This window comes from Paenibacillus sp. IHBB 3054, assembly GCF_051594305.1.
Classification (GTDB): Bacteria; Bacillota; Bacilli; order Paenibacillales; family Paenibacillaceae; genus Paenibacillus_AQ.
Map to the genome: position 1 here is coordinate 1 of NZ_JBOFBG010000052.1, position 48,601 is coordinate 48,601.

The following is a 48,601-nucleotide window of genomic DNA, read 5'->3' on the forward strand; positions in this document are numbered from 1 at the left end:
GGTTAAAGTGCAAATGGTGGTAGTTAAAGCAATATATAGGCTAATCCCGCACCCTGAAACTACGAATGTACATATACAATAAATTGGATTCTTATAGTGATAATGTCCACTGCATACGGACTTTCGTCCAAGAATTCGCTTACCCGGTGACCGTTTTCCGATTCCCTCCTCCGATGATGTAATATTCTTGACAGGCCAAAAACCCTTTGCTAAGATGGCAATAATATATTTTTGGACAAGCATCTCAAACGTTAATTGAAGATACGGATATGTATAACTTCGCTGTTTAATTCGGTGTCTATCGGATATGGACTTCAAACCGGAGTTTCTTCATTTATAAAGTTTGTGGGCGGTTAGAATAAAGATAATCGAGGAGGAATGACCCAGGTGTGGGAAGATAAGTTTGGTAAAGAAGGTTTGACGTTTGACGATGTGCTGTTGGTGCCGCGCAAATCCGAGGTACTGCCGAAGGAAGTGGATCTGGCCACGGTACTGAGCAAAAATGTGAAGCTGAATATCCCTCTGATGAGTGCAGGCATGGATACAGTCACAGAAGCAGCTATGGCGATTGCAATTGCCCGCGAGGGAGGCATTGGCATTATTCATAAGAATATGTCAGTGGAGCAGCAGGCTGAAGAAGTAGACCGCGTAAAGCGCTCCGAGAGCGGTGTTATTACTAATCCCTTTTCTCTAACGCCAGAACACTGGGTTTCCGACGCTGAAGTCCTGATGGGTAAATACCGTATTTCCGGAGTACCTATCGTTGATGAAAGCAATAAGCTGGTTGGGATTCTGACCAATAGAGATCTGCGTTTCATTCATGATTTTAATATTCAAATTAAAGAAGTGATGACCCATGAGAATCTGGTCACTGCTGCGGTTGGCACTACTCTCCAGGAAGCAGAAGGTATCCTTCAACGCCATAAGATCGAGAAACTGCCGCTTGTAGATGAGAACAACATTCTTAAAGGTCTGATCACGATTAAAGATATAGAAAAAGCTATTCAATTCCCGAACGGAGCAAAAGATGCTCACGGCCGTCTGCTGGTGGGTGCGGCAATTGGTATTTCCAAAGATACTTTTGAACGTACAGAGGCGTTGGTGAAAGCCGGCGTTGATCTGATTACGGTAGATTCCGCACACGGGCATCATATTAATATTATTGATGCTGTCCGCAAGTTGCGTGAACTGTACCCGGATCTTACGATTGTTGCCGGTAACGTGGCAACCGGAGACGCAACCCGTGAATTGATTGAAGCTGGCGCTTCTGTAGTCAAAGTGGGTATTGGACCGGGATCAATTTGTACCACACGCGTAATTGCCGGTATCGGTGTTCCGCAAATTACGGCCATTTACGATTGTGCAACGGTTGCCCGTGAGTACGGCATTCCGATTATTGCTGACGGGGGTATCAAATATTCCGGTGAGGTTACCAAAGCGATTGCTGCGGGAGCATCTGCGGTTATGATGGGAAGCCTGTTCGCCGGAACGGAAGAAAGCCCGGGCGAATCTGAGATTTATCAGGGACGTAAATTCAAGGTATACCGCGGCATGGGCAGTATGAGCGCCATGAAGCAGGGCAGTAAAGACCGTTACTTCCAGGATGATGACAAGAAGCTAGTTCCAGAAGGTATTGAAGGAAGAGTGGCTTTCAAAGGTTCGCTCTCTGATACGGTTCATCAGCTGATCGGCGGGCTTCGTTCTGGTATGGGGTATTGTGGAACGAAGACGCTGGAGGAACTGCGCAATGATACATCTTTCATCCGGATTACAGGAGCCGGGTTGCGTGAAAGTCACCCTCATGATGTACAAATCACCAAGGAAGCTCCCAACTATTCCCTATAATTAGGCGGTTTCGATAAATTACGGACAGACAGGACTAAATTCGTCCTGTCTGTCTTTTTTTGCAGGTACCCCTGTGTTAGAATAGAACAAGCAATGGATATGAGGATCAAAAGGAGAGTAGTAATCATTGAAGCACAAGCGAAAATTTAGCAGTAAACAATTTGTGATTAAGACAGCGACAGTAGGTCTGCTTTTAAATATGTTAGCTTCTCCAGTACATTCGGTGTTCGCTGATGAAGTGAAGACACCGGCAACAACAGAAAAGGGTACTGCTGCTGGCAATACTACGGCGAAAGCTGCAGTCAAGATTCCTGGTATAGAATCGCTGCAACTCGAAGTAGATTCAGCAGTGTTAATTGAGCCTACTACAGGCGAGGTGCTTCTGTCTCTGAATGCCGACAAGCCTCTGCCTCCGGCAAGCATGACGAAGATGATGACCGAATACCTGGTTGCAGATGCCGTGAAGAATGGCCAGATTTCCTGGGATCAGAAAGTAGTTGTTCAGGAAAATGCCTCCAAGCAGATCGGCTCGCGTATTTATTTGGCTGAAGGCGATGAACATACGGTAAGAGAGCTATACATAGCAATGGCCGTTGGTTCTGCTAATGATGCCACCGTAGCGTTGGCTGAGCTTGTTTCGTCATCGGAGCAGGAATTTGTAGCTCTAATGAATGAAACTGCAAAGAAGATGGGAATGAAGACGGCTTACTTTATCAATTCTACCGGTCTTGACCGTGCCGATATGCCGGCTAAGTTCCAGCCCAAAGTCGATCGTGAAACCGTAATGTCAGCCATGGACGCAGCGATCCTTGCCAAATATATCGTAACGGACCACCCTGATTTTACAGAATTCACAACCATTCAGTCTTATAAGTTCCGTCAACGGGATGACAAACCGATGGTTAACTACAACTGGATGCTGGAAGCGAACAAGGATATCGCCAACTTTAAGGCATACGCTTATCCCGGCCTTGACGGGCTGAAGACAGGACATACCAACAATGCCGGCAACTGTTTCACCGGTACGGCTGTTCGCGACGGTATGCGGCTGATCAGTGTCGTTATGGGAGCCAACTCGGAAGCACACCGTTTCACAGAAACCAAGAAAGTACTTGATTTTGGCTTCAATAATTTCGAAATCAAACAGGTAGTGGGCCCTAAAGCCGTAATTGCCGGCAATGAAACAGTGCCTGTGCAAAAAGGCAAAAACAAAGATGTGTCCATAGTTACCGATGCCGGAGTTACTTTTATCGTGCCTAAAGGAACGGTTGCGCCACAGATTAACACAGCGGTTACCGTTAATGATGCAGCAACACTGGTAGCCCCGATTACCAATGCTTCCAAAGTGGGCAAGGTTACTTACTCCTACAAGGTTGAAGGAATGTCTCAGGTTCAGGAGAAGACGGTCAATCTGATTACCGCAGAGGAAGCGGAGAAGGCTGGCTGGTTCAAGCTGCTGATGAGAGCAATAGGCGAATTTTTCAGCGATTTGTTTACAGGAATTAAGAACCTGTTCTAGGGCGGTAATGTCTGGTGCAGTGGATAATCCGAGTAAATAGGTTGTATATATAGCCGCCTTGCGGTAAAGTGGCAAGTTAGATAAGATCAATCGGGAGGCTTGAATCATGGAAACTGGAACATCGCGAGTTAAAAGAGGCATGGCAGAAATGCAAAAAGGCGGCGTCATTATGGACGTCATGAATGCAGAGCAAGCGAAAATTGCCGAGGCTGCGGGTGCAGTAGCTGTAATGGCTCTGGAACGCGTACCTTCTGATATCCGCGCAGCAGGCGGTGTAGCCCGGATGGCTGATCCTACAATCGTAGAAGAGGTTATCAAAGTGGTAAGCATTCCCGTTATGGCCAAAGCCCGTATCGGTCATTATGTAGAAGCGAAGGTTCTTGAATCTCTGGGCGTGGATTATTTGGATGAAAGCGAAGTGCTCACGCCTGCCGATGAAGTATTCCATATCAACAAACGTGAGTTTACAGTTCCTTTTGTCTGCGGAGCGAAAGATCTGGGTGAAGCGCTGCGCCGTATTAATGAAGGAGCTTCGATGATCCGCACCAAGGGTGAACCGGGAACGGGTAACATTGTTGAAGCCGTGCGTCATATGCGTTTTATCAACAGCCAGATCCGCAAGGTAACCAACTTGTCCAAAGACGAGCTTTTTCACGAAGCTAAGACTTTAGGTGTTCCTTACGAGCTGCTGCTTGAAGTTCACGAGCTCGGCAAGCTGCCGGTTGTTAACTTTGCCGCAGGCGGTGTAGCTACTCCGGCTGATGCAGCCTTGATGATGCATCTTGGTGCGGATGGTGTATTCGTCGGTTCCGGTATATTCAAATCGGACAACCCCGAGAAATTTGCCCGGGCGATTGTGGAGGCAACTACTCACTTCACTGACTATAAACTGATCGCTGAAGTATCCAAGAACCTCGGCGCGCCAATGAAGGGGATTGATATCGCAACTCTGACTCCGGCTGAACGTATGTCGGAGCGCGGCCGTTAATAGAGAGAAGGTTGTCCGGATGAAAATAGGAGTGTTGGCGCTTCAAGGCGCCGTAACAGAACATATTGTCAGTATAGAGAAAGCCGGGGCTGAGGGTCTGCCCATCAAGCGTGTAGAGCAGCTGGCTGAGGTCCAGGGGCTCATTATACCTGGTGGAGAGAGCACAACGATAGGCAAGCTGATGCGCAAGTATGGTTTCATTGAAGCGATACGCGATTTTGCAGGCTTGGGCAAGCCTATTTTTGGAACATGTGCCGGCATGATTGTACTGGCGAAGAGAATCGCCGGCGGTGAGCCCGGACATCTCGAACTGATGGACATTACCGTTGCCCGGAATGCTTTTGGCCGCCAGCGGGAAAGTTTTGAATGTAATCTGGAGGTTAAAGGGATAAATGAGCCGGTGCGTGCCGTCTTTATCCGCGCTCCTCTTATTAATGAGACGGGTCCGAATGTGGATGTGCTCACGGTTTACAATGATGAGATTGTAACTGCCCGTGAAGGCAATCTGCTGGTCTCCTCCTTTCATCCGGAACTGACAGAAGATTACCGGCTGCACCAGTATTTTGCCGATATGGTAGAGGCAAGTCTGGCAGCCAAACAATAGAACTGCATATAAGAACATTCTGACTCTTTCAGTGCTGCAAAACAGCAATTTGAAAGAGTTTAGGCTGTTTTCAGGAGGGAAACTTTGTGCTAGATGTAAAAGTATTGCGCAGTGATTACGCAAAGGTAGAAGAGGCGCTTAACAAACGCGGTAAATCGCTCGATTTGATCGCCGGATTTCCGCAGCTGGATCTGCGCCGCCGTGAGCTGCTGCAAGAGACAGAGGGTTTGAAGAACCGCCGGAACATTGTTTCCGGTGATGTTGCCAAGAAGAAGAAAAACGGCGAACCGGCTGATGATTTAATTGCAGAGATGCGGACCGTTTCCGACCGCATTAAAGAACTCGATGATGAAGTGCGTGTTCTGGAGACTCAGATTGACGAACTGACGATGAGTATTCCGAACATTCCGCATGAATCTGTACCGGTAGGCAAATCCGAGGAAGAGAATGTTGAATTGCGCCGCTGGTCGCAGCCAAGAGAATTCGGATTCACTCCAAAATCACATTGGGAGCTGGCACAGCAGCTGGATATCATTGATTTTGAAGCTGCTGCTAAGGTAACCGGCTCCAGATTTGTTTTCTATAAGGGACTTGGAGCTCGTCTTGAACGTGCCCTGATTAACTTTATGATGGACCTTCACAGTGGAGAGCATAATTATGAAGAGATGCTGCCGCCGTATATCGTCAACAAGGATAGCTTATATGGTACAGGCCAGCTTCCGAAGTTTGAAGAGGATCTGTTCAAGCTGCGGGATACCGAGTACTACTTAATTCCTACGGCTGAAGTCCCAGTGACGAATTACTATCGTGAGGAGATTTTGACAGCGGCAGACCTACCCAAATATCATGTCGCTTACAGCTCCTGTTTCCGTTCTGAAGCAGGGTCGGCAGGACGTGATACCCGCGGACTTATCCGCCAGCACCAGTTCAACAAGGTGGAGCTGGTGAAGCTCACCACCCCTGAGACCTCGTATGAGGAGCTTGAGAAGATGACTGCGGATGCGGAGCGTGTACTGCAGCTTCTGGGGCTGCCATACCGTGTCCTGGGCCTATGCACCGGAGATATGGGCTTTACTTCGGCTAAGACTTACGATTTGGAGGTTTGGCTGCCGGAGAGCGGCATGTACCGTGAAATCTCCTCTTGCTCCAATACGGAGGACTTCCAGGCGCGCCGGGCAAATATCCGTTTCCGCAAGGAACCCAAATCCAAGCCGGAGTTTGTTCATACGCTGAATGGCTCTGCGCTTGCTGTCGGCCGGACGGTCGCCGCTATTCTGGAGAACTACCAGCAAGAAGATGGCAGCGTCCAGATTCCAGAGGCCCTTCAGCCGTATATGCGTAATGTAAAATGTATTAATCCTAAAGTTTCTCAATAATACAGTTGCTTATTGTTTGTATTGTGTGGTACAATTCCTAATGCATGTGAAATTTAGATGCATTGGAGAGGTACCGAAGCGGTCATAACGGGGCGGTCTTGAAAACCGTTAGGGTGCAAGCCCACATGGGTTCGAATCCCATCCTCTCCGCCATTCCTTTTAATTGAATGAATTTACAGATAGAAGTCGCCTTCCTTGGAAGGCGGCTTTTTTTGTACGGCAGGTTGAGGAAAATAAGGTTGTGGAATTAATCTTTAAATATTCCTTTACAGGAATATTCACATAGTGGTACATTTGTATCGAGCAAGGGAATACAAAAGCCAGACACTTAATGAAGGGTACGTACCTTCACAGCTAAGAATGGATGATGACTATGAATTCGAATGTCATGAGTGCCTTGGCAGAGCCTAACCGCCTGCAGATTGTTGAGCTTTTGCGCGAACGCCCGCTAACTGTAGGGGAAATCGCTGAAAGGCTGCAACTGCGCCAGCCTCAAGCATCCAAACATTTGCGTGTTCTAAGTGAGGCTGGCATCGTGGAGGCCCAGGTGGACGCTAACCGCCGGATCTATAGCCTGCTGCCGGAACCTTTTCAGGAGCTGGAGGATTGGCTGAGGAGCTATCGTCACATCTGGGAGGAACGGTTCGACCGGCTGGATGACTACTTACAGAAAGTACAAGGTAAGCAAGCAGTAGAAGAGCAGCAAGATTGAATAAGAGATGATGGATGAGCTTTGCGAACGCTGTGGTAGAACTGTCTTAACCCACTAGGAAAATCGAGGAGGAATTTAAAAATGGCAAATGAAATGGTATCCAAGGTAGAGGATAAGGTACTTATTCTGGAACGTGAGTTCAATGCCCCTCGGGAGCTGGTATTTCAGGCGTTTTCGCAAGCAGAGCATCTGAAGCATTGGTGGGGGCCGAGAGGCTGGACGCTGCCGGTATACCATATGGATTTCCGCGTGGGCGGAGTCTGGCATTATTGTATGAAGTGCGAGGACAAGAACCAGGGTGATTTCTATGGTATGGAATCATGGGGCAAGGGTGTGTACCGTGAGATCGTTGCACCAGAGAAGATCGTGTATGTAGATTATTTCTCCGATGCGGAGGGCAACGTTGCAGATAATATGCCTGAGACACTCGTTACCCTAATCTTCGTCGAAACAGAAGATGGGACTAAAGTCATTAATCGCGCGGAATATGCGACAGCAGAAGCACTGCAGCAGGTGCTGGATATGGGTATGCTGCAGGGCATCACGGATACCTGGAACAGACTGGTTGAGCATTTGGACTCGATCCGGAAGATCGGTTAAAGGATAAAAGTCCTGCATATACGAAGGTCATTCCTCTTAGAAGGAGTGATCTTTTTTTATTCTTATTTATGGAACCTGTTCCAGAGGGAATAAAAATCCTCTTTTCTCCGCAACGTATTAGAGAAGGAGGCTGATAAGAACAATGAACCGACAATTGGAACTGGACCAGCAAAGTCTGGTTACCGCATGGCAGGAGCGTCTGCCTGCACTGATGGAGGATGGAGACAGCTTTAGCGTGCAGGGAGATGCAGCTGACCAGAACAGTCTGCTGATTCATTTCAATGCGGCAGGGCGGCAGGATTATTCTCTTGATTTTCGCTGCACTTATGTCGATAGCCGTGAAGTGGCTGTGAATCTGATTGATGCCGAGCAGAGCGGAAGGCATACCGATGAGCGTACCGATGCCGTACAATTGCTGGCCCAGCAGTATACAAGACAGATTCATGAATGTGCACAAGCGCTACAAGATTTGACTAATCCATAGGGAGGAATTAAAAATGAGCAAGCCTAAAAGTATGCCGGTTCCCGGGGTAGACACCAATCATGAGCCTAGAGGAGAACACCATTCTTCAGCGCCCAAGCCGCTTTCCGGCTCCAAAAAGGTCAAACAGGCTAACCATGTAGCTCATCATAATCCGCAGGGATAACACCTTCGGAAAAGAAAGGAGAAATGAACTGTTTCCCCTTTTTGCCAAATGGTTTATCATTAGGAAGGGGAAACAATTTTTTTACATGGGAGAGGAGAACAACAATGAACAAAAAATGGGGGTTATCCGCTTCCGCATTGCTGCTTGCAGCTGCAATTATTTTGCCGGGATGCGCGAACAAACAAGAGGCACCAAAAGAGGCCCTGAAATCGGCCGCCGCTAAAGCGACTGCATTGACTTCATATGAAATGAAGAGCAAGCTAGTCATTAACAACCTGACTGTGGAAGCCGGTGAAGGTACAACGGATGCTACGACAGGTATGGTGCTCAGTATGCTGAAGAATGCTGATATTTCCGTGAATGGGGTATATCAAGCGGATCCGATGCAGACAGAAATGACTATGGTACTGAACCTGAAGGGTGATATGGCGATGTCCTTTAACATCCCTATGGTAATGACCGCAGAGAAGATGTACGTCAAAGTACCGTCGATTCCGTTCTTGCCGCTTCCGGAGACAATTGTAGGGAAATACGTAGAGCTTGACCTGAAGGAACTGGCAGAGCAGGGCGGCACCGAATGGAGCCCGGCTTCAGTAGACACGCAAAAAATGCAAAAGCTCTCCAATGAAGTAGTAAGCACACTGTTGGCCGAGTATGATGAAGAGAAATATTTTACCGACATCAAACCTAAAGATGCGGCATTGCCGGAGGATGTCAAGGCTAAACAAGTGGTTCAGTTCCAGGTGACCAATGACAATGTCAAAGAAGCACTTACAATCCTCGTGAATAATGCACTGCCGAAGATTATTGATATTGTGGGTAAGGAAGAATACAAGACTATGCTGCAAATTGACGAGGCTGATTTAGCCAAAGCTAAAGAAGAGTTGCAGTCCAGCGAGACCCGTGCTGAGGTCGACAAAGGATTGGCTGATTTGAACAAGTATCTTACGATCAACCAATTTAAACTTGATACTGCGATCGACAAAGATAGCTTCCCTGTATACCAGAACTTGCTGATGGATATCATCGTCAAAGATCCTGAGCAAGGAACGAACGTCAGCCTGTCATTAACCGGAAGCAACCAATACAGCAAAGTTAATGAGAAGCAGACCTTCACGATTGGCATCCCTCAGGGGGATGATGTAGTTACAATGGAAGAGCTGCAACAGCAGTTCGGTGGAATGGGCACTTATTAATCTAAGCAACATAGAAATCCCGCATGCGTGCGTATTGTTCGCGATCATGCGGGATTTTTTTGTCCAAATATAAGAATTTATATGCTTCACGCTATAAATTATCCTTCTATTTCTCGCTGAAACGGATAGTAATCATCAGCCAGAATAGCGTAGGTGCGGTGGTCCTGCCACTGACCGTTGATTTTAATGAAACGCCGGGCAATTCCTTCTGCCTGAAACCCGTTCTTCTCCAATACACGGCGGGAGCCTTCGTTATGCAGCAGGATGCAAGCCTGTACCCGATGCAGCCCAAGAGCATGGAAGGCATACTCCAGGATTAAGCCTACAGCGGCGCTGGTATACCCTTTTCCTTGTACCTCATGGTCAATAAAATACCCGATATCGGCATATTGTCCGACGCCACGTACCACATTGGAAATGGTAACCTGCCCAATTAATTGTCCGTCCAGCAGGAAGATGCCAAACATATAGGCTCTATCCTGACGGGCATCCTCCAAACGCTGGCCAACGAGCTGCTTCTGGCTTTCAAGGGTAAAATAATCGTCCTCGCGCAGTGGTTCAAACGGCTGATGCTGTACCTTGTTGCGCAGGCGCAGCTGAAGCAGCTCATCTGCATCCTGGAGCTGCAGCAGGGAGAGATAGATAACATGAGACGTATTGTACAGTTTAAGAGACATATGATCCTCCTTGGTCATTTCTGCAAATAACTATAGCTTGGACGGCTTCTGGCGCAAGCGGCGGAAAAAGGAAGTCAGCAGATCCGCACACTCCTCCTGCAAGATACCTTGAATGACTTCGGTCCGGTGATTGAACCGCGGTTCCTCCAGGAGATTCATGAGGGTGCCTGCACAGCCGGCTTTAGGGTCTGTTGTGCCATATACCGTGAGAGGGACTCTAGATTGAACCATGGCCCCCGCACACATCGGGCAGGGCTCAAGGGTAACGTAGAGCCGGCAATCAAGCAGCCTCCAGGAGTTCAAAGCTATACTGGCCTCACGAATGGCCACCATTTCAGCATGAGCCGTAGAGTCCATTGTGGTCTCACGCAGATTGTAGCCGCGCCCGATGATTTCGCCATGGCGGACAATTACTGCTCCGATGGGTACCTCGCCGAGTGCCTCTGCTTTGCGGGCTTCCGCAATCGCCTCCCGCATCCAATATTCATGAGCCTCCCGCTCTTCGGGCGGCAGTTCATTAAGTAATATATTCAAGTGCATCTTCCCTTCGTATTCTGTACCTTGTGCAACGAACAAATATTCGTTCTGAACAAATTGTGTATAACTCTGTGGATAACCGCCGACTTATACACAATATTGTACACATCAGAATTTAATAAATTGTTTATATGTGTATAGCCTGTGGATTAACCTTATGTTTTTCTTATCCATTGTAGAGAAACTCCCTATAAAATTCAATGCTTCGCAAAATATGCCCCGTCTCTGAAATGTCTTTTCAAATGGATAGGCAAAAGGTATGATATTCATGAACACTCCGCTAGGATTTACCAGCGGATAAGAGGTGAAAAAGCAGCTTGTCCATAAAAACAAAATTATCGGCTATTATTTTTGGTTCGGTACTGCTGATCCTGGCGCTCAATCTTACACTGAATCTTTACGCGGCCCGGGATAATCTGCGTAATGAAAGTGAAAACAATATGAAGATGACCGCCATGCAGATTGCCGTTTCAGTCGAACAGAGCAGCTATAGCTCGAACTATGTGCAGTATCAGCTGGCCCAGAACCTGCGGATGGCTGCCATTTTAGCCTCTGAAGAGCTTGACCCGGATATCAAGAATGTGAAGAATGAACAGCTGGTGTACCTGGCGGATAAGCTCGGTGTGTCTAATATTTCACTTCTGGTCAAGACTAATGATGATATAGTGGTTGCCAAATCGTCTGATCCTGGTGAGATTGGACTGCCTACCAAAGGAATGGGGTATTGGTACGTCGCATTTCTCGAGCTGTTTGCCGGTCAGAAAGTATCCGTTCAGCAGGGGCAGAGCCTTGAGAATTTCTGGTCCGGACCTTTTGAATATTCGACTTCCAATCCTAAGTTCATTGAAAAGTGGGGATATTATCACGATGCCTCGACTAACTACATCATAGATCCTTACATCCGCAGTACAGCAGTGAGTGATTACGTCAAAATTATGAATCCCGACGAGATCGTTCAGCAGTCCAAAGAGGTCAATCCGGGACTTCTGGAGGTCACAGGAATCAATCCCAAAACCTTTGCCTCTGCAAGCATGATGCCTAATGGTGAAGACCGCGTGAATGAGAAGCTGCGCAGCCGTCCTATTAAATTCGGCACCTATATCTATGGCAATGTGGAAGAGGATAAGTCGGCGATGATGGCAGCCCTCGGCAAAGGGCAGCCGGTCACGCTGGATACGGAGGCTCTTGGCAAAAGAGTGCTCAAAAGCTTCATCCCGATCAACCAACCGGGTGCTGATGATTATGTCGTCTCTGTAGTCATGGACTATTCGGTCATTTCTTCGGTCATCAAAGACCAATTGTTCAATAATATCACTACTTCATTGTTGCTGCTTATCATTTTTTTCGTGTGCAGCTATGTGCTTGCCGGTGTGGTAACCCGTCCGATCCAGGATATTCTGGCCAAGGTCAATGATGTGGCAAAAGGCAAATTTGAGCCGCCGTTAAAGGTGGACAGCCGCGATGAGCTGGGACAGCTGGCCCACAGGATTAATGCGATGACCTCCCATCTTTCCCAGCATACGAACCGGCTAGGGCAGACGCTGGAAGAGAACCGGGCGGTTAAAGAACATTTGGAATCGGTGATCAACGGTACCTCCGATGCGATTCATACTGTAGATATGGATGGACGGATCATCAGTACGAACAGAGCATTTGAGGATCTATACGGCTGGAGTGCCGCAGATGCCCTGGTTAAGCCGCCTTATCTGGTGCCGGCTACGGTGCAGAAACAGGAAGAAGAAAGGCTGAGGGAGCTGAAGAATGGCGCTGTTCTGCTTCCGGTAGAGACTGTACGGCTGAAGCGAGACGGCTCGATGGTCGAAGTCAGTGTCAGCACCTCGATCATTCGCGACGAAGAGGGACGGCCACAGGCCTTTGTCCACGTATCCCGTGACATGACAGAGCGCAACCGGATCGAAGAGCTGCTGAGGCGCTCAGAGAAGCTGACTACGGTGGGACAGCTTGCCGCCGGGGTTGCCCATGAAATCCGCAATCCGCTGACAACACTAAGGGGATTCCTGCAGCTTCAACAAGAAAAGCAGGTGCTGGTCCCGCTGCACATTGACTTAATGCTCTCCGAACTGGAGCGAATTAATCTTATTGTGAGTGAATTTCTGATTTTGGCCAAGCCGCAGGCAGTTCACTTTCAGCAAAAGGATGTCCGGCACATTCTAAATGATGTAATTTCCCTTCTGAGCAGCCAGGCCCATCTCTTTGGCATAGAGTTTGAGTCACGGTTCGCAGAGCTGCCGGCAACGGTGCATTGCGAGGAGAACCAGCTTAAGCAGGTGTTTATTAATATCGTCAAGAATGCCATTGAAGCGATGCCGGACGGTGGAACCATCACGCTGGAGCAGTATATGGATGAAGACTCCGTTGTTATTGTGATCTCTGACGAGGGAGGCGGCATTCCCGATTATATGCTGCCCAAGCTGGGTGAGCCGTTCTATACCAATAAAGAGTCGGGTACAGGACTTGGGCTGATGGTCAGCCAGCGGATTATCCAGGCTCACAAAGGCAGTTTGGAGATCCGTAGTGAATACGGTTGCGGGACGGAAGTTATTATTAAACTGCCCGCACCAGGTGAACCTGCTGCAGAGCAGGGCATGAATAGAGAACGGAGTGAAGACAATCATGAGAATTAATAAATTCATCAGTGAGACAGGCTATTGTTCACGCCGTGAAGCAGACAAGCTGGTGGAAAGCGGTAGGGTTACCATTAACGGTGAGCCGGCCGTACTCGGCAGCCAGGCCGTTCCGGGCGATGAAGTACGGATTGATGGCAAGTCGCTGGAAACGGGAAGCCAGATCGTCTATATTGCGCTTAATAAGCCGGTAGGCATCACATCGACCACGGAAAGCCACATTCAGGGGAATATTGTTGACTTTGTCGGGCATCAGGAGCGCATCTTTCCGATCGGCCGATTGGACAAGGACTCAGAGGGGTTAATTCTGCTTACCAATGATGGAGACATCGTGAACAAGATATTGCGGGCCGAAGGCAAGCATGAGAAGGAATACGTAGTCACTGTAGACCGGCCTGTCACGCCTTCCTTCATTACCGGGATGTCGAGTGGAGTGAAGATCCTGGGCGGCAGAACGCTGCCCTGTGAAGTGACAAGAATGACAGAGCGGGTATTCCGCATTATCCTGACTGAAGGCAAGAACCGGCAAATACGCCGCATGTGCAGCGCCTTTGGTTATGAGGTCAGAAAGCTGCAGCGCATCCGGGTCATGAATATCCGCCTTGGGACGCTGCAAACCGGAGAGTGGCGCGAGCTGTCGCCTCAGGAGAAGCAAGAGCTCGGGGAAATGCTAAACTATGAGCTGCAGTAGCCATTAAAAAAGTGCTGCCAAAGAAAGCAAAGAGCTGTTCCAGAAGATCTCCCGCGGGATCTTTGGAACAGCTCTTTTATCTGAGTGCCTATTATTGGTTAGGGAGGGTGACGCCCTTTGGTTCAGTGACTTCTTGATATTTGCGCAGAATAGAAACTTCCACGCGGCGGTTCTTGGCCCGTCCGGCAGATGTGTCATTGGGGGCGATTGGATGGTATTCCCCGTATCCGATAGGACTGAATTTAACGGGATTCAGATTCGGATTCAGCAGCAGGATTTTCATGAAATGCAGTGCACGGTCTACGCTGAGGTCCCAGTTGGATGAATAGCTGTTATTGGAAATCGGAATATTATCCGTATGCCCTTGTACAAGGACGTCATAATCAGGAAATTGCTGCAGCATGTTCGAGATTGATTTGGCAAGCTGGCGGGAATCATCCTTTACGTCAGCCTGTCCTGAAGCAAACAGGGCGTTGTCGCTGATGGTAATCATCAATTGCGATTGATTCAGCTTGGTACTGAGCAAATCGGTCAGCCCGTTCTTTTCAATATATTGATCAAACTGCTTCTTTAGTTTCTCCAGATCCTCTTGCTCTTTCGCCCGCAGCTTGGCCATGTCGGATTCGCCGGTATTCTTATCAATAACACTGTTCATTTTATCTTGCTTACCCTGATCAAGCTGGGTATTTGTCGGGGCATCGGAACGATATTCCAGAACACCGCCACCACCGCTGAGCGCAGAGCTGAAGGCATCAGCCATGTCTTCAAATTTCTTGGCGTCTGTAGCACTCATGGCATACATAACGAGGAACAGCGCCACCAGAAGCGTCATCAGGTCGGAATAGGGTAATAGCCAGGACTCATCGGCATGCTCTTCGTGTTCTTCATGTCTAGTCTTTTTGCTCACTTGAGCCGCCTCCCTTTTCGATTAGCTTGACGCGTTCAGAAGGTGTTAGGAAGACGGAAAGCTTCTGATTGATAGCGATTGTCGATACTCCGGATTGAATAGAGAGCAGACCTTCTACCATCATCAGCCGAATTTCAATTTCACGCTTGGAAATTCTTTTGAGCTTGTTGGCCATGGGATGCCACATTACATAACCGGTGAAAATACCGAGCAATGTAGCAATAAAGGCTCCGGCAATTGCGTGGGCCAGAACGTCCATATCGCTCATATCCGCCAGAGCGGCAATCAGCCCGATAACGGCACCCAATACCCCTAGGGTAGGAGCGTACATCCCCGCTTGTGAGAAGATCAGGGCTCCGGCTTTATGTCGATCTTCTGTAGCATGAATATCTTCCATTAAGACATCGCGGACAAATTCCTGGTCGTTGCCGTCGATAATCATCCGCATACCGTTACGGAGGAAGTTGTCTTCGATCTCATCGACCTTGGACTCCAGCGCCAACAGACCTTCGCGCCGGGTAATGGAAGCCCATTCCATGAACATTGTAATCAGTTCAGCTTTGCTGACCAACTTTTTCTTAATAAAGAGGATCTTGAACAGCCTGGGTACATTCTTGACCTCCGACATGGGAAAGGCCACAAAGATTGAGGCAGCCGTACCAAGAAAGATAATGACATAAGCTGCCGGATTTTCCAAGCTGGTAAGCGGGGCATGTTTGAGCATCATTCCCCAGACAACTGCGATGAGACCAAATACTAAGCCTAGTAATGTTGAAATTTCCATTTATGCACCTCGTCCATGAGAATTAAGAAGTGATCCGTTCAGACCGCATATTTCATCCTTGAACAGCGGCGGGACACCCTGCACGTAACCAAATCACGTATATTCTTATTTATCGTCAGCATTCCGTTTTTTGTGAAGTCATTTTTTCGGCTATAATGATAAGGTAAGTTATTATTCATCTGTGAAGAAAACGGAGTGATACACGTGGGTGTGAAACATGGCAGAGATTACAGCGAGATTCTTAGTGATTTGACGGAAGCAGTCGGACGTATTTCTGATGGGTATGTGTTTTTTGAGATGGAGCCGGATGAATGGCAGGAACTGCCGCAGGAATCCAAGCTGGAGGTATGGGAAGCGCTCGCAGAGGATCTATTCTACGCGCTGGGCAACGAGCCTGTTATTCAGGTAGGCAGTGGTGTGGTTATCTATGACAAGGAGACGCACCGTATCAATATTTTGCTGGGCGAAGAGGATTTGGCCTCGGTTGTACTCGTTTAGAGCAGCAGAACAGCAGAGTAACGGGAGGCCGGTTTGCCCCCTGTCTGCGGCCCGTGGTAAAATTGAAGATGCCGAGTACTATTTGCCGGGATCTTAGAATACATTAAACCGAAAAAAAGCCTTCATCCTGGCGCATCCCTTGGACTTTACCGAAGCTGAGGGATGTTTTGTTTAAAGGATATGGGGAGCTGGGCTGTACGGACTTTACGGCTAACTTAGTAAGGGAGGAAACAAATTGCATTTTACGGAGGAAGAGCTGCGTGAGCAGGTAAGTAAGCTGGAGGGCTGGAAGCTGGAGCCGAATATGATGGTGCGCAAATATATGTTTAATGAATATATGAAGGGTATCGCCTTTGTGGATGAGGTGGCTGCGATCTCGGAAGCCTTCGATCATCATCCGCATATCACAATTGATTACAAAACGGTGATTCTGCGCTTGTCCGCAAAAGAAGAGAGCGGGCTTGCCGCGCTAGAGTTCCGCCAGGCGCATGAATTTAACGAAGCTTTCGATAAAACGCGTTAGGCGCAGGAGAAACCGACCTATCATAGGAATGGATATAAAAAATGCCCGTGCAAGGATGCTCTGAATATCCTTTGTACGGGCATTCTGTATTTTTGAGGTCAGGTTTATTTCTTCTCTGCAAGCCACATGGCGACATTCGCAATCTCTTCGGGAGCGAGCTTATCCTTGAAAGACGGCATTTGGCCGCGTCCCTTCGTAACAATGGTGTAGATTTCTTCTGCGTTATGCTGGCCGCCTTCCTGCTGCAGACTAGGGCCTAGACCGCCCTGTAGCTGATCACCGTGGCAGGTAATGCAGCTTGCCTGTACAATCGCTTCGGCGCTTGCGGCATCCAGTGTGACTTGCGGCATCGTCGGGTTATTTTCTTCGGCGACCTCTGCTTTGCCGGGTAATGTGAACAAGAGCACTACCGCAAAGGCACAGGCTGCGAAAAACAAACCGCCCATGATCCATTTCTGCATCTTCATCCGTCCCCTCCATGTAAGCTGCTTCCTACATTATATAGGATGGTGAAGCGTTATCATAGCATTTGTGTCAAAAAAGTGGACGATTTCAACACTAAAATTTTCAATTTAATGGAACGTTATGTTGTTTATCATAGACCATGCAATAAAATGGCTTATTTCCGGTTGGAGTAAGGCGTTCATAAGTATCCGTGATCGTGAAGCCGCATTTTTGGTATGTTCGGATCGCCCGCTGGTTCCAGGTCAATACTTCCAAATCAATCTCCCGCTCGGGATAACGCTTCAGTGCGGCCTGAACGATGGCTTCCATGAAAATGTGGCCAAGACCGTGTCCGCAAAGTTCGGGGCGCATTCCAATACCCAGCCTGACCACACCCTCCATCGGAAACAACTGCGCAAAGCCGCAAAGGATGCCTTGCTCGTTGACCACGGAAACATACTGGTCTCTGCGTAGCTCTGGATCGCCAAATTCAATGCCAAGCGCCTCCATTTGGGACCAAGGCATCCATTCGTAAATATTATAAGGCGTTTTGTAATTCCATGCGGCGATGTCTTCGGCATGACTGATCTCCATGGGAACCACATGGAATGTAACGGGGGAGCTAATCATAAGGCCAACGACCTCCTTTCATGGGGAGCAACAGCACTAGCTATACCTAATTATATCCATAACTGGCCTGATTCGACTCAGAAATTTTCTGAAATATTTTATGAAATGGAGGAAATTTGGGGAGATTTATGTTTTGCGGATATTGAGAGGGGTAAGTAATTTTATAGACAAAAAAAACAGGCCCCCTCCAGATTTCGGCAAAAATCATGGAAGAGAGCCCATTTTACGACAACTTATTGTACATCATCATTGTCTTGGGAATCAGAAGTAACGGATTGGTAAGCATCTGTACTCATGATCCGTTTGGCGCCAACGTAGCGGTTGACGTAGTAGCTGTCACTCATCGTGCTGATGGTTACACCACGGGAGGATGAAGCATGTGCGAATTTGCCCTCACCGACATAAACGCCGACATGGGATACACCTTTACCGCTTGTATTATAAAATACAAGATCTCCCGCTCTCAGATCGTCCCGGGAAATGGCAGTACCCATTTGGTATTGGGAACCGGATTGGTGTGGCAGATTGATACCGATCTTATCAAAAACGTACATTGTAAATCCGGAGCAATCAAAGCCGTTGGTCGATACACCGCCGGATACGTATTTACTTCCGATGGCCTTGTCGATGACTTTATCCATTTTGGAATCCGCGAAAGCGCTTCCTGCTCCGATGGTAAGCATAATGGAAAAGCTTAGTACTGCTGCTGCTAGCTTCTTCTTCAAAAGTGAATACCCCTTCCAAATGCCTACGAGGTTAGCTTAAGGGTTCGGTTGAAGGTCCCCTATGACCCCTCTGTGAATAGGAGGTCAATTCACCCAAAATCGGTTCCCCCGTTTCCCTAATGGTTAGGGAACTCGGCACGACTGTTGATTAGGATTAGCTTGTTAACCAATACATGACAAAACCTTTGTAAAACCCGATCGAATAATTACAAAAATGTTACTAAAAACTCACTGCGATAATTGTAACAAAGACTTCGCCACTTGGCAATCACTTAAAACATATTAATGCATAATATTTGCACTTTTTAAGAGTTATTTTTGCTTTTAAGGTCTTATCTTTACGCGCTGAGTAAGCTTTATCTTAGATTTGTTGGGATTTTTAGTAAAAAGGTGTTTCACAGACCTCAAATACGTGTTAAAGGTAGAATAAGGAAGATAAAAAGGAAAAACCCGGAAATGATTACGGCAATAATCAGTTTCCGGATTTCTATAAGTTACAATTATTTATTGGAGGATGAAATGCCTGAGGGATGTCAATCGTAAGCGATAGCTTTGTAAGCTGTTGTGCTCATTACTCGTTTGGCTCCAACGTAGCGGTTGGCCCAGTAGGATTGACTCATTGAACTGATAGTTACACCACGGGATGAAGAGGATTGGGCGAATTTTCCGTTGCCGACATAAATGCCGACATGGGAGACTCCATTGCCAAGGGTATTGAAGAATACCAGGTCGCCGGAACGGAGGTTATTCCGTGATACGGCGGTTCCAACGCTGAATTGTGCTTTGGAAGTGCGGGGCAAGGTAAGGCCAACATTCTTAAATACATATTTGGTGAATCCAGAACAATCAAAGCCGGCAGTGCTTATGCCTCCGGTTTTATACGTCGTTCCCAGTGTTTTTGTAATAACAGTATCCATTCTGGAGTCGGCGAAAGCGCTCCCTGCTCCAAGTGTGAGCACCATCACCAGCCCTAATGCTGCTGCGGTGCATTTCTTCTTAAAATTATGACTTCTCAAAAGATGTACTCCTTCCAAGGCCTGCGAGGTTAGCTTAAGGATTCGGTAGAAGGTTCCCCTATGACCCCTCTAAAGCGAGATCAATTCACCCAAAATATGGTTCCCCCACTTCCCGGTGCCGGGAATTTGGCGTTTTATGCACCGAAACAGTGACGTATCGACAAGGTTAAATGCTTAAAGGCACATTCATTTGCTTCAAATTAGTTTCAAAAGATTACAAAGTTGTTACTACTGGTACAGGCATCATTGTACCAGAGGATTTACAGTTTTGCAAATACCCTAAATCACGTTGTAACCAAAAGAAGAGTCCCGCCCTTTATCTGGGGCAGTGACTCTTCTATTATGCCAAGGGACTGGCGTAATTATTGTGGAAATGTTTTGCTGCACCAAAGGTGGTACTGCCCCGCTATGCTCCACATTTTGAACAGCGTTGAGGGAAGCGGTGAAAATTGCCGGAACAGCAGTGCGGGCAGACCTGGACAGAAGAGTGCGGTCACTCCGGAGAGCAGCAGCAGGAGCAGTCCGCCGGCGCCGAACAGTGCAGATATACAGGTGGAAGGGAGGATTACCCTCAGGCCAACCAGCAAGGAAGAGAACATGCCTGTTCCTCCGGTGTAGCCAAACTGCATGTACAGCAGCAGAATGCGGATCAGGTAGAAGTACAGGAGCCAGGCCAGAACATAAGGAACCAGTCGCAGCAGCAGGGTATAATCGAGAATACCGCTGAGGAGAAGCCCGTACATTTTGGGGAGAAGCCAATACAGCGGCGCTGCGGCCAGAAGCCATTCGGCTAGACTGAACAGCAGTACGGGGAGTCCGTGAAGCTTCATTCCGGGAAAAAAGAACATTCCCCGCTCCCCTTTGCGCTCCTGGTGCAGCTCATGCAGCAGCCCTGCACGGATAAAGGGGGAGCATAGCAGCCGTAGCGCTGACAGGGCCAGCAGCAGCCAGAGCCAGCGCAGCACCCCGGGATCTGTGCCCAGTGCAGTCTGTCCTTCGATATAATACAGCAATCTGCCTATTCCGCTGCCGCCGGCGTGTGTATCGGGATAACGGAGCAGCACCGGGATGAGGGCTGACCTGACGAATCTGTACAGGAAATAGCCCCAAAGCAGCCGATAGATAAAAAGCAGGATCAGAATATAAAATTGCTCTTTCATGCTGTACCAGCCGCGGGTTATCGATCTTTTCACAATCCTTCACCTCACCAGACAAGAGTTCCGAGCAGGGTTTCAAGCAGCTTCGTTGCACTAAGTGTCCAGCGGGAGAGCGTCTTTCGCTCCAGCTCCGCCAGTCTAAAATTGTTGAGATGCTTACTCTCCAGCAGAATGGAGTGCTCCGGATCAATCTCTGCGGACAAAAGAGGCGCTTTGTAGGCTAGCTGAAAGGTGGTTTCCTTCTCTTTCCCATTCCAAAATTGCTGGACGGTATAGCCATCCAGGAAGGTGAACTTTATGAGGACGTCACCATACTGATTTCCTTTATTGCTGACCGCTACTGAACTTTCGTAACGGGCATTGTCATCGCCGCCCTCTTTTTTAGGGTCAGAGGTTTTAATATGATCAATGGAAAAATCCGGAGAACCGCCGCTGTATACATATTGGTCGAAGTAGGCTTGCCAGGATTTTTTGGTCACCTTCTCCACGATTTTCTGGAAGTCGGCGGTAGAAGGATGCCGGAAGCGGAACTTACGGGTATAGGCTGCCATTATGGCATCCATCGTCTTGGTTCCAACCTGCTGTTCGATATCCTTCAGCACCAGCTTGCCGCGGATGTACACATTCCGGGCATAGGAATCGGCAGGAGTGTATTTCCAGGTTTCCAGGTCAAGCGGCTGGGAGGATGTCACCAGGCTGGCCTGCAGGACATGATTGGATGATACCCCATACTCCTGCTCCATCAGCCTGTCTTCGGCGTAGGAAGTGAAGCTTTCGTCCAGCCAGGCCTCCTCGAATTCATTGCTGGCCAGCATCCCGTAGAAATATTGATGGCCGATCTCATGAATGACGGTGCGCTCCAAAGAGGTGCCTGGAGAAGCCTCGGCCGCGCCAAAAGCAGTAACCAGCGTGGGATATTCCATCCCGCCGGCGCCGTTGCCCTCTTTGGGAGGTACGACGATGGATAATGTAGAGTAAGGATAAGGTCCGTACCATTTGCTGAAGTTGGTCAGGGCGGCCTTCGCTGCCTGGAAATAACGCTCCTGCAGATGTTTATGCAGCGGGTCCAGATAAAGCTTGATTCTCACACCCGGTACACGGTCTGTAGAGAAGGCCTCCTCGGCCACCACAAAGTCCGGGGAAGCAGCCCAGGCGAAGTCATGCACATCATCCGCATAAAATTGGTACACCTTCTGATCCTGCTTCAGCTTGGCGCTCTTGACCGGGAACCCGCTTGCGCCAACGATATAATTGGGGGGGACGGAGATGGTTACATTGTAGATACCGAAATCGCTGTAAAATTCGGATGTCCCGTGATATTGGTGCAGATTCCAGCCTTCCTCTTGTACACCCCGGGTACCGGCAGGTTCATAGACGCTCAGTTTGGGAAACCATTGCCCGGCCATCACGAAATTGCCGGCGGAACCCATGCGGGCGAATATTTTGGGCAGCTTAACTTCAAACTGGACTTTAAGCGTAACACTCTCCCCTCCGTTAACCGGTTGCGGGAGATGCACCTTTACGAGTGTCTTGTCATTGACATTGCCATCATCAGGCTGCACGTATTGCAGCCGCTGCATGAGCGAGACTCCCTCCGTAGTCCGGAGGTCGGTCAGGGTCATACTGCCAAATCCGTTCGCTGGCATGGCATCACCCCGGAGTTCGCCTCCAGATTCTTTCATAAACGTTGTGTCTTCAGAAGCAAATGCGTTTGGATAGAGATGAAAGTAGAGTTCTTGTACCGGTTTTAGGCCCGGGTGAGTCCAGGTCACCGTCTCTGAGGCTCTTAGAGAGGTGGTGTCCGGCAGCAGCTGCACGTCGATATGATACTCCACTACCCGCTGGCTTAACGCCTCCGAGACCGGAAGGGGAGTGCTCTCGGGAAGAACGGGCTGCACGGCTTTGGGCTTAGGCAGGGCAGCGGGGGACTTGGCCTCTTTTTGAACAGCAGCAGTTAGAACGGCAGGGCTGTGCTCTGCACCATACCCTGAAAGGCCCCCTATTCCCACTCCCAGCAGGGTGAGGGCGGACAGGGCCGCAAAGACGATAACGTACCTTAATGACAGTGGCTTCATACTGTGATTCCTCCCGTGACAAGCATCTACGGGATGTATATGTTTGCATTCGCCGCATTATTAGCTAAAATTAAATTATTAGTGAAAGGGAAGGATGTGCACTTGTGGATAACATACAACCGGAGGGCAAGAAACAGATTGCCTTAAATATTGTGAATGCCAAGAGCAAACATAAAGGCTTCGGCGCAGGCTCCATTGATTTGAACAATGTATCGCCCGTTATTATTGACGGCGGTGAAGCAGTTATCGATATCGGTGCCATGCATGCCAAGAGTAAGGTAGAGAAGGGGATTAAGTTCTCCATGAACCGCGAGGATGTGCCGGCAGGCAGACAGGTCTGGGTTGTATGGGTAGCCGTAGACCGTACGGCGGAGGGCCAGTTCTTCGGGGGCATTACCGCTTGCGAGATGTGGATTGATACAGAGGCACGGCGCGGCTGGAAAATTCTTGCCGATCATGTGAACAAGCTGGATGCTGCCCTGAAGCGGAAGATCATTCTGGAGGGGCTCGGTACAGTGGAGAGAGCGGCGCTTAAATCGCTGCTGATTTCTCATAATGAAGCTTGGTGGAATGCCTCTCCGGAAGAGCTGAAAGCGGCGCTGTCGGAATAGGAGATGTCCCCCGCAACATACTTTGTTTCAAGCTAAAAGGCTTGGCCCTCCCGAAACGGGAAAGGCCAAGCCTTTTGAATGCTCATGAGGGATGAATCAAGATGTTTGTGTTCTTTTATCTGCCTGCTGCATTGATCTTGCGCTTTAGCTGGCTGACTCTGGCCTGGCTGATGCCAAGAACCTCGGCAAGCTCCTTCTGGTTGGCATACGGATGGTCCGCGATGGCCTTCTCGAGACGCTGGCTCATTTCCTCTGTCTTTGTTCTCCGGCCGCCACGCAGTAATGCAGTGTTGTCTTCAACGGGACTTGCTGGCTGTTCTGCCACATCGGAAACCAGCCCGGGATCTCCCAGCTCTTTGAGGCAGCTGTTGCAAATAAACTGATCTTTAAAGTAAGTCACATGGTCGAGGCTTCTGCAAAAGGTGCATTCCGTAGAGGTGTACTTTCTGAGCACAATAATCTCTTCATTCAGAATGAAAAACTCGATAGGATCTCCAATGTCAATATTACGTGTCATGCGGATTTCTACGGGAACCACAATTCTACCAAGACTGTCTAAACTCCGGATCATGCCTGTATCTTTCATCTCATGTCCCTCATTTGCATCTTTATATTTTTGTGTGGATATCTATGATTATAACAGTAATTGTAAGTTAAGAGAACGGGGAAAGCGCATTCATTTATAGAGATTTGGCGATTAAAGAGATGAAAAGCCTCTGCCTGCGGAGGTCCGCTAGCAGAGGCTGATTAGGGTTCATTATTTTTTACCCAATTCCGGGATACCGAAACAGGGCGGGAAATCTTTAAACTCTGAAAGAGCTGGCCTGCTTATCATTTACCGAAACGTAAGGATTGTTCCTGAGATAGAAACGCCAGGGCAGCTCCGCATATTCTTCAGCATAGGGAATATTGATGCGGGGAGCCTGTACAATATCAAGAGTTTCGGGGCTTGCGCCCTGCTCCAGCCAGAGCGGCCTGCCCGGTACGTCCAGGCGGATTTCATTCAGGCTTTTGTCGATCCGCAGCGCCCGGCAGAGCTTGCCCGGACCGCCCGACAGGTCGGCCGGCTTCTTGACGGCTATGCCCCGGTAAGATACCATCCGCTCCGCATCGGCGGGAGTGAGCGGCTCCACCGCGCGGATCAATACCGCATGCGGATTGTCTTGCGCGGCCGTTACCACATTGAGGCAGTGGTACATACCATATATGAGATATACATAGGCGGTGCCGCCGGAGCTGAACATTACTTCGGTTCTGGCGGTGCGGCGGCCCCCATAAGCATGGCTGCCTTTGTCTTCAGCGCCTCCGTAGCTTTCCGTTTCCACGATGCGGCAGCGTATATCCCCGTCTTCCGTGCGCCGGACCAGATGCTGGCCAAGAAGAAGCGGCGCGGCCCTAAGCGCTGTATGCGCATAGATCTCCGGGGACAGAAGTGGAGAAGAAGGGAACGGTTCCCTGCCGCTGGCAGCGTTATTCGCATTCATAGATTGATGGCACCTCTCCCTGGCGAAGCAGGGTTTAAAGCCTGTGCTTCTGCCGTTTATTGGTCCCATCGTAGCGCAGACGGGGCAATGGCTGCAACAAGGATCAGTTCATCCACCAGCGTTTAATGTCGCTCCACAAGGAATGTTCATCCTTGGCAGGGACTGCGTTGTCCTTTGATCCGCCGGATGGAGCGGTGTCTTCGCCTGCACCATGCTGGTCACAATATTCCGTAGGTTCTGTACCGCTGATGAAGGTTTCCAGCTCCTTCTCGGGGCAGGCGGCTGTGGCCAGCTTGCCGGATTGCGGGTTAATGTACACGCTGACTACGCCGTCGGGAATCGGAAAAGTTTTTGGCGGGACGTTTGCCAGCGCTTTTTCCGTGAACTCGGCAAAAATTGGCGCAGCCCGCCTTCCGTCAGATGTGGCGATTTCACGTCCTTTATCATAGCCTACCCAGACTGCGGTAGACAGCTCGGGGGTGAAGCCGACCATCCAGCCGTCGGTGTCAGTGGTGCCGGTCTTGCCGGCCACGGGACGTTTGATAACGGAGGCAACACGATTTCCCGTTCCGCCGCTCTCGAATACACCTTCCATCAGACGGGTCAGCACATAGGCCGCTGCCGGCTCGACAACCTTTTGCCCCTGGCCCTGCGGAGCCTCATAGAGCAGATTGCCTTTGGAGTCAGTAATCTTGAGGATAGCCGTCACAGGCAGCTTAACCCCTCCGCCGCCAATCACCGCGAAGGCCGAGGCCATCTCCAGCGGACTGACCGGCGAGGTGCCGAGCGCTAGTGAGGGTACGCTTTGCAGCGGACTGCCAATACCCATATTAGCGGCCATTTCGGCGACCTTATCCGCCCCTACCTTCATAATGGTATTCACGGCATAAATGTTGTCAGAGGCGGCAATCGCCTGACGCATATTGATCTCTCCAAGATATTTGTCGCCAAAGTTGCGGGGCTGATAGGTTTTGCGGTTATTGTCGTAATGGAACAGCGTCGGCTGGCTGTTAAAGACAGACAGTCCGGTCATCGTCTTGGACGAGAGTGCGGTCAAATACATGATTGGCTTAAAGGAAGATCCCGGCTGGCGCGTTGTGGCCAAGGCATGGTTAAACGGGTTGGTGCGGTAATTTGTGCCTCCGACCATCGCTTTGATATAACCGGTGCGGGGGTCGATGGAGACAAGGGCGGTCTCCAGCTCACTGCTGCCGTCCATTCCTTTATCGACAGCATCCTCTGCCGCCTGCTGCATATCGGAATCAAGAGTGGTATAGACTTTCAGCCCGCCCTGGTCCAGCTCATCGCTGCTGATGTGGAGGGTGTCGATGACAAGACTGCGCACATAGTCGCGAAAATAAGGTGCGGCTACAGTGGTGTCCTTCTGACCCTGAGGCTTGAATTTCAAGCCTTCCCGGGCTGCCGTCTTGGCCTCCGCATCGGTAATATCGCCTACATTGGCCATCGCGGATAAAATGATGCCCTGCCGCTTCTTGGCATTCTCCATATGCGTATACGGCGAATAGTAGGTCGGGCCCTTGGGAATCCCGGCAAGCATGGCGCTTTCGGCCAGATCCAAATCCGCCGCAGCTTTGCCGAAATACATTCGTGCAGCCGCTTCAATGCCGTAGGCTCCATGTCCGTAATAGATTTCATTTAAATACATGTTCAGGATTTCGTCTTTGCTAAACTTCATCTCAAGCTGCATCGTATATAAAGCTTCCTTCGCCTTACGGGTCCAGGTCTTCTCATGGGTCAGGTAGAGATTGCGCGCAAGCTGCTGAGTCAGGGTGCTGGCCCCCTGCGTGCGTTCGCCCGCCTCCAGATTGACGAGTACAGCCCGGGCCATACCTTTTAGATCAAAGCCGGAGTGGTCGTAGAACTTACGGTCCTCCACGGCCAGTGTTGCCTGTATGAGCAGGGGAGAAATCTCTTCCAGCTTTACAGGGTCCCGGCTGCGCCCATCGTTGGTGAAGGTGGCCAGCACATTGCCCCGGGAATCGAGCAGCTTGGAGCGGATATCATCTCCGATCGGAGGAAGGTCTTTCTGATATAGATAGCCGATCAATGCCCCGGAAGCGAGCAGCAACAGTACGGTCATGACGGCCAGCAGCCGGAACAGCCCGCGGAAGCGGTGTTTTTTTGCCTTGGGTTTATCAGAATCGCGCGGCATGGCATCAGGCTCCTTCTTTATAAATATCTAAATTATAGGAAACGACAGCTGTATTCTTTTTTCCTCATTAATTTTCATTATGGGGAAGGATGGGATCAGATATTCAGGAGACCTGTACTTTGCATCAAAAGAGACAAGAGGGAGCCGTTTGAAGACGGTGACCAAATTGTCTTCTTTTTGTGATTTTCTCTGGTGGATCGAGCAGCGGCGGGGGAGTATAACAGAGTAGTGTCTACTGAAAAGGGTATATATCTTACAGGAGGTGTTCTCATGAATTGGACCCATAAAATACACCATACGGCCTTAACGCTCCTCTCGGCGGGCCTTTTGGCGCTTTCCGGCTGGGGAGCATCCGCTTCACCGGCGCAGGCAGCGTCAGCACCGGCACCTGCCTGCGGCAGCGGCGATCACGGATTGTTGCAGGAACTGCAGGCGAAACTGAGCAGCACCCAAAGCGCACCGCCCAGCTTTAACGATCTCCAGTTTCTGAGCGAAGATACAGGCCGGGCAGCAGGAAACGGCTTTATGATCGGCACGTCGGATGGCGGCTGTCACTTTCAGGAGATCTACAAGGGACAATGGAACTTCCGCCAAATGGATTTCCCGGACAACGTCAAAGGTTGGGCGCTGGCTTCAGTTCAAGATGGATCACCGGTCTATCTGATTACAACCTCTGACGGAGGCTCTACCTGGAAGAGACTTTTGGACAAGGCGGTAACTTTTGAGCGAATCGATTTTACAGACAGAATGCACGGGTTTGGGTACAACCGGACTTCTACCTACTACACTGCAGACGGCGGCCTTAGCTGGAGCAAGATCTCAACACCAGCCAACACGAGCGGCGCAGAGTTCAGCAGCCGCAGTAACGGTTGGGCAGTTGTAACTGCACCGGGTTCCGGCTACCGGATCATGAAGACTACGGATGGCGGCTCCACTTGGAAGCTTAGCCTGAAGTCCGCCTTTGCCTATCCTGAATCAGGACGAATCTATGCGAAGGGTGATCAAGTATACGCCTTGCTATACGGGGGGAGCGGCATGTCGCAGACCTCTTATTCACTGTATGCCAGCGGTAATAGGGGCAATAGCTGGCGCAGAGTAATTGCCGAGGATTCGGCTGGTGGCGGACCTGCGCCGGGCAGCGGCGCCGAGCTGCTCAAGACAGGACCTGCTTCCGGCAAACCGGGCAACATGCAGCTGGTCGGCAACAGCACCGCTTTTCTGTTCGGCTTCTCTCCGGCGGGAGAGAAGGCAGCCGTTGGCAGGACCTATAACAGCGGCAAGCAGTGGTCGAATCAGCCGGCCATTCCTGGGGTTGACGGTATGATTTCTTTTACCGGCAGCAAAGCGGGCTGGATGGCCATGAAAGGCGTCAATAGTTCCTCTCTGTACGCTACGGAAGACGGCGGTACCACCTGGAAGCTGAAATTGACTTTTAAAGGAACAGAATAATTATCCGGCAGCGGGACCGCTTGGTCCTGCATTGATGGCGGCTCCTCTGGGGGCCGCTTTTTGCATTGCGAACATCTAGTTACTACCCCGGGAAAGTGTGTTTTTTTCGCCGGTATGGTAAAATTTTATGTACTTTCTAAGGAAGGCGGCCGGCGTGTGAAAGGGTTGCTTATCCAAACAATCTTGAATAACCATTAGGAGGACTTCCAATATGGCTTTTCGCGTATCTGCTGTGCAATATCATCTGCATACGATCTCTTCATTTGAGGAGTTTTCCGCTCAATGCGAGCACTACATAAAGACAGCGGAGGAGTATAGCGCCGACTTCATCCTGTTTCCCGAATTTTTGACGACGCAGCTAATGTCCATAGGTGATGAACAAGGTAACGCCCTGGGAATTAACGACCTGCCGCAGTTTACCGACCGCTACCGGGAAATGTTCTCTGGTTATGCCCGGAAGTACGATGTACATATTATTGGCGGAACCCACGTACTGCGCAGAAATGGCAAGCTGTACAATGTGGCGCATCTCTTTTATCCGGATGGAAGAATTGCCGAGCAGGCCAAGCTGCACATTACACCTGCAGAAGTCGAAGGCTGGAATATGGGGGCGGGAGAAGGGCTGGAGGTATTCCAGACCGATAAAGGCACCATCGCTATGCTGACCTGCTATGACATTGAATTTCCGGAAATTGTGCGCATGGCCAGAGCCAAAGGTGCAGACGTGATTTTCTGTCCATCCTGTACGGATGACCGCCATGGATTCCACCGGGTAAGATATACGAGCCACGCCCGCGCGATTGAGAATCAGATCTATGTGGTGCTGACGGGGACCGTAGGCTCCTTGCCGACTGTCGACCTGATGCGAGCCAATTTCGGCCAGGCAGCAGTCATTACGCCGAATGATATTCCTTTTCCGCCGCAAGGTCTGCTCGCCGAAGGTGAAATTAATGACGATATGATCATTACCGCCGATCTGGATCTGGAGCTGCTGTACAGTGTGCGCGAGAAAGGTTCTGTAACGACGTGGCGGGACCGCAGGACAGACCTCTACACAGACTGGAAGTAAGGAGTGGAGCACGGTATGTACTACAAAACCTTTTATGCTTTTGACGAAAAAATCCCGGTGCCTGCGGTTATCCGCCAGTATACCGAAGACGATTTTGCCGAGCTGATCACCATTCAGTCCGAAGCATTTCCGCCGCCTTATCCTGCTGAATTATGGTGGAACCGGGAGCAGCTGCTGAATCATGTGACGCTTTTTCCGGAAGGCGCGCTCGCTGTGGAAGTGAACGGGGAACTGGCTGGCTCGGTGACAGGGCTGAAAATTAATTTTGAGCCGGAGGGTGAAGGGCTTCATCATACGTGGTCGGAGGTTACAGCAGACGGTTATATTACCACGCATCAGCCGGATGGAAATACGCTGTATATCGCCGATTTATGCGTACGTCCCAAATACCGCAAGCTGGGACTGGGCAAGGAACTGGTGCAGTCACTGTATCACGTTGTGGTGGAGCAGAAGCTGGAGCGGCTACTGGGAGCGGGAAGAATGCCCGGCTATCATCTGCAAGCTTCCCGGATCCCGGCGGAGAAGTATCTGGCCGAAGTGGTCGCCGGCACTCTAGCTGATCCTGTGATCACCTTCCTGCTGCGCTGCGGGCGGACGCCGGTCGGGGTCGTAGCCGATTATCTGGACGATGAAGAATCGGGCAATTTCGCTGCATTGATGGAATGGCGCAACCCCTTTGTTTCACGTGTATGAAGTCGCAGTGAATTCATAACCGGATGGAGGAGGAAATGGAATATGGAATATATAAGAATCACCGATATTGGGGACCCGTTGTTCAGACAAGTGCATCAATTGCTGGCAGAGGTGTTTCCGCCGGAGGAAGTGCTGGAATACAGCTTGTGGAAAGCGCCGCTTGAAGATTCCGGGATTCGCGTATTTGCCGCCGTCCATGACGGAGCTGTGGTGGGCACAACGGAATACCGTTATTATCCGGACTGGAATGTGGCAATGACCGACTTCACCATCATTGGCCGGGAGGGTCTGGGGATCGGGCGTTTTCTGGCCCGGAACCGGCTGGAAGACCTGAATAAGCTTGCTGCGGATAGCGGCAAAATGCTGTATGGTATGTTCGCAGAAATCTACGATCCTTACCGGGCTGAGCATCATGAGTTTGGAGGCGTTAAGCCAATGGATCCGTTTGTACGCCGTGAGGTGCTGTCGCACTTAGGCTATAAACGTCTTGATTTTCCTTATGTACATCCCTCATGGATGGGCGACGGGGAAGCGGTAACCGGACTGGATCTTTGTTTCATGCCCGCAGCTGAGGAGCAGGACCGGCTGGATGCATCTTTGGTTGCCGATTTCCTGACCCGCTATTATGCTGTGCTGGAGGATAAGCCTGAGGCCTGGCTGTCCATGGTGGAAGGTCTGCGTGCCCAGGATAAGCTTGAACTGCTGCCGCTTTAATTATTCCTCATGGCGAATTAGCCATTGAATTGCTCTCTTGAACTGGATATAGTGTACAATGGGAAAGCGAATATGACTTTGATTAAATATAAGAAAGAATAAGCGAGGAACACGTGATGGCTGAAGTACAGTCCGACAAATACGGTGTTTCCGTGACACTGGAAAGCCTGCAGGACGGGCAGCGAAATGTTGTAAAAGCAGCCGGAGAAGTTACTGCCAGAGGGCCGCAGCTATATATCCGTTATGAAGAGTCCAGTCAGGGCCCGCAGGGCGAGGCTGTTTCCGTCCGCACCACCATAAAGATTTCAGACAGCGAGCTGAAGCTGATCCGTCACGGCGGAATCCAGTCCGAGCAGTCTTTTGCGCCGGGGCGCCGCCTGCCGGGATTCTACCGTTCCCCTTACACACAGTTCAATCTCTCTACAGAAACGCGGAAGCTGGACATGGTCCGGAACGGGCGGTCGCTGACGGTTTCATGGGAATATGACCTGTACGTTTACGAGGAGTTATCAGGACAGTTCGCGATCAGTTTGCATATACAGGAGGAACCACAATCATGACACAAAGTTCAAATCCGCTTCAGCTTGCCAATGAACGGGTGAAAGAAGCCATCGCCGATGCAGTTGTTGCCGCAGGCCTGGTGACCAGAGAAGAGCTTCCTGCTATCGTGCTGGAAGTGCCGAAGGACAAAGCGCATGGCGATTTGGCGACCAACGCCGCGATGCAGCTTACCAAGATTGCGAAGCGCAATCCGCGCCAGATCGCCGAGGCGATTATTGAGCACCTGGACACAGGTCGTGCTTCTATTGAAAAAGCAGAAATTGCCGGACCGGGATTCATCAACTTTACTTTGTCCAAAAGCTACCTTTATCCGGTAATCGCTCTTGCCCACGAGCAGGGTGACAACTACGGCCGCATAGATGTTGGCCAAGGGCAGAAGGTTGAAGTGGAATTCGTCAGCGCGAATCCTACCGGCAGCCTGCATCTGGGGCATGCCCGCGGCGCTGCTGTCGGCGACGCACTCTGCAACGTGCTGGATTATGCCGGCTACAAAGTAACCCGTGAGTACTATATCAACGACGCCGGCAACCAGGTGGCCAATCTGTGCAAGTCGATTGAGACCCGCTACCTGCAGGAGCTGGGCCAGCCGGCCGAAATGCCGGAGGACGGCTACCATGGCGAAGACATCAAGGGATTCGCCAAAGAGCTTGTGGCTGAGAAGGGGGATTCCCTGCTTGCGATGACTCCGGGGGACCGTGCCGCTTTCTTCCGCACTTACGGCCTGGCCAAAGAGCTGGACAAAATCAAACGCGACCTCGGCCGCTTCCGCGTCAACTTCGACATCTGGTTCAGCGAAACCTCGCTGTATGAGAATGGACAGGTGCTGCGTTCACTCGATGAGCTGCGCGACCGCGGAGAGGTATATGAGCTGGACGGGGCAACCTGGCTGCAGACGACCAAATACGGCGACGACAAGGACCGCGTACTGATCAAGAACGACGGAACCTATACCTATCTCACGCCAGATATTGCTTACCACAGCGATAAATATAGCCGCGGCTACGATAAAATGATCAATATCTGGGGCGCTGACCATCACGGCTACATTCCGCGGATGAAGGCGGCGATGTCGGCCCTTGGCAACGATTCGGAGAAGCTTGTGGTGCTGATTGCCCAAATGGTCAGTCTGTTCCAGAACGGCGAAAAGGTCAAAATGTCGAAACGTACCGGCAAAGCGGTTACGATGGAAGACTTGATGGAAGAAGTCGGCCTCGACGCGATCCGTTATTTCTTCACGATGCGCAGCATGGATTCGCATCTGGACTTCGATATGGACCTGGCAATTTCCACGTCCAATGAAAATCCGGTATTCTACGTTCAATACGCGCATGCGCGGATCTGCAGCATTTTCCGCCAGGCGGAAGAGCAGGGCATCACATTGCCGGATTACGCCGATATCGATTATACGAAGCTGACGGCAGCTCATGAATATGACCTGCTCCGCAAAATCGGCGAATTACCGGCGGAGATTGCCATTGCTGCCGAAGGTTATGCACCGCACCGCCTGATCCGCTATGTCTACGATCTGGCTGCGCTGTTCCACAGCTATTACAAAGCCGAGCGCGTGATCACCGAGGATGCCGCACAGACCGTAGCCCGTCTCGCCCTGCTGGGCGCTGCGCGCACGACGATTGCCAACGTGCTGCGCCTTGTCGGTGTTACTGCGCCTGACCGCATGTAGCTGCAGCTTGCGCCAGCAAACTTAAAAGCTCCGCCTTCCGGTGAAAGGAAGGCGGAGCTTTTGGCGTGAGGCAGCACCGGCGCCGCCGGGTCCTGCCTTGAATAACGCCGGACCGGGAACCGCCCGCAATCTGGGCGGCCCCCGGTCCGGGCTGGTTGCAGGCCCCCGTGCCGGAGGGGCCTGCTGCTGGGCGCCGCCGCAGAGCGCAGCGGCGGCATTTGCCGCCCGTTGCCTACGCCTTCGCGGCGGCGGCAACGGGCTTAGCCCGTGCGCCCGCCCGCAGCAGGCGCAGGGCATCGGCCGCGCCGCCGCCCAGGGAAGCGCGGCGCTGGCCCTTGCGCAGCCGCACCGGCGAAGCCGTGCGGCGCAGCAGCAGCTTCAGCTCGCGCGGCGTAAGCGACGGCCGCAGCGCGAGCAGCAGTGCAGCGGCACCGGTGACATGCGAGGTCGCCATAGAGGTGCCGCTCATCTCTTTGTAGCCCTCCCTCAGCCAGCAGGAGGGCACGCTTTCGCCTGGTCCGTACACATCGATGTACGGACCGCGGTTGCTGAAGGCCGCTACGCGGTGCCTTCTGTCCAGGGCGCCGACGGCGATCGTCTCGGGGTAGCGGGCGGGATAATCCCCGCCCCGTTTGCCGTCATTGCCGGAGGAAGCGATGATAGCGATCCCGGCCCGGTAGGCCTTGATCACCACATCATGAAGTGCTTTGCTTCTTGTTTTCATCCCGAAGCTCATATTGATAATGTCGATCTTGTTCTGTACACACCAGTCGATCCCAAGGACAATATCCGACACATAGGCCGAGCCGCTGTGGTCAAAGGCTTTGACCGGATACACCAGTGCCCGTGGGGCTACGCCCATCATTCCGCGCGTGCCGCCCGCTGCGGCCAGTGTACCGGCAATATGAGTGCCATGCCCGTTATCATCGAGCGGCAGCATGCCGCGGTGCAGCAGATTCACACCGGAGGCCAGGGAATGCTTCAAATCGGGATGGCGGTAATCGGCCCCCGTGTCAATGACGCCTATTTTCACATGCACTCCGGTTGATTTGGACCAGGCCTGTGGAGCATGTATCGCCTTCACCCCCCATGGCATGACGGCGGTTCCGCTCTTGTCCGGGGACACGGAGTGGACCTGTATCCGCAGGTCATTTTCAATACGCAGCAAATCGGAGAATTTATCCATCAGTCTTTCTGCACCCGCAGCAGGCAGAAAGAAGGCCCGAATCAGCGGGGAAACCTGAACCTGCCGCAGCCCAGGCCGCTTTTTCTTCAGCGCCTTCCACTGTGACAGCGCTCCGGCATACTGGCGGGCATCGTTAAAGGTAACAATACGCCGCTCAGTAGTATTTTTGGGGGCAGCCGATATCTCATCAAGCAGCATCTGCCAAAATCCGTAATAGTCCATAAGTTATACGCCGTCCCCTCCTCGGTGCCGTGCTGCCATATTGTATGAAAGAAGGCGGACGTCCGAATGGGAACTTGCCCTTTTTTAGCGAAATGGGCTGCCCATCGTGTCAAAAGGCGGCGCTTCACATAAAATAAACGGAAGAGATCTAAACCTCTCTTTGCAACATCCCGTAAGGAGCCGATCCTTGGCGTGGATACAGTCATGCGCGGAGGAATTTCCTCCGCCTTTTTAGCAAATTAGGAGTATAAGCTTGGCGCTATACTTTCTTCATATCTGTTGTACAGAAGCGGCTGTGCGTGCTTTTCAACAAAGACGGCTTAGCACAGGTTTCCTGGCGTTGGGACAGCCGAGTACATATGATCAGATCGAACTGCTTTGTTCGTGCTCGTGCAAGCAGTGGCTGAAACATCCGAAAGCGCTTCAAACCTTCCGGAACGCCAGAAACAAATCTCCATACCAGGACCGCAAAGCGAATCTTCCGGCCTCTCACCGCAATTGACTTGCAATTTGCTGGCAAATAGGTTTTACTTAGGTTTGTTAATGGATATGATAAATTAAGCATGATTTGTAAAGTGAACAATGCGTGAGAGGAAGTGTCCTTTAGTGAGTACGCCACTCAATTTAAAGCTGGACCCTGAGAAAGTTAAAGAAATACCGATGGTGGACCTGGCTTTCCTGGTGCTTAAAGCAGCCAACACACCTTTTTATTACCGTGACCTGATGGTTGAAGTAGCCAAGCTGCGCGGTATGACCGAGCAAGAAAGCCAAGATACTATTGCCCAGTTATATACCGAGATTAACATTGACGGGCGTTTTGCCTGTGTCGGAACCAACCTGTGGGGGCTGAAACGCTGGTACCCTCTGGAACGCTCCGATGATCCTGTCGGCAATACCAAACGCGTTCGTATCATCAACGATGAAGACGACGATTTGGAAGATGATGATTTTGCCGAAGAAGAAGAGAACTATGCTGCTGAGGAAGAGGACTTCGACGTTATCGACGAAGATCGCGACGACCTCTATTCAGACGACGACAGCGAAGAAGAAGTTGACGAGGATGTTGTCATTGATGAAGATGACATTGACGAAGACGAAGTGGATGAAGATGACTCCGAAGACGGCGAAGGCGAAGATGCCGACGAGGACGAGAACGACGAATTTTAGAATAGTGCACTAGGGCAGAATTCCTCCCTTGACATGGGTAGGACCGTCAGAGTAAACTATTGCATGGGCTTATAATGAACGTTAATATTATTTTCTAAAATAAAAAGTGCCCCGGCTCTACGGGTGTCACTTTTTTGTTTTTTTAGATGGTTTTTCCGTGATTGGATGAACGCATCCCTGGTTTTTTGGGATGACGGAAGTAACTTTTAAGTTCCCCGTTTTGATGATGGAAAAAAGGGTTACGATAAACAAATGCGTCGCCTGAATTTCTGGACTTTATTTAGGAGGGTTTTACAGTGACAAAGTATATTTTTGTAACGGGTGGCGTTGTGTCTTCCCTGGGCAAGGGCATCACCGCTGCTTCGCTGGGCAGGCTGCTCAAGAACAGAGGTCTGAAGGTGACGATCCAGAAATTTGATCCTTATATCAATGTAGACCCTGGAACTATGAGTCCTTATCAGCACGGGGAAGTATTTGTCACCGATGATGGTGCGGAGACTGACCTCGATCTTGGACACTATGAACGGTTTATTGATATCAATCTGTCAAAGAACAGCAATGTGACGACAGGTAAAATTTATTCCTCCGTAATCAGCAAAGAACGGCGCGGGGAATATTTGGGCGGCACGGTTCAGGTTATTCCTCACATCACGAATGAAATCAAGGAACGGGTATACCGCGCCGGCCGCGAGACTGGTTCTGATGTAGTTATTACCGAAATCGGCGGTACTGTGGGCGACATTGAGAGCCTGCCGTTCCTGGAAGCTATTCGTCAGATTAAGGGTGATATTGGCCGGGAAAATGTAATGTATATCCACGTAACCTTGATTCCTTATATTAAGGCTGCGGGTGAAGTAAAGACAAAGCCGACACAACATAGTGTCAAGGAGCTGCGCAGCATTGGGATTCAGCCGAATGTGATCGTATGCCGTACGGAATATCCGCTTTCTGAAGACATGAAGGCCAAAATTGCCTTGTTCTGTGACATCGACGCCAATGCAGTAGTTGAGTGCCGTGATGCTTCCACGCTGTATGAGGTTCCGCTTAACCTGCGTGATGAAGGTCTGGATGAGATTGTGGTTAATCATTTGAAGCTGACTACACCTGCGCCGGATATGCGTGAATGGGAAAGCATGCTGGAGCGGATCCAGAAGCTGGAACACACCGTGGAGATCGCTATTGTCGGCAAGTACGTTGCTTTGCATGATGCATATCTGAGTGTGGTGGAGTCGCTTTCGCATGCAGGTTTCGCAGCCAATGCGGAAGTGAAGCTCCGTTGGGTGGACGCTGAGATGGTGACCGACGAGAATGTGGACGAACTGCTTGGCGGAGTAGGCGGCATTCTGGTGCCAGGCGGCTTCGGCGACCGGGGGATTGAAGGTAAAATCTCCGCAATCCGTTATGCCCGTAAGCAATTGATCCCGTTCTTCGGGATTTGCCTGGGAATGCAGGTTTCCGTTATCGAATACGGCCGTTCCGTGTTGGGACTGGCAGGGGCGAACAGTTCGGAGATTGATCCGACTACATCGCATCCGCTGATTGATCTGCTCCCTGAGCAGAAGGATATCGAAGATATGGGCGGCACCATGCGTCTTGGACTGTATCCTTGTAAGCTTTTGCCGGATTCACTGGCTATGTCCTGCTATGATGATGAACTGGTCTATGAACGCCACCGTCATCGGTATGAGTTCAATAACGCCTACCGCGACGAAATTGAAAAAGCAGGTCTTGTGATCTCCGGGACTTCACCTGATGGACGTCTGGTGGAAATTGTGGAGCTTCCGGGTCATCCTTGGTTCCTGTCGGTACAATTCCATCCGGAATTCACTTCCCGTCCGAACCGTCCGCAGCCGCTCTTCCGTGAATTTGTCAAAGCTTCACTGACTCATTCCGAACAGCTGTAATTCATATGTCAAACCAGCCCTCACGGGTCTTTGAAAGCCTCCATCTGGAGGCTTTCTTCAAAATATAAGAATTTATATGTTCACGCTATAAATTATCCTTCTATTTCTCGCTGAAACGGATACCGTCCTTTTGAGGACGGCAAAGCCGTTTCCACTTGAAATATAGGACAGTATAGGTTGTGCGCTATACCTTTTCCTTCATTTCTACAAAAACGGATGTCGTCCTTCGTTAAGGACGGCAAAGCCGTTTTTTTTGGTTATAAGGGTTTGTATACCTTTAATGCTGTTGAGAATTTAATTTTTATAGTTTTGAATTTACCATTCCCGGGCAGTCAGTGTTTAACCATTATATGGATTGTATTTACCCATTTTATCCAATTAGCAGGATTTTGGCTGTAAAGCACGAATTATAGGTTTCGTATAGACTAAGTTGTAGTGGGCCGTTAGCTGTGCGGAGCGCGGTATAGTCAATCTGCCTTAAATCTGGGAGGGTATGATATGGAAAAGAAGAAAGTATTAATTGTCGACGATCAGAACGGAATCCGGATTCTTCTCATGGAAGTCTTTAATAGCGAAGGGTATACCACTTTTCAAGCAGCTAACGGAAAATTGGCACTGGACATTGTTCGTAGTGAATCCCCAGACTTGGTTCTGCTTGATATGAAGATTCCGGGAATGGACGGACTCGAAATCCTGAAGCATTTGAAGGAAATCAATCCGGCCATAAAGGTGATTATGATGACTGCCTACGGAGAGCTGGATATGATTAAGGAAGCGACGAAACTCGGAGCACTGATGCACTTTACCAAACCTTTTGACATTGATGAGATGCGGGTAGCCGTGAACATGCATCTTAACAGCAAGTCGATAGACCAGTGCAGCTAGTGTTGGAATAGGCGGTTTGGGATGCTCCTGAAATGGACAATCTAAAAAGGATGAGTTCCGCTGGGATATGGGCTGGATGAATATCGTCCCACCGGGACATTTTTTTGTGTACCCTATTTAGTATTTAACACAGGATGTGCTATAATAAGCCTGTATGTGATGTCGGCTTATATATAAGCAACCAACATTCTTAGGAGGATTGAAACCATGCCATTAGTATCTATGACAGACATGTTAAACAAAGCACTTGAAGGAAAATATGCAGTAGGCCAGTTCAACATCAACAACCTGGAGTGGACTCAAGCGATTCTTGGTGCCGCAGAAGAAGAGAAATCACCGGTTATCCTTGGTGTATCCGAAGGCGCAGCTCGTCACATGGGCGGATTCTACACTGTTGTAAAGATGGTTGAAGGTCTTGTTCATGACATGAAAATCACCGTTCCTGTAGCGATTCACCTGGATCACGGTTCTAGCTTTGACAAATGTAAGGAAGCCATTGATGCCGGATTTACTTCCGTAATGATCGACGGTTCCCACCACCCAATCAGCGAAAACATTGAAATGACTAAAAAAGTCGTTGACTATGCACACGCTAAAGGTGTTTCGGTAGAAGCCGAAGTAGGTACAGTTGGCGGACAAGAAGATGACGTTATCGGCGGCATTCAATATGCTGACCTTAACGAATGCGTAAGCATCGTTAAAGAAACCGGCATCGACACTTTGGCTCCAGCACTTGGTTCCGTACACGGTCCTTACCATGGCGAGCCTAACCTCGGATTCAAAGAAATGGAAGAAATCCGCAACGCGGTTAAACTTCCACTGGTTCTGCACGGTGGTACAGGTATCCCTGAGCACGATATCAAGAAATCTATCTCCCTGGGTACTTCCAAAATCAACGTAAACACTGAGAACCAAATCGCATTTGCTAAAGTAGTTCGCGAAGTTCTTGCTGCTAAACCTGATGCTTACGATCCACGTACATTTATCGCACCAGGCCGCGATGCCATCAAACAAACCGTTATTGGCAAAATCCGCGAGTTCGGATCCAGCAACAAAGCGTAATTTATTTCCGCCCTTAGCGGACGAGCTACCCTTGTTAAGAGTGCTCTTTCCTTTGTGCATCTGCACAGATTAATATCTTTATGCACCGGGACAGGTTATTTAACGCTGTCCAGTTGAATAGTTTGATATGGAAAGCACACCGCTTAGCCGGTGTCTTTCCATTTTATTCACCAAAAATGCCACAGCAAGTATTGCCGGATAAGTTGCAATACACGTAGGGGGAACCAGATAAATCTATGGAAAAATTAATGATTGGCGGTGGACGTCCGCTAGAGGGCGTTGTAACCATCAGCGGAGCGAAGAATAGCGCAATTGCGCTTATTCCTGCGGCGATTTTAGCCGAATCTGAAGTTGTTCTGGATAATTTGCCCTCCCTTAGTGATGTGGCTGTTTACTCTGAAATTTTGGAAGAGCTTGGTGCGACTGTGTCGTGGTCAGGCAACCAGATGAGAATTGATCCCTCCCGTATCGTCTCCATTCCAATGCCTAACGGCCCCGTTAAGAAATTGCGGGCTTCATATTATATGATGGGAGCGCTTCTTGGAAGATTCAAGGAAGCGACAATTGGTCTTCCCGGCGGCTGTAATTTTGAACCCCGCCCAATTGACCAGCACATTAAAGGTTTTGAGGCGCTGGGAGCGACCGTGACTAATGATCATGGTTCGATTCATCTTTATGCCAAGGAACTGCGCGGTGCGAAAATTTATCTGGATGTGTCCAGCGTTGGAGCGACCATTAACATTATGCTTGCGGCTTCACGGGCCAAAGGCTCTACAATTATTGAAAATGCGGCTAAAGAGCCTGAGATTATAGATGTAGCTACCCTATTAAACTCTATGGGCGCAGTTATTAAAGGCGCCGGTACCGAAACCATCCGGATCGAAGGCGTTACGGAGATGCATGGCTGCCGTCATTCCATCATTCCCGACCGGATTCAAGCTGGGACATATATGATTGCTGCTGCAGCAACGCGCGGCAACGTGTTAATAGATAACGTTATCCCCAAACATTTGGAGGCTTTGACCGCCAAACTGCTGGAGATGGGCGTAGAAATTGAAGAACTGGACGAAAGCATTCGTGTGATCGGCAGAGCCCGATATGAGCATGTCGATGTTAAGGCTTTGGTATACCCCGGTTTTGCCACCGATCTTCAATCCCCGATGACAAGTATATTGACCCAGGCTGAGGGAGTTAGCGTCCTTAGCGATTTTGTCTACAGCAACCGGTTTAAGCATGTGCCGGAACTCGTGCGGATGGGCGCAAAGATCCGCGTAGAAGGGCGATCAGCCATTATTGAAGGCGGCAAGCTTAACGCTGCTAAAGTAAAGGCTGCCGATTTGCGCGCGGGTGCGGCGCTGGTCATTGCCGGACTGACTGTTCAGGAAGGCATTACCGAGGTCACGGGTGTGGAATATATTGACCGCGGATATGATAATCTTGTTAGTAATCTGCGCAATTTGGGTGCCGAGGTCTGGCGCGAGAACGAATAGAAATTGAGGTTGCCCGAGGAATTGGGAGGAGTAATATTTGCCTCTAAACTGCATATCTCCTTCCAATTTGGGTAATCCTATCCTAATGAGCAATTTAATAGACTCATATTTTGCCCGAACTCATACAAAAATTGAATAGGTGGTTATTACATGGATCTTCAAATTTCCGATCTGGAAGAAATGAAGCTGACCGATCTGTATAAGCTGGCTAAGAAATACCAGATTCCCTACTACGGAACGCTCAAGAAACGGGAACTGATCTTTGCGATTCTTCGTGCACAGGCGGAGCAAAGCGGGCTCATGTTCATGGAAGGCGTGCTGGAGATTTTGCCTGAAGGCTATGGTTTCCTGAGGCCGATTAACTATTTGCCCAGCGCGGAAGATATTTATATCTCGGCTTCGCAAATTCGTAAATTTGATTTAAGAAGCGGCGATCTTGTTTCCGGGAAATGCCGCACACCGAAAGAAAATGAACGTTACTTTGGATTGCTTCAAGTAAATGCCGTGAATGGCGAGAATCCTGCCAGTGCAGCGGAGCGTTTGCATTTCCCGGCGCTGACACCTCTTTATCCGCAAGACAAGCTGCCGCTCGAAACATCCCCTACTCATTTATCTACCCGAATAATGGATTTACTTGCTCCTGTAGGTTTGGGGCAGCGCGGTTTGATTGTAGCACCTCCCAAAGCAGGAAAAACGCTCCTTCTGAAAGAAATAGCTAACAGTATCTCCACTAATAATCCCGAGATTGAACTGTTTGTATTGCTGATTGATGAACGTCCCGAAGAAGTAACTGATATGCAGCGTTCTGTAAAAGGCGAAGTGGTTGCATCCACATTTGACGAGCTTCCGGAGAATCATATTAAGGTAGCTGAGCTTGTCCTGCAGCGGGCACTGCGTTTGGTTGAGCATAAAAAGGATGTTGTTATTCTGCTGGATAGCATTACCCGGTTGGCACGCGCCTATAACCTTGTGGTTCCTCCATCCGGCCGCACACTTAGCGGGGGGATAGATCCTGCGGCGTTCCACCGTCCGAAGCGTTTCTTTGGTTCTGCGCGGAATGTAGAAGAAGGCGGAAGCCTGACGATCCTTGCAACAGCGCTGATTGATACCGGATCGCGTATGGATGATATCATTTATGAAGAATTTAAAGGTACAGGCAACATGGAGCTGCATTTGGACCGCAAGCTGGCGGAACGCCGTATCTTCCCGGCAATCGACATCCGCCGTTCAGGCACACGCCGCGAAGAGGTGCTGCTGAGCAAGGAAGAACTCGATACCATTTGGGCAATCCGCAAAAATATGAACGAGTCGTACGATTTTGTAGAGGGATTCATCAAAAAGCTGCGTGACACCAAGACCAATGCCGAATTCCTGGCGTCTTTTGATGTGGCCGGAAGCAAAGAGGGTTCATCGGCAAGCGGTACAGCCAGCAATGGCGGAACTTCCAATAGCGGTTCGTCGGCGCGCCGTACAACACGGCCCAAGACACCTACTGTCCCTACAACCTGAGAATTGATATAAGAGGAGACTAACATGTATTTGGTATATGCCGACGGGCAAGGAAACGTATATGATCATCCCGAGCTGTACGGGCTTGCCCGCAGCGGAGATATGATTGTTGAGATGCTGGAGGAAGAATTGATTCCGCTGCCGGAAGGCGCGACGCTGGTAGGACTGCCTAATACGCGGGCAGTGGGCATGAACCCCGAGACAGGGGAAATGCTGCCGTTGCCGGAAGGTTCGCAGGCAGTAGGCGCACTGTTGCCGCAGGGTTTTACAAGGCTTTGTCTTCCTGGTTATGTCAAGACAGACAAGTCGTATAAGCTTCCGCTGTTCGGATATTCCGCTGTAGTGTGGAAGGATGGCGGCTTCTACGTGGCTGCTGATCTTACGGATGATCCCGAACAATGGAACCCTTTGAATTGTGACCGTGAGAATGTGGAAGCCGGAGTCGGTGATTTGACCGCCAAGTATCCGGAGAACCGTCTATATGATCATCTTTCCAACTGCGCGCTGGGCTATGAATGCCTGACTTCCTCCAATACCTTTTTAGGTCGTTGGGAAGGTGCGGTTCCGGTCTCCTATTCTTGCAATGCCGGGTGCTTTGGCTGTATTTCCGAGCAGCCTGATGACAGCGGGTTTGTATCGCCGCAGACACGTATGAACTTCCGGCCTACGGTGGATGAAATTTCTCAAGTCATGCTGGAGCATCTGAAGACGCCTCAGTCCATAATCAGCTTCGGTCAGGGTTGTGAAGGCGAGCCCTCTACACAGGCCAAATTAATTATTGAGTCTATTCGTGAAGTGCGTTCGGTTACCGATATGGGCTATATCAATATCAACACCAACGCCGGGCTAAGCGACCATATCCGCGGGATTGTTGATGCAGGGCTTGATTTGATGCGGGTGAGTACGATCAGTGCCTTGGATGACCATTACAACGCTTACTACAAGCCTCGCGGCTACACTTTGGCGAATGTGGAGAAATCGTTGAAATACGCTGCGGCGCAGGGTGTATATACTTCTATCAATTATCTGATTTTCCCCGGGGTCACGGATCGCGAGGAAGAAATTGAGGCCATGGTGGAATTTGTAAGACGTACGGATCTGAAACTGATTCAGATGCGTAATCTGAACATTGATCCCGAGAGCTATTTAGAACTCATTCCTCCGGCGCAAGGCGAAATTCTGGGCATGAAGACCATGCTTGAGATTTTCCGCGAGGAACTTCCGGATGTGGTCATAGGCTCCTTCACTCATGTTCCTCCAGCGGATTTGGCCCGTGCCAAACAGCGCAGAGTCCATATGTAGCACGGAAATATGGGCTTTAAACATATTGCAGACTTTTACCTTTCATGCTAAAATACCGTTGTGTGTTTAATAACTCTGGGTCCGCATGAGTCCTAGGGCATGAGAGGTGAAATTCAAATGCAACAAGCAATCCAACCAAAGTACAACCTTACTAAGGTAAACTGCGCATGTGGCAACACATTCGAATCCGGTTCTGTTAAACAAGAGCTGCGCGTCGAAATTTGCTCTAACTGCCATCCGTTCTTCACTGGCAAGCAGAAATTCCTTGATGCCGGTGGTCGCGTTGATAAATTCAAGAAGAAATACGGTATCTAATCAGCCTTGCCTTTCAGTGGCATAAGATGGGACTGCCCCTTGGCATTTTAGCCAGGGGGTTTTTATATACTAGAGGAAAAGAATGCCGTTTCCGCTTGTCGGGTTGATTTTTACCGGGCGGTGAGCTATACTTATCTTCGCCGTGCTAGACGGGGAGGTAGCGGTGCCCTGTAACTCGCAATCCGCTGTAGCGAGGTTGAATTCCTGTTAGAGGTGCTGTCGATGTGAGGCCTTGGTCCCTATGGACTGTGTTGACGGTTGGGTCCTCCGCAATGAGTGCTTGTGAACCTGGTCAGGTCCGGAAGGAAGCAGCCATAAGCAAGTTTACTCTTGTGCCGGAGGGTGGCCTAGCCCGAGCAGTCTTGTAGGGTTGCCGCTTGGATCGCAGCCATCAATAACAGGTGCACGGTTTTATATTATGAACATATCGTTAATGATAGCGTCTTTGCCACAAGCAAAGATGCTTTTTGTTTTTGGTCAAAGTCTGGGGAATATAGTATAATAAATTAGCGACAAATGCCGGAAAGCGGCAGCCTAAGAAAGGGTAATGCATAGTGGAACATATCGCGCTGTACCGTGCTTGGCGGCCGCAGTCGTTTCAAGACATGGTAGGACAACAGCACATTATCCAGACGCTGCAGAATGCGATTCGTGAACAGCGGGTTTCGCATGCCTACCTGTTCAGCGGCCCGCGGGGAACCGGCAAGACGAGTGCTGCCAAAGTGCTCGCCAAAGCGGTCAATTGCGAGCGCGGTCCGGGTCCGGAGCCATGCAATGAATGTCCATCCTGTGTGCGGATTTCCGCTGGCAACGTAATGGATGTGCAGGAAATTGATGCGGCCTCCAACAGGGGTGTTGAAGAGATTCGCGATCTGCGGGATAAGGTGAAATATGCGCCTACCGAAGTACGCCGTAAAGTGTATATTATTGATGAAGTGCATATGCTCACAACAGAAGCGTTCAACGCTCTGCTAAAGACGCTGGAGGAGCCGCCGCCCCATGTCATGTTCATTTTGGCGACGACAGAACCTCATAAATTGCCGGCGACGATTATTTCCCGCTGCCAGCGTTTTGACTTTCGCAGAGTATCGCTCGAAGAGCAGAGTGGCCGACTAACTGAAATCTGTGAGAAGGAAGGCATTACTGCAGATGCAGATGCATTGCAGTACATTGCCCGTCTTTCCGATGGGGGGATGCGCGATGCTCTCAGCATACTGGACCAGATTTCTTCCTTTACAGACGGCAATGTGACTTACCAGCAAGTGCTGGGGATGACTGGCGGAATTCCTTCCGAGCAGTTTGCCCGCCTTGCAACAGCCATTCTGGAAGGTGATATGGGTCTGCTTCTGGAACTTGTCGAGCAGCTTATGCACGAAGGCAAAAGCGCCGACAAATGTCTGGAGAACCTGCTGTATTATTTCCGTGATCTGCTGATGATCAAGATGGTGCCGGGCGCGGATCAGCTAACAGACCGGGTTCTCAATCCGGCTGAATTCCGCGACATGGCAGCAGCGTTCTCCCGGGAGCGGCTGTTTGAAATTGTCGAGACCCTGAACCGCTATCTGGGAGAAATGAAATATGCCACTCATCCGCAGACTTTGTTTGAAGTGGCTCTGATGAAGTTATGCAGCTTGCAGCAGGGCGGAGGAGCTCCGATTCTGGCGGCTTCCCCTGGCTCAGCGGCCTCCCTGCAGCCTTCAGGGGGCAGCTCCTCCGTGGATTCGGGGGAACTGGAGCTTCTCAAGCGCCAGATTGCCGCATTGGAGAAGAAGCTCGAGCAGGCTATGCAGTCCGGGGGGATATCCGGTAACGGCTCAAGAGATCAGGCTTCCGCCCAGAAGCCAGCCCAAAGCTCGGCTCCACGAATCTCCTCACCCTCCAAGCTGCCTCCGCAGCTGGATAAATTCATCGCCGGTAAAGACAGTGCTGATTTCGCTTCGGTGTTTAAACAATGGAGCGTCGTCTTGCAAGGGGTGAAGGAGGAGAAGGTAACCGTGCATGCCTGGTTTGTTGACGGTGAGCCTGTGTCAGTAATGGAAGATGCGGTGCTTGTGGCCTTTAAGAACACAATTCACCGGGACACCACAGAGAAACCGGCCAACAGACAGGTGATTGAGAATGTGTTAGCTGCACGGCTGGGTAAACCCTACCGTCTGGTCACGATACTTCTGCGCGACTGGAATGAAGCGGCGCAGAAGTCTGCTGCACAACCGGGCAAGGAGGAGCTTCGTCTCGAGCATGAGCATGAAACTGCGGAGACAAAGACTGAACCATGGATTGACGAGGCTATCCAGCTCTTTGGAGAAGACCTTGTTGTCATAAAAGAGTAGCATTTAAGCCTATGAGCGCAAAAAGCGCATTCCAAAGGAGAGACGACTTATGAATAATATGAACCAAATGATGAAACAGGTTAAAAAAATGCAGGAGCAAATGCTCAAAGCCCAAGAAGAGCTGGGAAGCAAGACGATCGAAGGTTCTTCCGGCGGCGGCGTGGTTACTGTACAAGTGAATGGCCATAAGAAGCTGCTGTCCATGCAAATCAAACCAGAGGCTGTTGATCCGGAAGATATCGAAATGCTGCAGGATCTTGTCATCACCGCTGTAAACGACGCCCTTACCCAGGCTGAAGAGCTGGCTAACAACGACATGGGTAAATTCACCGGCGGAATGAAGATCCCTGGCTTATTCTAGGCCTACTCCACTCCAGACCAAAGGAGAACCATCAATTTGTATTATCCAGAACCGCTAGCCAAGCTGATCGAAGCTTTTACACGTTTGCCCGGGATCGGCCCGAAGACAGCAGCCCGGCTGGCTTTTCATGTACTCAACATGAAAGAGGATGAAGTTATTGATTTTGCCAAAGCGCTTGTCAGTGTCAAACGCAATCTTCATTACTGCTCGGTCTGCTGCAACATTACGGACACCGATCCATGCCGTATATGTCAGGACAAAACCCGAGATACCTCAGTGATCTGCGTGGTACAAGACTCCAAGGATCTTGTAGCCATAGAGAGAACCAAGGAGTTCGACGGGTATTATCATGTGCTTCAGGGTGCAATTTCACCGATGGAGGGCATAGGTCCTGACGATATAAGACTCAAGGAACTGTTGACCCGTCTGAGCGATGAGAGAGTGAAAGAGCTTATTATGGCCACTAACCCCAATATTGAGGGTGAAGCTACAGCCATGTATATCTCCCGTCTGGTCCGTCCGTTCGATATTAAAATCACCAGAATAGCCCATGGCTTGCCCGTGGGGGGCGATCTGGAGTATGCGGACGAGGTTACCTTATCCAAAGCTTTGGAAGGCCGTCGTGAGCTCTAAGCAGTTCTGACATCATAATCAGCGAAGGAAGCCCGCGAGGGCTTCTTTTTTATATAGGAGGGCGCATACGTCCTGAACGATACATTACATACAAGATAGGCTATGAACCGCCGTCTTACTTTGTGGGACTTTTTAGTTCTAAGTTTGTCCCCATCTTTATATGAATGAGAATATGCAAGACGCGGAAGCTGCGTTATCAAGCATAGAATTATTCTTGAGGGGGAATCGCAAATGGGTTGGTGGGGCTCGAGAAAGCAGGGAAACGATGTAAAAAATGTTCAAGTGTCAGACATGGATGAGCACTGGAATGTATTCCTCGAAGTGTCCAAGGCACAAGCGGAGTGGCAAAGAGCCTATTTGATGTTTGATGAGGCGCTGGGTCAGGATCAAATTGATTATGCGATATATATTCTGGAGGCAGCAGAACGCAAATATCAAATTCATCTTAAGCATGCTAAAAGCTTGGGGCTTAACCGCAGTCTATTATAGGCTTGGTCAAGATATGTAAAGGGGGAGCACAATGCTAAGATTGGCTGCAATGGGCGTATTGATATTATCCGGGTTATTATTGATATTAATAGTTTTTCGTAAAAAATTGGGCTGGGCCTGGCTCAGTTTGTTTGGGACTCATCTTATTCTTGCTGCACTGGGCATTTATATAGTGAATTTCTCCGGATTGCTTACGGAAGTTTATCTTCCTTTAAACCCGGCAACCATAGGCGCAGTAACGATTCTTGGACTTCCGGGAGTCCTGATGCTGCTCGGTTTAAAAATAACTTTGTTTTAATGGTTGACGCATGTTATTAATTTATGATACATTAAGTCTCGGCCCTTTGGACAAGATATCACTTGATAACTTGCCAATAAGGAAAGCGAAAAAAGAAATTAAAAAAACGCTTGACTGAAGCAAGGGTGCTGTGATATATTATAAAGGTCGCTGCTGACAAGCAACGACGACGAAAAAAAGAGACATTGATCTTTGAAAACTGAACAACGAGTGAGTG

General features: G+C 49.9%; 48 protein-coding genes, 1 tRNA gene, 1 other RNA gene and 2 riboswitches. Of the genes, 36 read left to right on the forward strand and 14 right to left on the reverse strand.

Features of this window, described 5'->3' with window-relative positions; translation table 11 throughout:
• Nucleotides 1–387: 387 nt before the first annotated feature.
• From guaB to ACQ76X_RS32525, 11 genes are all read left to right on the forward strand, one after another.
• Nucleotides 388–1,845 (forward strand): IMP dehydrogenase, encoded by a 1,458-nt coding sequence (gene guaB / locus ACQ76X_RS32475; protein ID WP_038584466.1) that lies wholly within the window; start codon nt 388–390, stop codon nt 1,843–1,845.
• Between the two features lie 127 nt (nt 1,846–1,972).
• Nucleotides 1,973–3,364, forward strand: coding sequence for a D-alanyl-D-alanine carboxypeptidase family protein (locus tag ACQ76X_RS32480; RefSeq protein WP_438497908.1), 1,392 nt, complete (start codon nt 1,973–1,975; stop codon nt 3,362–3,364).
• Nucleotides 3,365–3,467: 103 nt separating this feature from the next.
• Entirely contained in the window at nt 3,468–4,352 is an 885-nt protein-coding gene (gene pdxS, locus ACQ76X_RS32485) for a pyridoxal 5'-phosphate synthase lyase subunit PdxS (RefSeq protein ID WP_342440278.1), read from the forward strand.
• 19 nt (nt 4,353–4,371) lie between these two features.
• The gene (gene pdxT / locus ACQ76X_RS32490) at nt 4,372–4,956 is read left to right on the forward strand and encodes a pyridoxal 5'-phosphate synthase glutaminase subunit PdxT (RefSeq protein ID WP_438497909.1); all 585 of its coding nucleotides are present in this window, start codon (nt 4,372–4,374) and stop codon (nt 4,954–4,956) included.
• Between the two features lie 86 nt (nt 4,957–5,042).
• Nucleotides 5,043–6,332, forward strand: coding sequence for a serine--tRNA ligase (gene serS, locus ACQ76X_RS32495; RefSeq protein WP_438497910.1), 1,290 nt, complete (start codon nt 5,043–5,045; stop codon nt 6,330–6,332).
• A 64-nt stretch (nt 6,333–6,396) separates the two neighbouring features.
• Nucleotides 6,397–6,485, forward strand: a tRNA-Ser gene (locus ACQ76X_RS32500).
• Between the two features lie 220 nt (nt 6,486–6,705).
• Complete coding sequence (locus ACQ76X_RS32505; protein WP_438497911.1) at nt 6,706–7,044, forward strand: ArsR/SmtB family transcription factor; 339 nt, start codon at nt 6,706–6,708, stop codon at nt 7,042–7,044.
• 81 nt (nt 7,045–7,125) lie between these two features.
• The gene (locus ACQ76X_RS32510) at nt 7,126–7,644 is read left to right on the forward strand and encodes an SRPBCC family protein (RefSeq protein WP_438497912.1); all 519 of its coding nucleotides are present in this window, start codon (nt 7,126–7,128) and stop codon (nt 7,642–7,644) included.
• Nucleotides 7,645–7,786: 142 nt separating this feature from the next.
• Nucleotides 7,787–8,128, forward strand: coding sequence for a hypothetical protein (locus tag ACQ76X_RS32515; protein ID WP_341119299.1), 342 nt, complete (start codon nt 7,787–7,789; stop codon nt 8,126–8,128).
• A gap of 13 nt (nt 8,129–8,141) precedes the next feature.
• Nucleotides 8,142–8,291 (forward strand): small acid-soluble spore protein P, encoded by a 150-nt coding sequence (locus ACQ76X_RS32520; protein WP_438497913.1) that lies wholly within the window; start codon nt 8,142–8,144, stop codon nt 8,289–8,291.
• Between the two features lie 104 nt (nt 8,292–8,395).
• Entirely contained in the window at nt 8,396–9,487 is a 1,092-nt protein-coding gene (locus ACQ76X_RS32525) for a hypothetical protein (protein WP_038584489.1), read from the forward strand.
• A gap of 98 nt (nt 9,488–9,585) precedes the next feature.
• On the opposite strand, the gene ACQ76X_RS32530 is transcribed toward ACQ76X_RS32525, so the two are convergent.
• On the reverse strand, nt 9,586–10,164 hold the full coding sequence (locus ACQ76X_RS32530) for a GNAT family N-acetyltransferase (RefSeq protein ID WP_438497915.1): 579 nt from the start codon (nt 10,162–10,164) through the stop codon (nt 9,586–9,588).
• A gap of 30 nt (nt 10,165–10,194) precedes the next feature.
• Entirely contained in the window at nt 10,195–10,698 is a 504-nt protein-coding gene (tadA, locus tag ACQ76X_RS32535) for a tRNA adenosine(34) deaminase TadA (RefSeq protein WP_256718266.1), read from the reverse strand.
• Between the two features lie 320 nt (nt 10,699–11,018).
• Here tadA and ACQ76X_RS32540 point away from each other — a divergent pair, with 320 nt between their 5' ends.
• Both ACQ76X_RS32540 and rluF read left to right on the forward strand, forming a co-directional pair.
• Nucleotides 11,019–13,346: an ATP-binding protein gene (locus ACQ76X_RS32540; RefSeq protein ID WP_438497917.1), complete on the forward strand. Its 2,328-nt coding sequence runs from the start codon at nt 11,019–11,021 to the stop codon at nt 13,344–13,346.
• Nucleotides 13,336–14,037 carry a 23S rRNA pseudouridine(2604) synthase RluF gene (gene rluF, locus ACQ76X_RS32545; protein WP_076114079.1) on the forward strand — a complete coding sequence of 234 codons (702 nt, stop codon included), beginning with the start codon at nt 13,336–13,338 and terminating at the stop codon, nt 14,035–14,037. Before ACQ76X_RS32540 ends, rluF begins: the two co-directional genes overlap by 11 nt.
• Nucleotides 14,038–14,128: 91 nt before the next feature.
• On the opposite strand, the gene motB is transcribed toward rluF, so the two are convergent.
• Together motB and motA are read right to left on the reverse strand one after the other, a co-directional pair.
• Nucleotides 14,129–14,944: a flagellar motor protein MotB gene (gene motB / locus ACQ76X_RS32550; RefSeq protein ID WP_438497919.1), complete on the reverse strand. Its 816-nt coding sequence runs from the start codon at nt 14,942–14,944 to the stop codon at nt 14,129–14,131.
• Nucleotides 14,928–15,728 (reverse strand): flagellar motor stator protein MotA, encoded by an 801-nt coding sequence (gene motA, locus ACQ76X_RS32555; protein WP_438497921.1) that lies wholly within the window; start codon nt 15,726–15,728, stop codon nt 14,928–14,930. Before motA ends, motB begins: the two co-directional genes overlap by 17 nt.
• A 204-nt stretch (nt 15,729–15,932) precedes the next feature.
• Here motA and ACQ76X_RS32560 point away from each other — a divergent pair, with 204 nt between their 5' ends.
• Entirely contained in the window at nt 15,933–16,226 is a 294-nt protein-coding gene (locus tag ACQ76X_RS32560; RefSeq protein ID WP_038584505.1) for a hypothetical protein, read from the forward strand.
• Between the two features lie 235 nt (nt 16,227–16,461).
• Entirely contained in the window at nt 16,462–16,749 is a 288-nt protein-coding gene (locus tag ACQ76X_RS32565) for a 4a-hydroxytetrahydrobiopterin dehydratase (RefSeq protein ID WP_038584508.1), read from the forward strand.
• A gap of 104 nt (nt 16,750–16,853) precedes the next feature.
• Here ACQ76X_RS32565 and ACQ76X_RS32570 read toward each other — a convergent pair whose 3' ends face one another.
• The 6 genes from ACQ76X_RS32570 to ACQ76X_RS32595 all read right to left on the reverse strand — a co-directional run bounded on the left by ACQ76X_RS32570 (nt 16,854) and on the right by ACQ76X_RS32595 (nt 22,796).
• Nucleotides 16,854–17,210, reverse strand: coding sequence for a c-type cytochrome (locus tag ACQ76X_RS32570; RefSeq protein WP_038598290.1), 357 nt, complete (start codon nt 17,208–17,210; stop codon nt 16,854–16,856).
• Between the two features lie 106 nt (nt 17,211–17,316).
• Nucleotides 17,317–17,823: a GNAT family N-acetyltransferase gene (locus tag ACQ76X_RS32575; RefSeq protein ID WP_438497922.1), complete on the reverse strand. Its 507-nt coding sequence runs from the start codon at nt 17,821–17,823 to the stop codon at nt 17,317–17,319.
• Between the two features lie 233 nt (nt 17,824–18,056).
• Entirely contained in the window at nt 18,057–18,548 is a 492-nt protein-coding gene (locus tag ACQ76X_RS32580) for a C40 family peptidase (protein ID WP_076114083.1), read from the reverse strand.
• Between the two features lie 5 nt (nt 18,549–18,553).
• Nucleotides 18,554–18,696, reverse strand: a riboswitch (cyclic di-AMP (ydaO/yuaA leader).
• A gap of 385 nt (nt 18,697–19,081) precedes the next feature.
• Entirely contained in the window at nt 19,082–19,510 is a 429-nt protein-coding gene (locus ACQ76X_RS32585; RefSeq protein ID WP_438497947.1) for a C40 family peptidase, read from the reverse strand.
• Between the two features lie 57 nt (nt 19,511–19,567).
• A riboswitch (cyclic di-AMP (ydaO/yuaA leader) is annotated at nt 19,568–19,706 on the reverse strand.
• A gap of 220 nt (nt 19,707–19,926) precedes the next feature.
• Nucleotides 19,927–20,757: a hypothetical protein gene (locus tag ACQ76X_RS32590; RefSeq protein ID WP_438497924.1), complete on the reverse strand. Its 831-nt coding sequence runs from the start codon at nt 20,755–20,757 to the stop codon at nt 19,927–19,929.
• Nucleotides 20,758–20,768: 11 nt separating this feature from the next.
• A complete protein-coding gene (locus ACQ76X_RS32595; RefSeq protein ID WP_438497926.1) occupies nt 20,769–22,796 on the reverse strand; it encodes a M1 family metallopeptidase in 2,028 nt (675 codons plus the stop codon).
• A gap of 104 nt (nt 22,797–22,900) precedes the next feature.
• Here ACQ76X_RS32595 and ACQ76X_RS32600 point away from each other — a divergent pair, with 104 nt between their 5' ends.
• Nucleotides 22,901–23,407 carry a YwhD family protein gene (locus ACQ76X_RS32600; RefSeq protein ID WP_438497927.1) on the forward strand — a complete coding sequence of 169 codons (507 nt, stop codon included), beginning with the start codon at nt 22,901–22,903 and terminating at the stop codon, nt 23,405–23,407.
• A gap of 115 nt (nt 23,408–23,522) precedes the next feature.
• Here ACQ76X_RS32600 and ACQ76X_RS32605 read toward each other — a convergent pair whose 3' ends face one another.
• The 3 genes from ACQ76X_RS32605 to ACQ76X_RS32615 form a co-directional block, all read right to left on the reverse strand.
• A complete protein-coding gene (locus ACQ76X_RS32605; RefSeq protein WP_438497928.1) occupies nt 23,523–23,993 on the reverse strand; it encodes an AbrB/MazE/SpoVT family DNA-binding domain-containing protein in 471 nt (156 codons plus the stop codon).
• 217 nt (nt 23,994–24,210) lie between these two features.
• Nucleotides 24,211–24,891, reverse strand: a complete 681-nt coding sequence (locus ACQ76X_RS32610; protein ID WP_438497930.1) for a DNA-3-methyladenine glycosylase — start codon at nt 24,889–24,891, stop codon at nt 24,211–24,213.
• Nucleotides 24,892–24,994: 103 nt separating this feature from the next.
• Nucleotides 24,995–27,064 carry a transglycosylase domain-containing protein gene (locus ACQ76X_RS32615; RefSeq protein ID WP_438497932.1) on the reverse strand — a complete coding sequence of 690 codons (2,070 nt, stop codon included), beginning with the start codon at nt 27,062–27,064 and terminating at the stop codon, nt 24,995–24,997.
• Nucleotides 27,065–27,334: 270 nt separating this feature from the next.
• On the opposite strand from ACQ76X_RS32615, the gene ACQ76X_RS32620 reads away from it, so the two are divergent.
• The 6 genes from ACQ76X_RS32620 (at nt 27,335) to argS (ending at nt 33,231) form a co-directional block, all read left to right on the forward strand.
• Nucleotides 27,335–28,513, forward strand: a complete 1,179-nt coding sequence (locus ACQ76X_RS32620) for a WD40/YVTN/BNR-like repeat-containing protein (protein ID WP_438497933.1) — start codon at nt 27,335–27,337, stop codon at nt 28,511–28,513.
• Nucleotides 28,514–28,724: 211 nt separating this feature from the next.
• Entirely contained in the window at nt 28,725–29,582 is an 858-nt protein-coding gene (locus tag ACQ76X_RS32625; protein WP_438497935.1) for a carbon-nitrogen hydrolase family protein, read from the forward strand.
• A 15-nt stretch (nt 29,583–29,597) separates the two neighbouring features.
• Entirely contained in the window at nt 29,598–30,275 is a 678-nt protein-coding gene (locus tag ACQ76X_RS32630) for a GNAT family N-acetyltransferase (protein ID WP_438497936.1), read from the forward strand.
• Between the two features lie 42 nt (nt 30,276–30,317).
• Entirely contained in the window at nt 30,318–30,989 is a 672-nt protein-coding gene (locus ACQ76X_RS32635; protein ID WP_438497937.1) for a GNAT family N-acetyltransferase, read from the forward strand.
• 116 nt (nt 30,990–31,105) lie between these two features.
• Nucleotides 31,106–31,549: a DUF1934 domain-containing protein gene (locus tag ACQ76X_RS32640; RefSeq protein ID WP_038584542.1), complete on the forward strand. Its 444-nt coding sequence runs from the start codon at nt 31,106–31,108 to the stop codon at nt 31,547–31,549.
• On the forward strand, nt 31,546–33,231 hold the full coding sequence (argS, locus tag ACQ76X_RS32645) for an arginine--tRNA ligase (RefSeq protein WP_438497939.1): 1,686 nt from the start codon (nt 31,546–31,548) through the stop codon (nt 33,229–33,231). The genes ACQ76X_RS32640 and argS overlap by 4 nt, the downstream gene beginning before the upstream one ends.
• 232 nt (nt 33,232–33,463) lie before the next feature.
• Here argS and ACQ76X_RS32650 read toward each other — a convergent pair whose 3' ends face one another.
• The gene (locus ACQ76X_RS32650) at nt 33,464–34,639 is read right to left on the reverse strand and encodes a S8 family peptidase (RefSeq protein ID WP_340895625.1); all 1,176 of its coding nucleotides are present in this window, start codon (nt 34,637–34,639) and stop codon (nt 33,464–33,466) included.
• A gap of 606 nt (nt 34,640–35,245) precedes the next feature.
• Between ACQ76X_RS32650 and rpoE the strand changes: the two genes are divergently transcribed.
• The 14 genes from rpoE (at nt 35,246) to ACQ76X_RS32720 (ending at nt 48,384) form a co-directional block, all read left to right on the forward strand.
• The gene (gene rpoE / locus ACQ76X_RS32655; RefSeq protein WP_038584553.1) at nt 35,246–35,806 is read left to right on the forward strand and encodes a DNA-directed RNA polymerase subunit delta; all 561 of its coding nucleotides are present in this window, start codon (nt 35,246–35,248) and stop codon (nt 35,804–35,806) included.
• A gap of 296 nt (nt 35,807–36,102) precedes the next feature.
• Nucleotides 36,103–37,710 carry a CTP synthase gene (locus ACQ76X_RS32660; RefSeq protein WP_038584556.1) on the forward strand — a complete coding sequence of 536 codons (1,608 nt, stop codon included), beginning with the start codon at nt 36,103–36,105 and terminating at the stop codon, nt 37,708–37,710.
• A 498-nt stretch (nt 37,711–38,208) separates the two neighbouring features.
• Nucleotides 38,209–38,595, forward strand: a complete 387-nt coding sequence (locus tag ACQ76X_RS32665) for a response regulator (RefSeq protein WP_038584563.1) — start codon at nt 38,209–38,211, stop codon at nt 38,593–38,595.
• Between the two features lie 207 nt (nt 38,596–38,802).
• The gene (gene fba, locus ACQ76X_RS32670; protein WP_038584566.1) at nt 38,803–39,657 is read left to right on the forward strand and encodes a class II fructose-1,6-bisphosphate aldolase; all 855 of its coding nucleotides are present in this window, start codon (nt 38,803–38,805) and stop codon (nt 39,655–39,657) included.
• A gap of 236 nt (nt 39,658–39,893) precedes the next feature.
• Nucleotides 39,894–41,147 (forward strand): UDP-N-acetylglucosamine 1-carboxyvinyltransferase, encoded by a 1,254-nt coding sequence (locus ACQ76X_RS32675; protein WP_038584569.1) that lies wholly within the window; start codon nt 39,894–39,896, stop codon nt 41,145–41,147.
• Between the two features lie 150 nt (nt 41,148–41,297).
• Nucleotides 41,298–42,656 (forward strand): transcription termination factor Rho, encoded by a 1,359-nt coding sequence (rho, locus tag ACQ76X_RS32680; RefSeq protein WP_038584572.1) that lies wholly within the window; start codon nt 41,298–41,300, stop codon nt 42,654–42,656.
• A gap of 24 nt (nt 42,657–42,680) precedes the next feature.
• Nucleotides 42,681–43,958: a radical SAM protein gene (locus ACQ76X_RS32685; RefSeq protein WP_438497942.1), complete on the forward strand. Its 1,278-nt coding sequence runs from the start codon at nt 42,681–42,683 to the stop codon at nt 43,956–43,958.
• Nucleotides 43,959–44,075: 117 nt separating this feature from the next.
• A complete protein-coding gene (gene rpmE, locus ACQ76X_RS32690; RefSeq protein WP_438497944.1) occupies nt 44,076–44,273 on the forward strand; it encodes a 50S ribosomal protein L31 in 198 nt (65 codons plus the stop codon).
• Between the two features lie 140 nt (nt 44,274–44,413).
• An RNA gene (gene ffs, locus ACQ76X_RS32695) (signal recognition particle sRNA large type) lies at nt 44,414–44,682 on the forward strand.
• Nucleotides 44,683–44,827: 145 nt separating this feature from the next.
• Entirely contained in the window at nt 44,828–46,603 is a 1,776-nt protein-coding gene (dnaX, locus tag ACQ76X_RS32700) for a DNA polymerase III subunit gamma/tau (RefSeq protein WP_438497945.1), read from the forward strand.
• Nucleotides 46,604–46,652: 49 nt separating this feature from the next.
• Nucleotides 46,653–46,964 (forward strand): YbaB/EbfC family nucleoid-associated protein, encoded by a 312-nt coding sequence (locus ACQ76X_RS32705; RefSeq protein ID WP_038584581.1) that lies wholly within the window; start codon nt 46,653–46,655, stop codon nt 46,962–46,964.
• Between the two features lie 36 nt (nt 46,965–47,000).
• Nucleotides 47,001–47,597, forward strand: a complete 597-nt coding sequence (recR, locus tag ACQ76X_RS32710) for a recombination mediator RecR (protein WP_038584584.1) — start codon at nt 47,001–47,003, stop codon at nt 47,595–47,597.
• 291 nt (nt 47,598–47,888) lie between these two features.
• Nucleotides 47,889–48,086 (forward strand): DUF2508 family protein, encoded by a 198-nt coding sequence (locus ACQ76X_RS32715; RefSeq protein WP_179091891.1) that lies wholly within the window; start codon nt 47,889–47,891, stop codon nt 48,084–48,086.
• A 31-nt stretch (nt 48,087–48,117) separates the two neighbouring features.
• On the forward strand, nt 48,118–48,384 hold the full coding sequence (locus ACQ76X_RS32720) for a pro-sigmaK processing inhibitor BofA family protein (protein WP_038584589.1): 267 nt from the start codon (nt 48,118–48,120) through the stop codon (nt 48,382–48,384).
• Nucleotides 48,385–48,601 lie beyond the last annotated feature (217 nt).

Coding starts and splice junctions, on each gene's coding strand:
- pdxT (WP_438497909.1), top strand. CDS start 4,372: ATGAAAATAGGAGTGTTGGCGCTTCAAGGCGCCGTAACAGAACATATT.
- ACQ76X_RS32505 (WP_438497911.1), top strand. CDS start 6,706: ATGAATTCGAATGTCATGAGTGCCTTGGCAGAGCCTAACCGCCTGCAG.
- ACQ76X_RS32510 (WP_438497912.1), top strand. CDS start 7,126: ATGGCAAATGAAATGGTATCCAAGGTAGAGGATAAGGTACTTATTCTG.
- ACQ76X_RS32515 (WP_341119299.1), top strand. CDS start 7,787: ATGAACCGACAATTGGAACTGGACCAGCAAAGTCTGGTTACCGCATGG.
- ACQ76X_RS32520 (WP_438497913.1), top strand. CDS start 8,142: ATGAGCAAGCCTAAAAGTATGCCGGTTCCCGGGGTAGACACCAATCAT.
- ACQ76X_RS32525 (WP_038584489.1), top strand. CDS start 8,396: ATGAACAAAAAATGGGGGTTATCCGCTTCCGCATTGCTGCTTGCAGCT.
- ACQ76X_RS32530 (WP_438497915.1), bottom strand. CDS start 10,164: ATGTCTCTTAAACTGTACAATACGTCTCATGTTATCTATCTCTCCCTG.
- rluF (WP_076114079.1), top strand. CDS start 13,336: ATGAGAATTAATAAATTCATCAGTGAGACAGGCTATTGTTCACGCCGT.
- motA (WP_438497921.1), bottom strand. CDS start 15,728: ATGGAAATTTCAACATTACTAGGCTTAGTATTTGGTCTCATCGCAGTT.
- ACQ76X_RS32570 (WP_038598290.1), bottom strand. CDS start 17,210: ATGCAGAAATGGATCATGGGCGGTTTGTTTTTCGCAGCCTGTGCCTTT.
- ACQ76X_RS32575 (WP_438497922.1), bottom strand. CDS start 17,823: ATGATTAGCTCCCCCGTTACATTCCATGTGGTTCCCATGGAGATCAGT.
- ACQ76X_RS32585 (WP_438497947.1), bottom strand. CDS start 19,510: ATGGTGCTCACACTTGGAGCAGGGAGCGCTTTCGCCGACTCCAGAATG.
- ACQ76X_RS32595 (WP_438497926.1), bottom strand. CDS start 22,796: ATGAAGCCACTGTCATTAAGGTACGTTATCGTCTTTGCGGCCCTGTCC.
- ACQ76X_RS32605 (WP_438497928.1), bottom strand. CDS start 23,993: ATGAAAGATACAGGCATGATCCGGAGTTTAGACAGTCTTGGTAGAATT.
- ACQ76X_RS32610 (WP_438497930.1), bottom strand. CDS start 24,891: ATGAATGCGAATAACGCTGCCAGCGGCAGGGAACCGTTCCCTTCTTCT.
- ACQ76X_RS32615 (WP_438497932.1), bottom strand. CDS start 27,064: ATGCCGCGCGATTCTGATAAACCCAAGGCAAAAAAACACCGCTTCCGC.
- ACQ76X_RS32620 (WP_438497933.1), top strand. CDS start 27,335: ATGAATTGGACCCATAAAATACACCATACGGCCTTAACGCTCCTCTCG.
- ACQ76X_RS32625 (WP_438497935.1), top strand. CDS start 28,725: ATGGCTTTTCGCGTATCTGCTGTGCAATATCATCTGCATACGATCTCT.
- ACQ76X_RS32630 (WP_438497936.1), top strand. CDS start 29,598: ATGTACTACAAAACCTTTTATGCTTTTGACGAAAAAATCCCGGTGCCT.
- ACQ76X_RS32635 (WP_438497937.1), top strand. CDS start 30,318: ATGGAATATATAAGAATCACCGATATTGGGGACCCGTTGTTCAGACAA.
- ACQ76X_RS32640 (WP_038584542.1), top strand. CDS start 31,106: ATGGCTGAAGTACAGTCCGACAAATACGGTGTTTCCGTGACACTGGAA.
- argS (WP_438497939.1), top strand. CDS start 31,546: ATGACACAAAGTTCAAATCCGCTTCAGCTTGCCAATGAACGGGTGAAA.
- ACQ76X_RS32650 (WP_340895625.1), bottom strand. CDS start 34,639: ATGGACTATTACGGATTTTGGCAGATGCTGCTTGATGAGATATCGGCT.
- ACQ76X_RS32665 (WP_038584563.1), top strand. CDS start 38,209: ATGGAAAAGAAGAAAGTATTAATTGTCGACGATCAGAACGGAATCCGG.
- fba (WP_038584566.1), top strand. CDS start 38,803: ATGCCATTAGTATCTATGACAGACATGTTAAACAAAGCACTTGAAGGA.
- ACQ76X_RS32675 (WP_038584569.1), top strand. CDS start 39,894: ATGGAAAAATTAATGATTGGCGGTGGACGTCCGCTAGAGGGCGTTGTA.
- rho (WP_038584572.1), top strand. CDS start 41,298: ATGGATCTTCAAATTTCCGATCTGGAAGAAATGAAGCTGACCGATCTG.
- ACQ76X_RS32685 (WP_438497942.1), top strand. CDS start 42,681: ATGTATTTGGTATATGCCGACGGGCAAGGAAACGTATATGATCATCCC.
- rpmE (WP_438497944.1), top strand. CDS start 44,076: ATGCAACAAGCAATCCAACCAAAGTACAACCTTACTAAGGTAAACTGC.
- ACQ76X_RS32705 (WP_038584581.1), top strand. CDS start 46,653: ATGAATAATATGAACCAAATGATGAAACAGGTTAAAAAAATGCAGGAG.
- ACQ76X_RS32715 (WP_179091891.1), top strand. CDS start 47,889: ATGGATGAGCACTGGAATGTATTCCTCGAAGTGTCCAAGGCACAAGCG.
- ACQ76X_RS32720 (WP_038584589.1), top strand. CDS start 48,118: ATGCTAAGATTGGCTGCAATGGGCGTATTGATATTATCCGGGTTATTA.